This is a genomic window from Haloterrigena turkmenica DSM 5511, from assembly GCF_000025325.1.
Taxonomy (GTDB): Archaea; Halobacteriota; Halobacteria; order Halobacteriales; family Natrialbaceae; genus Haloterrigena; species Haloterrigena turkmenica.
The window spans coordinates 2,419,114-2,474,514 of record NC_013743.1; the positions used below are offsets into that span (position 1 = coordinate 2,419,114).

General features: G+C 67.2%; 58 protein-coding genes (2 of these 58 cut by a window edge). 32 read left to right on the forward strand and 26 right to left on the reverse strand.

All coding sequences use genetic code 11. From position 1 onward, the window contains the following. Both HTUR_RS11595 and HTUR_RS11600 read right to left on the reverse strand, forming a co-directional pair. Positions 1-5, reverse strand: partial view of a 4Fe-4S dicluster domain-containing protein gene (locus tag HTUR_RS11595; RefSeq protein ID WP_012943512.1) — the 5' end (the start) only. Its footprint begins 670 nt before the window's first position; the window shows 5 of its 675 coding nt (coding positions 1-5); the start codon lies at positions 3-5; its stop codon lies beyond the left edge, outside the window. Then, the gene (locus HTUR_RS11600; protein ID WP_012943513.1) at positions 2-3,337 is read right to left on the reverse strand and encodes a molybdopterin-dependent oxidoreductase; all 3,336 of its coding nucleotides are present in this window, start codon (positions 3,335-3,337) and stop codon (positions 2-4) included. Before HTUR_RS11600 ends, HTUR_RS11595 begins: the two co-directional genes overlap by 4 nt. 264 nt (positions 3,338-3,601) lie before the next feature. On the opposite strand from HTUR_RS11600, the gene HTUR_RS11605 reads away from it, so the two are divergent. From HTUR_RS11605 to HTUR_RS11615, 3 genes are all read left to right on the forward strand, one after another. Beyond that, complete coding sequence (locus HTUR_RS11605) at positions 3,602-5,740, forward strand: hydrogenase iron-sulfur subunit (protein ID WP_012943514.1); 2,139 nt, start codon at positions 3,602-3,604, stop codon at positions 5,738-5,740. Positions 5,741-5,772: 32 nt separating this feature from the next. After that, complete coding sequence (locus tag HTUR_RS11610) at positions 5,773-6,405, forward strand: TorD/DmsD family molecular chaperone (RefSeq protein ID WP_012943515.1); 633 nt, start codon at positions 5,773-5,775, stop codon at positions 6,403-6,405. A gap of 137 nt (positions 6,406-6,542) precedes the next feature. After that, complete coding sequence (locus HTUR_RS11615) at positions 6,543-6,737, forward strand: hypothetical protein (protein ID WP_226377442.1); 195 nt, start codon at positions 6,543-6,545, stop codon at positions 6,735-6,737. Positions 6,738-6,765: 28 nt separating this feature from the next. On the opposite strand, the gene HTUR_RS27380 is transcribed toward HTUR_RS11615, so the two are convergent. The 3 genes from HTUR_RS27380 to HTUR_RS11625 all read right to left on the reverse strand — a co-directional run bounded on the left by HTUR_RS27380 (position 6,766) and on the right by HTUR_RS11625 (position 7,641). Beyond that, on the reverse strand, positions 6,766-6,927 hold the full coding sequence (locus HTUR_RS27380) for a hypothetical protein (RefSeq protein WP_012943517.1): 162 nt from the start codon (positions 6,925-6,927) through the stop codon (positions 6,766-6,768). 100 nt (positions 6,928-7,027) lie between these two features. Continuing rightward, positions 7,028-7,384: a hypothetical protein gene (locus HTUR_RS11620; RefSeq protein ID WP_012943518.1), complete on the reverse strand. Its 357-nt coding sequence runs from the start codon at positions 7,382-7,384 to the stop codon at positions 7,028-7,030. Beyond that, positions 7,381-7,641: a hypothetical protein gene (locus tag HTUR_RS11625; RefSeq protein WP_012943519.1), complete on the reverse strand. Its 261-nt coding sequence runs from the start codon at positions 7,639-7,641 to the stop codon at positions 7,381-7,383. Before HTUR_RS11625 ends, HTUR_RS11620 begins: the two co-directional genes overlap by 4 nt. A 301-nt stretch (positions 7,642-7,942) precedes the next feature. On the opposite strand from HTUR_RS11625, the gene HTUR_RS11630 reads away from it, so the two are divergent. Further along, positions 7,943-10,246, forward strand: a complete 2,304-nt coding sequence (locus HTUR_RS11630; RefSeq protein ID WP_012943520.1) for a PAS domain-containing sensor histidine kinase — start codon at positions 7,943-7,945, stop codon at positions 10,244-10,246. A 121-nt stretch (positions 10,247-10,367) separates the two neighbouring features. Here HTUR_RS11630 and HTUR_RS11635 read toward each other — a convergent pair whose 3' ends face one another. Together HTUR_RS11635 and HTUR_RS11640 are read right to left on the reverse strand one after the other, a co-directional pair. Next, positions 10,368-11,177, reverse strand: a complete 810-nt coding sequence (locus HTUR_RS11635; RefSeq protein ID WP_012943521.1) for a DUF7124 domain-containing protein — start codon at positions 11,175-11,177, stop codon at positions 10,368-10,370. Further along, positions 11,170-13,014, reverse strand: a complete 1,845-nt coding sequence (locus HTUR_RS11640) for an aldehyde ferredoxin oxidoreductase family protein (RefSeq protein ID WP_012943522.1) — start codon at positions 13,012-13,014, stop codon at positions 11,170-11,172. The genes HTUR_RS11635 and HTUR_RS11640 overlap by 8 nt, the downstream gene beginning before the upstream one ends. 220 nt (positions 13,015-13,234) lie before the next feature. Here HTUR_RS11640 and HTUR_RS11645 point away from each other — a divergent pair, with 220 nt between their 5' ends. From HTUR_RS11645 to HTUR_RS11660, 4 genes are all read left to right on the forward strand, one after another. Then, positions 13,235-13,633, forward strand: coding sequence for a hypothetical protein (locus tag HTUR_RS11645; protein WP_012943523.1), 399 nt, complete (start codon positions 13,235-13,237; stop codon positions 13,631-13,633). Between the two features lie 78 nt (positions 13,634-13,711). After that, positions 13,712-14,773 (forward strand): zinc-dependent alcohol dehydrogenase family protein, encoded by a 1,062-nt coding sequence (locus HTUR_RS11650; RefSeq protein ID WP_012943524.1) that lies wholly within the window; start codon positions 13,712-13,714, stop codon positions 14,771-14,773. Positions 14,774-15,210: 437 nt separating this feature from the next. Beyond that, a complete protein-coding gene (locus HTUR_RS11655) occupies positions 15,211-16,230 on the forward strand; it encodes a Gfo/Idh/MocA family protein (RefSeq protein ID WP_012943525.1) in 1,020 nt (339 codons plus the stop codon). 309 nt (positions 16,231-16,539) lie between these two features. After that, positions 16,540-16,755, forward strand: coding sequence for a hypothetical protein (locus HTUR_RS11660; RefSeq protein WP_012943526.1), 216 nt, complete (start codon positions 16,540-16,542; stop codon positions 16,753-16,755). A 92-nt stretch (positions 16,756-16,847) separates the two neighbouring features. Here HTUR_RS11660 and gvpM read toward each other — a convergent pair whose 3' ends face one another. Genes gvpM through HTUR_RS11700 form a run of 9 tightly spaced genes read right to left on the reverse strand, consistent with a single transcriptional unit; the run spans position 16,848 to position 21,840 of the window. After that, positions 16,848-17,276: a gas vesicle protein GvpM gene (gvpM, locus tag HTUR_RS11665; protein WP_012943527.1), complete on the reverse strand. Its 429-nt coding sequence runs from the start codon at positions 17,274-17,276 to the stop codon at positions 16,848-16,850. Next, entirely contained in the window at positions 17,273-18,223 is a 951-nt protein-coding gene (gene gvpL, locus HTUR_RS11670) for a gas vesicle protein GvpL (RefSeq protein WP_012943528.1), read from the reverse strand. Before gvpL ends, gvpM begins: the two co-directional genes overlap by 4 nt. Then, positions 18,220-18,564: a gas vesicle protein K gene (locus HTUR_RS11675; RefSeq protein WP_012943529.1), complete on the reverse strand. Its 345-nt coding sequence runs from the start codon at positions 18,562-18,564 to the stop codon at positions 18,220-18,222. Before HTUR_RS11675 ends, gvpL begins: the two co-directional genes overlap by 4 nt. Beyond that, positions 18,561-19,166, reverse strand: coding sequence for a gas vesicle protein GvpJ (gvpJ, locus tag HTUR_RS11680; RefSeq protein WP_012943530.1), 606 nt, complete (start codon positions 19,164-19,166; stop codon positions 18,561-18,563). The genes HTUR_RS11675 and gvpJ overlap by 4 nt, the downstream gene beginning before the upstream one ends. Further along, positions 19,147-19,317 (reverse strand): hypothetical protein, encoded by a 171-nt coding sequence (locus HTUR_RS27385; protein WP_187291452.1) that lies wholly within the window; start codon positions 19,315-19,317, stop codon positions 19,147-19,149. The genes gvpJ and HTUR_RS27385 overlap by 20 nt, the downstream gene beginning before the upstream one ends. Beyond that, positions 19,310-20,311: a hypothetical protein gene (locus tag HTUR_RS11685; protein WP_012943531.1), complete on the reverse strand. Its 1,002-nt coding sequence runs from the start codon at positions 20,309-20,311 to the stop codon at positions 19,310-19,312. The genes HTUR_RS27385 and HTUR_RS11685 overlap by 8 nt, the downstream gene beginning before the upstream one ends. After that, positions 20,304-20,960 (reverse strand): Hsp20/alpha crystallin family protein, encoded by a 657-nt coding sequence (locus HTUR_RS11690; protein ID WP_012943532.1) that lies wholly within the window; start codon positions 20,958-20,960, stop codon positions 20,304-20,306. Before HTUR_RS11690 ends, HTUR_RS11685 begins: the two co-directional genes overlap by 8 nt. Then, positions 20,960-21,214: a gas vesicle protein GvpF gene (gene gvpF / locus HTUR_RS11695; protein WP_012943533.1), complete on the reverse strand. Its 255-nt coding sequence runs from the start codon at positions 21,212-21,214 to the stop codon at positions 20,960-20,962. Before gvpF ends, HTUR_RS11690 begins: the two co-directional genes overlap by 1 nt. A gap of 2 nt (positions 21,215-21,216) precedes the next feature. Next, positions 21,217-21,840: a GvpL/GvpF family gas vesicle protein gene (locus HTUR_RS11700; RefSeq protein ID WP_012943534.1), complete on the reverse strand. Its 624-nt coding sequence runs from the start codon at positions 21,838-21,840 to the stop codon at positions 21,217-21,219. A 335-nt stretch (positions 21,841-22,175) separates the two neighbouring features. Here HTUR_RS11700 and gvpA point away from each other — a divergent pair, with 335 nt between their 5' ends. The 5 genes from gvpA to HTUR_RS11725 all read left to right on the forward strand — a co-directional run bounded on the left by gvpA (position 22,176) and on the right by HTUR_RS11725 (position 25,646). Next, positions 22,176-22,466 (forward strand): gas vesicle protein GvpA, encoded by a 291-nt coding sequence (gvpA, locus tag HTUR_RS11705; protein WP_012943535.1) that lies wholly within the window; start codon positions 22,176-22,178, stop codon positions 22,464-22,466. 6 nt (positions 22,467-22,472) lie between these two features. Beyond that, on the forward strand, positions 22,473-23,516 hold the full coding sequence (gene gvpN / locus HTUR_RS11710; protein WP_012943536.1) for a gas vesicle protein GvpN: 1,044 nt from the start codon (positions 22,473-22,475) through the stop codon (positions 23,514-23,516). A 91-nt stretch (positions 23,517-23,607) separates the two neighbouring features. Then, on the forward strand, positions 23,608-24,177 hold the full coding sequence (gene gvpO / locus HTUR_RS28555) for a gas vesicle protein GvpO, halophile-type (protein WP_012943537.1): 570 nt from the start codon (positions 23,608-23,610) through the stop codon (positions 24,175-24,177). 125 nt (positions 24,178-24,302) lie between these two features. After that, positions 24,303-24,641 (forward strand): CHY zinc finger protein, encoded by a 339-nt coding sequence (locus HTUR_RS11720; protein WP_012943538.1) that lies wholly within the window; start codon positions 24,303-24,305, stop codon positions 24,639-24,641. A gap of 219 nt (positions 24,642-24,860) precedes the next feature. Then, entirely contained in the window at positions 24,861-25,646 is a 786-nt protein-coding gene (locus HTUR_RS11725) for a YihY/virulence factor BrkB family protein (RefSeq protein ID WP_012943539.1), read from the forward strand. 48 nt (positions 25,647-25,694) lie between these two features. Here HTUR_RS11725 and HTUR_RS11730 read toward each other — a convergent pair whose 3' ends face one another. After that, the gene (locus HTUR_RS11730) at positions 25,695-27,152 is read right to left on the reverse strand and encodes a helix-turn-helix domain-containing protein (RefSeq protein WP_012943540.1); all 1,458 of its coding nucleotides are present in this window, start codon (positions 27,150-27,152) and stop codon (positions 25,695-25,697) included. A 141-nt stretch (positions 27,153-27,293) separates the two neighbouring features. Between HTUR_RS11730 and mutS the strand changes: the two genes are divergently transcribed. After that, the gene (gene mutS, locus HTUR_RS11735) at positions 27,294-30,005 is read left to right on the forward strand and encodes a DNA mismatch repair protein MutS (RefSeq protein ID WP_049941713.1); all 2,712 of its coding nucleotides are present in this window, start codon (positions 27,294-27,296) and stop codon (positions 30,003-30,005) included. Positions 30,006-30,025: 20 nt separating this feature from the next. On the opposite strand, the gene HTUR_RS11740 is transcribed toward mutS, so the two are convergent. Further along, entirely contained in the window at positions 30,026-30,550 is a 525-nt protein-coding gene (locus tag HTUR_RS11740; RefSeq protein ID WP_012943542.1) for a GNAT family N-acetyltransferase, read from the reverse strand. 126 nt (positions 30,551-30,676) lie between these two features. Beyond that, positions 30,677-31,144 carry a hypothetical protein gene (locus HTUR_RS11745; protein WP_012943543.1) on the reverse strand — a complete coding sequence of 156 codons (468 nt, stop codon included), beginning with the start codon at positions 31,142-31,144 and terminating at the stop codon, positions 30,677-30,679. A gap of 246 nt (positions 31,145-31,390) precedes the next feature. On the opposite strand from HTUR_RS11745, the gene HTUR_RS11750 reads away from it, so the two are divergent. After that, positions 31,391-31,852, forward strand: coding sequence for a YbhB/YbcL family Raf kinase inhibitor-like protein (locus HTUR_RS11750; RefSeq protein ID WP_012943544.1), 462 nt, complete (start codon positions 31,391-31,393; stop codon positions 31,850-31,852). A 45-nt stretch (positions 31,853-31,897) separates the two neighbouring features. Here HTUR_RS11750 and HTUR_RS11755 read toward each other — a convergent pair whose 3' ends face one another. Further along, complete coding sequence (locus tag HTUR_RS11755) at positions 31,898-32,590, reverse strand: MBL fold metallo-hydrolase (RefSeq protein ID WP_012943545.1); 693 nt, start codon at positions 32,588-32,590, stop codon at positions 31,898-31,900. Between the two features lie 140 nt (positions 32,591-32,730). On the opposite strand from HTUR_RS11755, the gene HTUR_RS11760 reads away from it, so the two are divergent. After that, on the forward strand, positions 32,731-33,726 hold the full coding sequence (locus HTUR_RS11760) for a hypothetical protein (protein ID WP_012943546.1): 996 nt from the start codon (positions 32,731-32,733) through the stop codon (positions 33,724-33,726). 51 nt (positions 33,727-33,777) lie between these two features. Here HTUR_RS11760 and HTUR_RS11765 read toward each other — a convergent pair whose 3' ends face one another. After that, a complete protein-coding gene (locus HTUR_RS11765) occupies positions 33,778-34,983 on the reverse strand; it encodes a cystathionine gamma-synthase (RefSeq protein ID WP_012943547.1) in 1,206 nt (401 codons plus the stop codon). 87 nt (positions 34,984-35,070) lie between these two features. Beyond that, positions 35,071-35,760, reverse strand: coding sequence for a helix-turn-helix domain-containing protein (locus HTUR_RS11770; RefSeq protein WP_012943548.1), 690 nt, complete (start codon positions 35,758-35,760; stop codon positions 35,071-35,073). 222 nt (positions 35,761-35,982) lie between these two features. Here HTUR_RS11770 and HTUR_RS11775 point away from each other — a divergent pair, with 222 nt between their 5' ends. The 10 genes from HTUR_RS11775 to HTUR_RS11820 all read left to right on the forward strand — a co-directional run bounded on the left by HTUR_RS11775 (position 35,983) and on the right by HTUR_RS11820 (position 43,912). Continuing rightward, positions 35,983-36,291: a 50S ribosomal protein L21e gene (locus HTUR_RS11775; protein ID WP_012943549.1), complete on the forward strand. Its 309-nt coding sequence runs from the start codon at positions 35,983-35,985 to the stop codon at positions 36,289-36,291. A 6-nt stretch (positions 36,292-36,297) separates the two neighbouring features. Then, positions 36,298-36,654: an RNA polymerase Rpb4 family protein gene (locus tag HTUR_RS11780; protein WP_012943550.1), complete on the forward strand. Its 357-nt coding sequence runs from the start codon at positions 36,298-36,300 to the stop codon at positions 36,652-36,654. A 46-nt stretch (positions 36,655-36,700) separates the two neighbouring features. Next, positions 36,701-37,297: a DUF655 domain-containing protein gene (locus tag HTUR_RS11785; protein WP_049941714.1), complete on the forward strand. Its 597-nt coding sequence runs from the start codon at positions 36,701-36,703 to the stop codon at positions 37,295-37,297. A 166-nt stretch (positions 37,298-37,463) separates the two neighbouring features. Then, positions 37,464-37,904 (forward strand): hypothetical protein, encoded by a 441-nt coding sequence (locus HTUR_RS11790; protein ID WP_012943552.1) that lies wholly within the window; start codon positions 37,464-37,466, stop codon positions 37,902-37,904. A 130-nt stretch (positions 37,905-38,034) separates the two neighbouring features. Beyond that, a complete protein-coding gene (locus tag HTUR_RS11795; RefSeq protein ID WP_012943553.1) occupies positions 38,035-38,889 on the forward strand; it encodes a 16S ribosomal RNA methyltransferase A in 855 nt (284 codons plus the stop codon). A gap of 96 nt (positions 38,890-38,985) precedes the next feature. After that, positions 38,986-40,212: a mechanosensitive ion channel family protein gene (locus HTUR_RS11800; RefSeq protein WP_012943554.1), complete on the forward strand. Its 1,227-nt coding sequence runs from the start codon at positions 38,986-38,988 to the stop codon at positions 40,210-40,212. Then, positions 40,213-40,794, forward strand: a complete 582-nt coding sequence (locus tag HTUR_RS11805) for a HemK2/MTQ2 family protein methyltransferase (protein ID WP_012943555.1) — start codon at positions 40,213-40,215, stop codon at positions 40,792-40,794. A 188-nt stretch (positions 40,795-40,982) separates the two neighbouring features. Then, the gene (locus HTUR_RS11810) at positions 40,983-41,984 is read left to right on the forward strand and encodes a 5-methyltetrahydropteroyltriglutamate--homocysteine methyltransferase (protein ID WP_049941715.1); all 1,002 of its coding nucleotides are present in this window, start codon (positions 40,983-40,985) and stop codon (positions 41,982-41,984) included. Further along, positions 41,981-43,057: a methionine synthase gene (locus tag HTUR_RS11815; protein WP_012943557.1), complete on the forward strand. Its 1,077-nt coding sequence runs from the start codon at positions 41,981-41,983 to the stop codon at positions 43,055-43,057. Before HTUR_RS11810 ends, HTUR_RS11815 begins: the two co-directional genes overlap by 4 nt. A 237-nt stretch (positions 43,058-43,294) precedes the next feature. After that, a complete protein-coding gene (locus HTUR_RS11820) occupies positions 43,295-43,912 on the forward strand; it encodes a nitroreductase family protein (RefSeq protein ID WP_012943558.1) in 618 nt (205 codons plus the stop codon). Positions 43,913-44,024: 112 nt separating this feature from the next. Here HTUR_RS11820 and HTUR_RS11825 read toward each other — a convergent pair whose 3' ends face one another. After that, a complete protein-coding gene (locus HTUR_RS11825) occupies positions 44,025-44,621 on the reverse strand; it encodes a hypothetical protein (RefSeq protein WP_049941890.1) in 597 nt (198 codons plus the stop codon). Between the two features lie 192 nt (positions 44,622-44,813). Between HTUR_RS11825 and HTUR_RS11830 the strand changes: the two genes are divergently transcribed. Both HTUR_RS11830 and HTUR_RS11835 read left to right on the forward strand, forming a co-directional pair. Next, entirely contained in the window at positions 44,814-47,396 is a 2,583-nt protein-coding gene (locus HTUR_RS11830) for a glycoside hydrolase family 3 protein (RefSeq protein ID WP_012943560.1), read from the forward strand. 118 nt (positions 47,397-47,514) lie between these two features. Next, complete coding sequence (locus tag HTUR_RS11835) at positions 47,515-48,651, forward strand: Gfo/Idh/MocA family protein (RefSeq protein WP_012943561.1); 1,137 nt, start codon at positions 47,515-47,517, stop codon at positions 48,649-48,651. Positions 48,652-48,675: 24 nt separating this feature from the next. Here the strand turns inward: HTUR_RS11835 and HTUR_RS11840 are convergent, their stop codons facing one another. Next, complete coding sequence (locus HTUR_RS11840; RefSeq protein ID WP_012943562.1) at positions 48,676-49,113, reverse strand: hypothetical protein; 438 nt, start codon at positions 49,111-49,113, stop codon at positions 48,676-48,678. Between the two features lie 49 nt (positions 49,114-49,162). On the opposite strand from HTUR_RS11840, the gene HTUR_RS11845 reads away from it, so the two are divergent. From HTUR_RS11845 to HTUR_RS11860, 4 genes are all read left to right on the forward strand, one after another. Beyond that, a complete protein-coding gene (locus tag HTUR_RS11845; RefSeq protein ID WP_049941716.1) occupies positions 49,163-49,357 on the forward strand; it encodes a hypothetical protein in 195 nt (64 codons plus the stop codon). A gap of 88 nt (positions 49,358-49,445) precedes the next feature. After that, on the forward strand, positions 49,446-50,450 hold the full coding sequence (locus HTUR_RS11850; RefSeq protein ID WP_012943563.1) for a zinc-binding dehydrogenase: 1,005 nt from the start codon (positions 49,446-49,448) through the stop codon (positions 50,448-50,450). 111 nt (positions 50,451-50,561) lie between these two features. Continuing rightward, positions 50,562-51,299 carry a creatininase family protein gene (locus tag HTUR_RS11855; RefSeq protein ID WP_012943564.1) on the forward strand — a complete coding sequence of 246 codons (738 nt, stop codon included), beginning with the start codon at positions 50,562-50,564 and terminating at the stop codon, positions 51,297-51,299. After that, positions 51,296-51,976: a class I SAM-dependent methyltransferase gene (locus tag HTUR_RS11860; protein ID WP_012943565.1), complete on the forward strand. Its 681-nt coding sequence runs from the start codon at positions 51,296-51,298 to the stop codon at positions 51,974-51,976. Before HTUR_RS11855 ends, HTUR_RS11860 begins: the two co-directional genes overlap by 4 nt. A 39-nt stretch (positions 51,977-52,015) precedes the next feature. On the opposite strand, the gene HTUR_RS11865 is transcribed toward HTUR_RS11860, so the two are convergent. Then, positions 52,016-53,572 (reverse strand): ABC transporter substrate-binding protein, encoded by a 1,557-nt coding sequence (locus tag HTUR_RS11865; RefSeq protein WP_012943566.1) that lies wholly within the window; start codon positions 53,570-53,572, stop codon positions 52,016-52,018. Positions 53,573-53,616: 44 nt separating this feature from the next. After that, positions 53,617-55,401 carry the 3' portion of a dipeptide ABC transporter ATP-binding protein gene (locus tag HTUR_RS11870; RefSeq protein WP_012943567.1) on the reverse strand. Its footprint extends 450 nt past the window's final position, so the window shows 1,785 of its 2,235 coding nt (coding positions 451-2,235); its start codon lies beyond the right edge, outside the window; its stop codon occupies positions 53,617-53,619.

Consider the following 55,401-nt stretch of genomic DNA (forward strand, 5'->3'; position numbering starts at 1 on the left):
GTCATAGTTGCTCACCGCCGTTCTCCATGTCCCACTCGCGGACGTCGTACTGCTTCTGCCTCCCGAGGCCGTTGCTGTCCTGCGGGTAGTCGATGAACTCCATGTCGAGGTCGTCGACCACGCTCTGGGTCGCCTTCTGGACGTGGACGACGCCCGACTTCGTCTCCTGCATCTGCGTCTCGGCGTCGAACCCGCTGGGCGTGATGATGTTCGCGCTCTCGCCGATCGCCAGCGGCTCGGTGCCGTCGGGCCAGTTCGGCGTCCTGTCCTCGCCGTGGAAGACCCCGCCCCAGTGGTAGGGCAGGAAGACCTCCTCGTCGTTGACGCGGTTGGTCACGTTGGCCTTCACGAGGATCGACCCCTTGTCGGCCGACGTGACGACGACGTGATCGTCGCCGCCGACGACGTCGAGTTCCTCGGCCAGACTGGGGCTGATCTCCGCGTACATGTGCGGCTGCCGGTCGGCGGTGTACTTGTTGTTCCGCGTCTCGGCGCCGCCGCCCTGATGTTCGACCTGTCTCCCTGACGTCATGATCACGGTCCGGCCGCTCTCGAAGTCGCTGCCGAGCTCCGTGTGGACCGCTGCGGTCGCCTGCTCCTGTACGCTCGCGTTGTTCTGATCGAGTCGCCAGAAGTTGGTCTGCTCGCCGTTGGCCGGCCACTCCTCGACCAGATCGGGTCGCGGACTCTCGACGGGCTCGCGGTGGACCGGCACCGTGTCGATGAAGTTCCAGACGACCGCCCGGGCCTTTCCGCGCCCCGTCGGCGGGTCAGGCTGGGCGGCGTCGTACTCCTCGAACTCCGCGGGATCGACGTCCACCTGATCGCCGTACTGTTCGTTGACCGCCTGAGCCGCCTCGTACACCGACACGTCCTCGTCGAGGGCGGCCTGAACCGGCAGCGTCTGGCTCGAGGCCTCGGTGGGATCGTCGGGCAGAATCGTCGCGTAGCCGGGATACGACGGAACGCCCTGTATCTCCTGGCCGTCCCACCACGGCGCCTCGAACGACTCGGCGATCAGGTCCAGTCCGTCCTCCCCCTGCTGGTCGACGGTCTCCTGCAGGGGGTACTCCTTGTCGACGTCCATCTCCGTCCACTCCTGGGGCGTCGGAGCCTGCTGGCCCCAATTTACCCGGAAGTCGTGGCCGCCGTCGCGGGGATCGGCCTCCTTCGTCCAGATGATCGGCGACCCGGGGTGGTCGCCGCCCCAGTAGGGCCAGGGGAGCGACCAGTAGTCGCCGTCGACGGGCGTGCCGGTGTTCTCCGCCCGCAGGTCCTCGGTGCTGAACGCCCAGTCGTACTCGTGGTGTTGCTGGAGTTTCTCCGGTGGCTGCTGGTAGCCGATCGAGCGCACTCCGAGGTTGATCTCCCGGAGCGCCTCCTCGTAGGAGCTCCGGCCGTTGTGTTGCTCCGGGCCGGACCCCCAGTCGAAGTGCTCGCCGAAGCCCATGTAGTCGGCCAGTTCCTGCATGATCTGGAGGTCGGGCTTGGAGTTGTGCGCCGGCGTCGCGACGGCCTCGCTCCACTGGACCGACCGATGCGAGTTCGTGACCGACCGGACGTGCTCGTACTGACTCGAGGCCGGCAACAGGAGGACGTCCGCGTCGTCGGGCAGCGTACTGGAGATCGCCGGGAAGACGTCGACGACGACCAGCAGGTCCAGTGCCTCCATGGCCCGTTTCATCTTGTCCATCTCGCTGATGGAGTTCGCCGAGTGCCCCCAGAAGAAGGCCATCTTCAGCGGGTTCGGCTGATAGAGGTTCGAGTCGAGCAGTCGGTCCTCCTGGCCCAGCGCGGCCTCGTACCAGCGGGCGACGGTCAGCCCGCGCTGGAACATCATCGACTGGGGATCCGGCTCCTCGAGCGGGGCGTCCTCCTGGAGCCCCTCGTCCTCGCTGCCTTCGCTGTCACCATCGCCACCGCCTTGCTCCCCGCCGTTCGGCGATTCGCCCTCGTCCTCCGAGTCGGATTCTCCCTCTTCGACTGAGGCGGGGACCTCGAGGCCAGCCCACATCTCGTTGGGCATCCGTTCGAAGTTCCGGTAGAGGTCCTCGAAAGAGATGCTGCCGCTGGTCCAGGGACTCTGATCCCAGACCGACGACCAGTGCTCCCACGAGCCGGGCGCGTCGACGCCGTAGTAGCCCGGCAGGATGCTCGCGTCGACGCCGAGGTCGGTCGCGCCTTGGACGTTGGCGTGGCCGCGCATGACCTGCAGGCCGCCGCCTGATCGGGCCGCGCTCCCGGTCGCGAGGCTAAAGAGGGCGTATGAGCGAATGTTCTGGGTGCCGTTGTTGTGCTGGGTGCCGCCCATCGCCCACTCGACCTGAATGTGGGGCGAGTTCTCGACGATCAGGTCGCCGATCTCCTCGAGATCCTCCTGGTCGATCCAGGTGATGTCTGCGACGGTCTCGAGGTCGTACTGATCGAGTTCGGCCTCGACGTCGGGCCACCCCATCACGCGGTCCCCGAGGAACGTGTCGTCGAGCCCATCCTGCTCCCGGACGTAGTTGAGCAGGCCGAAGACGAGCGCGACGTCCGTCCCCGGCCGGAGTCGGTGGAAGTAGTCGGCGTGGGCCGACGTCTTCGTGTACCGGGGATCGATCGAGACGATCGTGCCGCCCCGCGCCTGTCCCTCGAGGATGTGCTGCATCGCGATCGGATGGGACTCGGCGGGGTTCTGCCCGAGGATGATCAACAGGTCGAAGTTGCGGTAGTCGTTGATCGTGTTCGTCATCGCGCCGAACCCCCAGGTGTTGGCGAGCCCGGTGACGGTCGGCGAGTGGCAGATCCGCGCCTGGTGGTCGACGTTGTTCGTCCCCATGAACGCCGCGAGCTTCCGGCTGGCGTAGGCCGCCTCGTTCGAGTGGTGGGCGCTGCCCAGAAGCATCACGCTCTCGCGGCTGTACTCCTCGACGGTCTCCTCCCAGGTGTCGACGATCTCCTGGTAGGCCTCGTCCCACGTCACCCGCCGCCACTCGCCGTCTTCCTTTCGCATCGGGTGTTTCAGCCGCTTGGGCGAGTGCTCGGTCTCGAGGATGCCCGCACCCTTCGAGCAGAGCGAGCCGTTGTTGATCGGATTCTCGAACCACGGCTCCTGAGCGACGAAGGAGTTGCCGTCCTTGACGGCCTTGAACCCGCAGCCGACGGCACAGTAGTTGCAAATCACCTTCGCCGTCTCTTCCCCCTCTGGAACGCCGTCGTCCTCCTGTTCTTCCTGGGTGCCGAGGACGTGGCCCGTCACGCCCCCGCCGAGAAAGATCCCGCCGGCGAGCGCGCTGGCCTTCATGAACGAGCGCCGGTCGAGGTCGATCGTGACCGGCTCGTCCGCCGCGCTCATGGCATCACGCCCGTTGCTGCGACGATCGCAAGTGCACCTTCCCGTCGGTTCGGTGTCGTGCTACGTACACCCATGGTACCGCCTTCCCCGGTACCCACTATCAATATTTGCCTGAGTCAGAACGTCGGAATTTATCGTTCGTCTAGGTTATTCGTTTATTACTCGAACAGGTGCGGGATATGATTCGTTTATTCTGACGTGACGTGAGAAGCGCGTGCTTACTCGGCGCAACGTTCATATCGTGTCATGGGATAGCAAGACAGGATGAAGGTCGGGAGTTTCGTCTGTTCCTGTGCCGACACGTGTGACATCGACCTCGAGGCGGCCCGGGAGGGGGTCGAGGGCGTCGACGTCGCGGCGAGTTCGCGGCTGCTCTGCGAGGACGGCCTGCCCGCGATGGAACAGGTGATCGACGAGTACGACCTCGACCAGCTGATCGTCACCTGCCCCGAGCGGCGAGTCCAGCGGAAACTCGAGCGCGTCGCCGGAGCGCAGGGGGTCCACCCCGACGCCGTCTCGTTCGTCGACCAGCGCGAGGGTGCGGGCTGGGTCCACGACGAGGCCGGCGCGACGGCGAAGACCGCCCGCATGGTCAACGCCCGGCAGGCCGGCCTCGAGGCCGAGTCCCCGTCGCGAACGCTCACGGCGGCGGCCGGCGACAGCGTCGCGGTCGTCGCCGATCCCGACACCGCCGCGGCGCTCGCCGACGACGCCGACGTGACGCTGATCGCCGACGGCGAGGAGTACGTCGATAGCGCGGCTGCGCTCGACGACGTGACCATCGAACGCGGGCGCGTCGTCGACGTTGACGGCCGCTTCGGCGAGTTCGAGGTCCGTCTCGAGTCCCAGGTCACCGAGGAGTGTATCTCCTGTATGAAGTGCGTCCGCGAGGGCCCGGACGGGCAGGTGACGCGCTATCCGGTTGATATCGACCCCGACGCACCCGACGGCGCGTGGACGGACGTCTGTCCCACCGACGCGATCGAGATGAGCGGCGTCCAGCGGACGCTCGAGTTCGACCAGATCGTCTACCCTGCGGCGAACCGAGAGACTCGGGGCGGCCGCGTCGGCTTCTACACTGCGCCGATCGACGCGGCGACGATCTCCGCGGTGCGAAAGCACCTCGGCGGCATCGAAAAGCCCGCTCACCTCGATCTCGAGATGGACGTCTGCGCGGCCGGTGACTCGAGCCAGCCGGGCTGCAACGAGTGCGTCGAGGCCTGCCCGCACGACGCGGTCGAGCGCTCGCGGATCGACGAGGTCGCGTTCCACGAGGAGGCCTGCCAGAACTGCGGGGCCTGCACCAGCGCCTGTCCGACGGGCGCGACGCGGCTGCGCGAGCCCTCGAACGAGCGCATCGCCCGCGAGGTCGAGGCCCTGCTGCGACCGACCGACGAGGAAGGAGGCTGGCTCCTGAACCGCTCGGGTTCGGACGTCGAATCGCCCATCGTCGCGTTCGTCTGTTCCGAAGAGGCCGACGACGCGCTGGCGGAGTACGGCCGTCTGGCCGCCGCGGGCAAGGCCGCAGTCGAGTACCCGCCGATCCTCCCCGTGCGCGTGAACTGTACCGATACCGTCGGCGAGGCCCACGCGATGCACGCGCTGGCCTGCGGCGCCGACGGCGTCGCCGTCGTCGGCTGCGGCGGCGACTGCCTGCACTCCGGCCCTGATCCGAAGGCCGACCTCGTCGAGCGCCTCAACCGGGCCAGCAGCGACCTCGAGCTCGGCGACCGGTTCGCGTTCTTCGCGCCGGATCCAGACGAGCCGGGCGCCTTCGTGGAGGCGATTTCGACCTTCGCCGTCGAACTCGAGCCCTCGCCAATTTCGGCCGGCGAGTACGAGGCCACCGGCGGAATCGATGACGGGAGGGAGAGCCCGCCGTTCGACAGCCACGGCTGGACGTTAGAGAGCGTCCGGGCGATCCTCGAGCACGTCGACCCCGACCGCGAGGTGATTCGAGGGCTGAAGGACTTCGGCCGGATGGAGGTCGGCGACGGCTGTACGCTCACGCCCACGTGTTCGAACCTCTGTCCGACCGACGCGATTCGCCGCGACGAGGAGACGGCGACGCTGGAGTTCAACCACGAGCAGTGCGTCAACTGCGGCACCTGCGAGGAGGGCTGCGTCGAGGACGTAATCGCGATGCGCGACGGCCTCGACCTGACGCTGCTGCCGGAGAACCGCCCGGACGCGGACGATCCCGCCTGGGTCGCGGTCCACGACGGCGAGATGCGCGAGTGCAATCGCTGCGGGAAGCCCTTCGCGAGCGAGGGCACCGCACGGAAGATCCAGTCGGAGGTCGGCGACGCCGTCGCCGGACTCGTGCCGGGTGCACAGGGGAGCGTCTTCGAGTACTGCGGCGACTGTCGCGCGCAACTGCTCTACGACCGCGGCAACGGCTAATCGCGACTGACGATCACGATCGACCCACAGTCATGAGTGTAAACCAACAAGCGCTATACGAAGCACGGCTCGAGCTGGTGAACTTCCTGATCGACGCGTTCGCGGACGTGCCCAGCGAGGCGTTCGTCGAGGCAATTCTCTCGGAAGACGTCCTGTTACCCGACGAGGGCGCCGGTGAGAAACTCGACGAGGGGTTCGCGACCCTCGAGTCGTTCATCGAGGCGAACCGCGATCGGGAGGTCGAGGACGTTCGAGACGACCTCGAGCGCGAGTTCACCCGGCTGTTCGTCGGCCCGCGACCGCCGATCCTCCCCCACGAGACCTACTACCGCGAGGACACGGACTTCCGCGGCGCGGGACTGGCGAAAGTCGAGGCCAGCTACGGCGCCGCGGGCTGGTCGCCGCCCGAGGAGTACCCCGAGGAGAACGACTACGTCGCCGTCGAACTCGCTTTCCTCCGCTATCTGATCCGCCAGCAGCGGGCCGGCTACGAGGAGACCGTCGGCTACCAGCGCGTCTTCCACGAGGAACACCTCTCCGAGTGGATCCCCGCCTTCGCCGCCGACGTTCGCGAGACCACCGACGAGCGGTTCTACGAGGCCGTCGCTTCGATCCTCGAGGGAACCGTCGCGTTCGAGGAGGAGATCGCGATGAGCACGGCCTGAGTACGGAACCGCGTTGCGGAATCGGTCGCTCGCAACCGACTCACGCCGAGACTGGTCACGAGCGCTGAGTGTTCGGCTCGACATACACCAACTATGTGGGTGTTAGCATTAAGCACGGAACTCGCGTGGCTATCGTCGTGACTCGCATACTAAACCCGCAAACGAACACCGCACACAAACCGCGCGACGATGGGAGCGCCCGCGCGACGGCGTGCGGCTCGCTCGTGAGCGCGACCCACGACCGCACCCGCGTCGTCTCCGACGAGACGGTCCAGACGTCGGCCGTGATCAAACGGTGCGGCAGCTGTTTCGACGACGTCACTGGCTACTGACGAGACCGCAGAATCGAACCGCACGCGATCAGTCGTCTTCGTCCCGGAATCCTTCGAGGACCTCGTCGCTGAACGAAACGTCCCCGTCGACCTCGCCGTCGTTGATGCGGTGTGGCGCCTCGTGATCCCACACCTCCCTGCCGCACGAGCACTCGAGGGCCGGCTTCGGTTTCCAGTCGGTGTGCGTCATAGACACACGTTCACTAGCCACGGGATTATAGCTTTCCCGCGATTCGCGTACAGGTCGGCACCTCGACGGTTGACTCCACACGTTCGGGCGGCGTCGTCGATCACCACGGGCGCGGATCGTCCGGATCCGCGGACTCCGTCTCCTCGCCCTCGAGGAACGCTCGCGCGAACAGGTCGACGTGCATCGCGAGGACGTCCGCGGGCTCGAGCCCGTACGCGCCGGCCTGCTTCTCGAGGAAAGCCGCGAGGTCGTCGCTCGGATAGTGGTGAATCGCGCCATCCTCGACGGCGAACTCGACCTCGGTCGCGTCGGCGACGAGGTGTTCGATCTCGAGCAGTGCCTGTTCGGCCTTGGTCTCGAGGGCGTCGTCCTCGTCCATGAGGCGGTTATCGCCCCAGTCGGCCGCGGCCTCGCGGAACCGGTCGCTGACGGGGACGGTGAGTCGGTCGTCGGTCATCTCTCGGGCGGCCACTCCTCCGGTGCGGGGTCGGGTTCGCCGAGCGCGCCGAACGAGGCGATCAACAGGGCGAGGAACGCGACGATGACGAGCAACCCCATCAGGCCCCCGAGGCCGTTTTGGCCGACCCAGTTGTCACCGATGATCGGTCCCATCTGATCGACGATCCGGGCCCCGATCACGACGGTCCAGCCGATGGCGAACAACAGCCCCGCCGTGACGAGCGGGTTGTGTTCGATCGCAGTACGGATACCCATGCGAATGGGAACGACACGCACGGTGAAAACACCCTACCCTACTGGTACTCGTGAGTGACCGTCATCGCGGTCGAAATTCTCCGACGGCGAGGCATCGACCGGTCTCGAACCAGGCATCTGCGTTCAATCACTCGTTTCCCCCTTCGTTCGGAATCCGCCGGAGACGCGGTTCTCGTTCGGCGGGGTGTCCGAGAATTACGACTTATTTACTACCGGAGCGATCCGAAGTATTCCATCGGACGGTTCCGATCGTCTGTGAGCGTACGAGATACTTATTCGAGTAGCGGACGACTACCCTCGCATGGGCGACCGAGCGGACGACGTGAGAAACGGAGGTGACGCGAACGAAGCGACGGCTCTCCGGCGGTATCAGACGCTCGTAAACGAAATCGATGACGGGGTGTATCAGCTCGATGCCGCCGAACGGTTCGTCACGATCAACGATCGGTTCGTGGAGTTGACGGGCTACGCGCGCGACGCCCTTCTCGGGGAGCACGTTTCCCTCGTGTTCGACGAGACCGATCGGCAGCGAGTCAAACGGGAGCTCTCCGAACTCCGTACGACGGGGGGTCGGCGGAACGAAACGATCGAAACCGCGGTACACACCGCCGACGGTGAGACGATCCGCTGCGAACTCAGGGTGCACCCGCTCAGCGACGAGGTCCACGGGTCCGTCGGCGTCCTCCAAGAGCGCAGCGAGCCGACGAGCGACGGGAACAGAACCGGGCGTGTAGAGGCGGAAGGGCGACGCCGAAACGAGGTGACGTTCCGTCAGCTCGTCGAGCACCTCGATCAGGTCGTCTGGATGTCGACCGCCGACATGCGGGAGACGATCTACGTGAACTCGGCCTTCGAGGAGGTCTACGGCCGCGATCGGGAACGCCTGTACGAGGACCCGGAGGTCCTACTCGACGCCGTCCATCCGGACGACCGGGAGTTGCTGCGGTCGGAGCTCGAGACCGAGGTCGAGGAACCCCACGTGATAGAGTACCGGATCGTGCAACCCGACGGCGACGTTCGGTGGATCCACGACCGCGTTGTTCCCGTCTACGACGACGACGGGAACGTCTTCCGTATCGTCGGCGAAGCGATGGACATCACCGAGCGGAAGGAGCACGAACGCGAACTCGAGGACACGAAGTCCCAGCTCGAAGCGGCGACCGAGGCCGGCGCGGTCGGCACGTGGGAGTGGCACGTTCGGACCGACGAGATGATCGTGGGACCGTCGTTCGCGAGGACGTTCGGCGTGAACCCGGAGGCGGCCCGTGACGGCGTCTCACTCGACCGGTTCGTCGAGGCCGTCCACGAGGACGACCGCGACCGGGTCGCGGCCGAGATCGAGGAGGTCGTCGAAACCTGTGGCGAGTACGAGTCGGAGTACCGCGTCCGCGACGCCGACGGCGAGCTCCGGTGGGTGGTCGCCCGCGGCCACATCGAGTGCGCCGAGAACGGCGAGGCGATGACGTTCCCCGGCGCGCTCACTGACATCACCGAGCGCAAACGCGCCGAGTTGCGACTCGAGCAGACCACCGAGCAGCTGGCGACGCTGTTCGAAATCCTTCCCGTCGGTGTCGTGGTCGCCGACAGCGACGGGGGATTCGTCGAAGCTAACGAGACGGCAAAAGAGATCTGGGGCGGAGACGTGTTCGATGTCGAGTCGGTCGCGGAATACGAACGGTACACGGGGTGGTGGGCCGAGTCGGACGAGCCCGTCGAGCCCGAGGAGTGGACGATGTCTCGAGTGCTGGAGGGCGAGGAGGTCACCGACCCCGACATCTACGAAATCGAGACCGTCGACGGTGCGCGACGGATCATTCAGGCGGAGGGAATGCCGGTTTGGGACGCCGACGGAGACGTGACCCGCGGCGTCGTCACCATTTCCGACATCACTGAACGGCGGGCGTATCAGCGGAAACTCGAGGAGTCCAACGAGCGCTTGGAGCAGTTCGCCTACGCCGCCTCCCACGATCTCCAGGAGCCGCTGCGGATGGTCACCAGCTACCTCCAGTTGCTCGAAAGTCGGTACGCCGACGCCTTCGACGAGGACGGCCGGGAGTTTTTGGAGTTCGCGGTCGACGGCGCCGACCGGATGCGCGCGATGATCGACGGGCTGCTCGAGTACTCCCGCGTCGAGACGCGGGGCGACCCGTTCGAGCCGACCGATCTGAACGACGTTCTCGAGGACGTTCGGAGCGACCTGCAGCTACAGATCGAAGAGAGCGGCGCCGAGATCACGACAGAGGACCTCCCCCGAGTAAACGGCGACGTTGACCAGTTACGGCAGCTCTTTCAGAACCTGTTGTCGAACGCGATCATCTACAGCGGCGAGGGATCGCCACGCGTCCGCGTCGACGCCCGTCGGCGGGGCCGGCAGTGGGTGATCTCAGTCGAAGACAATGGGATCGGGATCGACCCCGAGGATCAGGAGCGAATTTTCACCGTCTTCGATCGACTGCACAGCCGCGAGGAGTACGAGGGGACGGGCATCGGACTCGCGCTCTGTGAGCGCATCGTCGAGCGCCACGGCGGGGAGATCTGGGTCGACTCCGAAGCCGGCGACGGGGCGACGTTCTCGATGACGCTTCCGGCCGCACGCGATCGATAACGGCCCTGATCGCACCGATCCCACTCTCACACAGTCCGTACGAGCGACGAATGCAGGGCTGGTTACTGCACCCGGGAGCCGTGTCGGATGTCGAGATAACGGTCGATACGTGACGAACGACTCACGACGCGTCGTCCGCGAGCGCCCAGTCCGCTTTCTCGGCCGCCGTCTCGAGGGGCACGAACTCCCAGTCGGCCGTCTCGGCGATGGGTTCGTCCTCGCCTGCGAGTCCGACGACGACCATGCGATCGGCGAAGAACATCGAGTTGCGGTCGATCTCGGCGAGGCGCTCGCCGGGACCGGTTCCGGTGCCGTTGAAGAAGTCGACGTCGATTCCGCGGTCGCGCTGGAACTTCTGGATCACGTGGGCGGGCACGCTGCCGACGATGCCGACCCAGTCGCTCCAACCGGCGGCGTCCGCCACGACCGCCGCCGGGTGCTCGAGTCGGCGGAGCGCGCCGTAGGTGATGGCGGTCGTCATCTCGTCGGCATCACCGCCGTGGGGGCCCGATGCCGGTTCGGTCGTATCCGCTGCGCTCGACGCGTCCGACGGCGCCGCACCCATCGGGTGCATCGACTCGGTTCTGCGGTCGCTCGCTCCCGCCGTCGAATCCGTCGGCGCGCTCGAGGCGCCGCCGCTCGATCCGGTGCCCTCGGTCGGAATCCCGACGGGCGTGCTCTCGCCCGTCTCGGGGACGTGTGGGGCCGGTGTGCGGTCCGGTTCGTCCGTCTCCGCGCCGTCATCCTCGGTTTCGGTCGCCGGCTCTGCGTCCGCCGTCCCCTCCGTCGTCCCCGCCGCTGGCGAATCGGGTTCGTCCGCCGGCTCCGCCGCTCCGTCGTCGCGCCACAGCCAGTCGCCGCGGTTCCCCGACTCCGTCTCGTCCTCCTCAGCGCCGGTCTCGAGGTCGTCGAGGTCGATCCGGTCAGTCATCGTCGCTCACCTCCGCTGGAGGGTCCGTTTCGCTGCCGGACGCCGGATCGTCTCCCTCAGGAATCGGCGTCGCGTCGTCGACGACGTCCGCGAGGCCGAGCCGTTCGATCGTCTCCCGAGTCGGTCGGCCCTCCGAGTCCCAGCCGCGATACCGGTAGTAGCGCTCGAGCAGCGCGTCGAACCGGTCGGGATCGAGGCCGTCGCCGCTCGCGTCGCCGTCGCTCCCGTCGTCCGCGTCGGCTCGGGGCTCGAGCAGGGCGTCGGGCAAGGCGTCGTCCTCGCGGGAGAAGCCCTCGCGGACGTTGAACAGCCGGATCAGGGTCCAGATCCGCTCGCCGGCGGTCGCGAGGTCGGCGCGGCCGACGTCGTAGCCGACCGCGGCGAGCCACTCGGCGCCGAGGTCCTCGGAGAGGGCGTCCTCGAGGAAGTCGTCCGCGATCAGGCTCCAGAGGACGGCCCGGCGGTTTTGCTCGCCCGCGACGGCGGCGACGCGGGCGCGGTCGTCGGGCCAGGCGCGGCCGACGGCCTCGGACTCGACGGGGCGGGCGCGGCGGTGGCAGGCGCCGCGGTCGCTGGTCGCGTAGGCCAGCGCCATCGTCTCGGCGCCGCGGGGGTCGTACGACGAGTAGTCCATCCCCTTGACCGTCGGGATGAGGTCCTCGCCACCGAACGCGGCGGCCGCGGCGTCGATCCCGTCGGCCAGCGCGTCGCCCAGCGGCGTCTCGCGGGTCGCGATCTCGCGGATCACGTCCTGCGCGGCGTCCTCGTCGCCAAAGGAGAGGTCGCGCTCGAGCAGCCCCTCCTGGCTCGCTCGGACGGCCCACGCGACAGCATTGCCGGCGCTAATGACGTCCACGGCGAGCTTGTCGCAGACCGCGCCCAGCGTCGCGACGGCGTCGAAGTCGTCGATTCCGAGACCGGCTCCGAGGACGATCGGCGCGGCGCCTCGCGGGACCGACTCCCCCTCGTTGGTATCGACACGGAAGCCGCCGGCGACGGCATCGTCCTCGCGCTCGCGCCCGTGTGACCGCTCGCGGACCGCCTCGATGCCGAGGTCGTCGGCACCGTCGAACCGCCGCTCCTGCCAGCCCCGCGTCGGGAGCACGCCGACCGCGTCCGCGACGTCGATCGTCTCGAGGGTCTCGCTGGCCGACTGCCACCGGCCCTCGTCGCTCTCGGCGAAGCGGCGTTCGTAGCGCTCGCGGAGGGCCTCGAGTCCGGTCGGCGGGTTGCCGCGCGCGACGACGGCCTTCAGGTTCTTCGAGCCCATCACCGCGCCGGCGCCGCCCCGGCCGGCGTGATGGTCCCCGCCGTCGGCGGCGATGGTCGCGTACTGGACTTCGTGCTCCCCCGCCGGGCCGATACAGGCGACTCCGGCGTCGGGAAACGCCGCGCAGGTCTCCGCGGCATCCGCACCCCGAAGCTCCGCCGCCGATTCGATCGTCGCGTCCCCGCCGTCGACCGAGAGGACGACGGGCTCGTCGGCCCGACCCGTGACGAGAACGGCGAGGTGGTCCTCGAGCGACCCCGCTAACCGCGCCGCGAACTCGCCGCCGCTGTACGAGTCGAGGAAGGTCCCCGTCAGCGGCGACTTCGTGATCGCCGCGTACCGCGGCTCGCCGGGGGTCAGCCCCGATACCGGACCGACGACGAACGCCAGCACGTTCGCGGGCGACAGCGGCTCGGTCCCCGCCTCGAGTTCCTCGTAGAGGTACCGCGCGCCGAGGCCCTTCCCGCCGACGTACCGCTCGAGCCACGCGTCCGGAATCGGCTCGCTGGTGACGGTCCGCGCGGAGAGATCGACCCGAAGGACGCGCGCCTGCTGCTCACGTGCCATCGTCACAACGTACGCGCGGACGGACTTCAATCCGCCCCCAAAATGTGGGATATACTGGAGCAATGCCGTTTTAGACTCGCTCGCTCGTCTCGAACGGTCGGCTGCGAAGAGCGGTATCGATCGATTACGGTTCGGGACGTCTCACGGACTTATCAAATCGCGCGTGACTGACGCCGTCGCCTGCGAAACCCCCTTGCGGGATGCTATCGAACGACGGCGTATGCGCATGGAACTCCGCGTCTGCAAACACTGCTACGAGGGGACCCACGGCAACGAGGGAAAGACCGCGATCACGCGCGACATGGTCGCCTGCGCCGAGCGCGTCCGGGAGTACAAGGACCTGATCGGACTCGACTCGCTGTACATCGCGAAGGTCGAGGAGGGCGACGTCGGCGGCGCGGAGGCGCTGCCGGCGATCGTCGCTCACATCGAGGAGGATCAGGTGACGCTGGCGGACACGCAACTGGTGATGGAAGACGGGGACGGGAACCTGCTGGTCTACCCCGAACCGGAAGACATCCTCGAGGTGCTGACGCGGAACATCGATCAGATCAGCGACCAGACCCGCCAGGACGTCACCGTCGAACTCTCCGCAGAGAGCGCGGAACTACTCACCTGAGCCGTAATAAACCGATCACACGTTTCCGATCCAGTTATTTCTCATAAACTTTTGTGTTGTCCGGCGGAACTAGGGAATATGCGAGCAGCCGTCATCGAAGAACACGGAGAGCCGCTGGCGATCGAGGACGTCGCGTATCCGGAGCCGAAGCCGGATCAGGTGATCGTCGAGACGGAGGCCTGCGGGGTCTGTCGCAGCGACTGGCACGCCTGGCAGGGCGACTGGAGCTGGATCGGCGCGGGGGTCCCGGAGGGACAGATCCTCGGCCACGAGCCTGCCGGCGTCGTCTCCGAGGTCGGCGAAGACATCGAGACCCTCGCGGTCGGCGACCGGGTCGCCGTCCCGTTCCATCTCGGCGACGGGAGCTGTCCGCACTGCCGCGAGGGGCGGGCGAACAACTGTGAGACGGTGCTTCCGCTCGGACTGTCGGAGTACTCCCAGGGAGCCTTCGCGGAGGCGTTCCCGGTCCGAGAAGCCGACTTCAACTGCGTCAAACTGCCCGAAACCGTCGAGTACGACGAGATGGCGGGTCTCGGCTGCCGCTTCATGACCGCCTACCACGCGCTGGCCGACCGCGCCGACCTCCGCCCCGGCGACTGGGTCGCCGTCCACGGCTGCGGCGGCGTCGGCCTCTCCGCGATCCACATCGCGAACGCGCTGGGCGCCCATCCGATCGCGATCGACCTCGTCGACCACAAACTCGAGCGCGCCGAGGCGCTCGGCGCTCGCGAGACGATCGACGTGACCGCGGTCGACAGCGCGGCCCGGGAGGTCAAGGCCATCACCGACGGCGGCGCCGACGTCTCCATCGACGCGTTAGGCGTCGCCGAGACCTGCACGAACTCGGTCAACAGCCTCGGCACGCGGGGCAGCCACGTCCAGGTCGGACTCACGACCGGCGAGGAGGCGGGGCAGATCGAACTGCCCGTCGACGTCATGACGATGCAGGAGATCGACTTCCACGGCTCCTTCGGCATGCCGCTGGTCCGCTACGAGGAACTGTTCAAGCTGATCGCGCAGGGGACCCTCGAGCCGAGCAAGATTATCGGGGAACGGCTCTCGCTCGACGAGCTGCCGGAGACGCTGGCCTCGATGGACGACTACGAGACGGTCGGCATTCCGGTCGTCACCGAGTTCTGAGCGGTCCGGCCGACGCGGCGACTCCGTCGGGACGGGAGCCGTCGCTGGTCGACGTATCGGTTTCGGAAACCCGGGCGGGGGCGGGAACCCGCCCTGGCGTGAGAGACATGAGCTAACTCGAAGCGGGGGCGAGTCCACTTCCGAGCGATCCGGGCACGAACGCACGCAATCGACTGGTCAGCGCGTCGGCTCGGTCGAGCGCGTACCCGGCGGGGTTGTCTTCCCCGCAGCCGAAGCAATGCCAGTGTCACCCATTGTTATGCAGGCGCTTGGCCGCCAGTAGTCTCCCCAAACAGTTGACAGGCGACGGCTAACCCGGCTGTTTCGAACCCCAACGCCGCCGAAATCGCCGCTCAGAAGTCGAAGTCGTTCGTAACCCGTTTCACGGAGCCCACGACGGGCGAAGATAATTGGGTCCGCTTCCCGTCTAGCAGTCCATGCACGAGAACGAACTCGAGGCGCCGCTTCGGCTCGGAATCGTCGGGCTCGGCTACATCGGAACGACCGTCGGTGGGCAGTTTCACCGGCACGGCGACGCGACCGTGCAGGCGCTCTGTGACCTCGATACGGAACGGCTCACGGAAGTCGGCACCGCGTTCGACGTCCCCGACGCCGAGCGGTACGCCGACTACGCGACGATGCTCGAGGACGCCCCGTTGGACGCCGTCCTCGTCGGCACGCCCCACACGCTCCACTACGAACAGGTCGTCGCGGCCCTCGAGGCCGGCTGTCACGTCTACTGTGACAAGCCCCTCACCACCGACCTCGAGCGCGCACGCGACCTCGCGGATCGAGCCGAGCAGTCTTCGGAGACGCTGATGGTCGGCTATCAGCGTCACCTCCAGACGGCGTTTCGGACCGCCAGGGAGCGGTTCGACGACGCGTCACCGAACTGGCTGACCGCGTCGATCACCCAGGACTGGATCGACGACTCACAGGGGACCTGGCGGCTCGATCCCGACCTCTCGGGCGGCGGCTTCCTCTACGACACCGGGAGCCACGTCCTCGACGGCGTCCTCTGGGCGACCGGCCTCGAACCCGGGTCCGTCGCGGCGAGCATGGACTTCCACGACGACGCGGAGCGAGTCGACAGCCGGGCGCACCTCGACGTCCGGTTCGCCGGCGGCGCCACGGGGACCTTCTCCTTCAACGGCGACGCCCCCTCGGTCCGCGAACACGTCCACGTCTGGGACGACGACGGCGCCGTCTACCTCGAGGGACGCCAGTGGGGCTCGCGCACCGTCACCGAAATCGATGCCGACGCGGGCGAGTACGACCCCTACATCGACGCCCGTGCCGAGCGGACCCGCGCCGAGGCCTTCCTCGAGAGCGTCCGGACCGGTGCCGAACCGCCGGCGACGGCCCGGGACGCCCTCCGGGTGACTGCGCTGACGGAAGCGGCCTACGAGGCGGCCCGAACCGGGGATCGAATCGACGTGCCCACCGCCGCGGAGTGAGTCGCGACTCGAGGGACCCTCCCGGCCGACGATTGCCGTGGCTGGAAGTGACTGCATACCGTCGTGGAACGGTTGATGGAACGCTGTTTTTCGGTCGCTAATATCGTTATACCGTGTCGCTTCACCCCGACGCTGTCAGTCGGTTATGCGGTTCTTACGGGCGCGGGTCGTCCGGTTCTCGGATCGCCGTTCGAACTGCTCCGGCCGCCACCAGGAGGGCTGTCAAATCGTCGGTAAGAAACGCATAGATCGGTTCCACTTTCGGTTACAAGCCGGATAACTACAACCGGTCATGGCCTTCGATCGGATATGATCACCTGCAGTAACTGCGAGACCGCCCAATTCCTGCAGATAACGCAGAGCCGCGTCTACTTCGAGGACGGGGAGATGATCAACGAGATCTCCGAGACCTACGAGTGTACGCTCTGCGGGGCGACCGGCCAGTACATCTACGACGAAGACCGCGATACGGAGGACGTCACCGGCGACGTCGAGCTCACCACGGAACGACCGAAGCACGCCTGAGCGACGACGACTGGCCATCGATCCCGTTCGGTTCGGCCCACTGGTACGGTTGCAGTTCCCGAAACCGACGCTCGAGTCGTCTCACTCGTCGTCTACTCGGGAGCGTCTCCGTCCGATCGCTCGTCGTTCTCCGTTCGGGACTGCTCGCCGTCGTCCCCTCGAGACCGTTCCTCGGCGCGGTCTCGAGACGATTCGTCGCCGCGATCGCGGTCGCGAGAACGCTCGCCCTCCGGCGTCGATCCGACCGTGAGCCGCTCGAGTTCGTTCGGCGCCCGCTTCCGGTTCCGTTTCTTCTTGTGCTGACGGCGAGTGATCGACGTCTGCCGTCGTTCGACGTCCCACTCCTCGAAGAGGCCGTACTCGTTCATCGTCTCCATTCCGGCGATGGCCGCGGTGAGCTTGACGCCGATCAGCGGAATCCCAGCGACCGAGACGATCACGTCCGCACGGAGGACGGCGCCCTCCATGAGCAGCACGTCGAGCACGTCGACGAGCGTCTCTTCGTCCTTTCGCGGTCTCATGGGTGTGGCTGGGTATCGGTCGATTCGTCGCCGCCCAGTTCCGGCGCGAACGTGTACGGCGGCCACGGCCCAGTGAACCTGACCTCGAAACCGTCGTTTTCCGCCACGTCGTCGAGGATCGAGCCGATCGCCTCCTCCTCGTCCTCGTGGGCGAGCAGCGTCAGTCGACAGAGCGTTTCTCCGTCGCGTTCGTCGGCCCCGTCGGCGATGTCGTCGGACAGCGACGCCGTCGGCGACCGCTCGAGGCTGTGGACTTCCCGCGCGGCGTCCGCGAGTCGGTCCTGTAAATCGGCCGTGATCGACTCGCGGCGGGCCGCTCGCAGTTCGGTCAGGCGCTGCTCGAGTTTCTTCTCGAGCAGGAACGACGTTCCCGACCCGGAGTCGTCGATCTGGTCGGCGAGTTCCTGTAGGCGGTCGTCCCGTTCGATCAGCGCCTCGTCGTCGATGGGGTCGATCTCGACGACCTCGACGCGGTACTCCCAGTGGCCCGCCAGCCCCGAGAGCGCGCGGTCGAGCGTGTCGGACTCCTCGCGGAGCCACTCGCGGACGCCCTCGTCGCCGCCCCGCAGGATCGTGTCGAACTGGAACGGGATCGGCGTCCCGAACTCCTGGGCGGCCTCGTCGACGACCGTCTGGTGGCGGACGAGCCAGCGCCGAACCTGCGCGAGATCGGCCGAGTCGTAGATCCCGTCGGTCTCGTGGACGACCGCGCCGATGCCGTCGGCAACCGCAATCGAGACGGGTTCGCCGTCGACGCCGGTCGCTTCGAACGTCGCGCCCTCGTCGGCTCGGACGATACAGTAGAGGTATCGCCCGTCGTCGATCTCGGGAACCGCCTCGTCGACGGCCTCCTCGAGATCCTCGAACTCCTCGACGCCCTCGAGATCGTCGATGCTCTCGGCGTCGGCGATGTCCTCGAGCCGTTCGTCGGACCGTTCGGAGCTCACTCCTCGTCACCTCCGAGCACGGAGTAGCCGGGTTTATTCGTGGCTCGCGGTTCGCCGTGGAGCTGTTCGATCGCGTCGTTGACCAGCCCGTTCAGGTCGCCGCGCAGGTCGTCGACGCCGTCCTCGATCCCCTCATCTTCCTTGAGCTGCTCGATCTCCGCCTCGATCGTCGCGAGCTGTTCGCCGAGCCGTTCGATCTCCTCGTCGGCGAGGTTCCCGGACTCCATGCGACGCACGGCTTCGCGCTCCAAGGCGTCCATCAGGATCTCCACGACGGTGACGACGAGCGTGACCAGTCCCTGGCGCGCGTCCTCGCCGTCGCCGACGTCGATCTGCGTCACGAGTCTCCCTCCGTGTTCGTCGCTTCCGCTTCGGCCTCCTCTCCGTCGCCGTTCTCGGTCGTTTCGGCGTCCTCGTCGCCGTCGGAGTCAGTCTCGTTCTCACCGTCACCGTCGGAATCGGAGTCGTCACTGAGCAGATCGTACCCGCCGCTGGTCGGCCGGTTCGGATTCGGCCGCGCGCCGAGGTGGGAGGCGCCGCGATCGGGCATCTCGTAGCTCTTCGCGCCGTCGTCGCTCGAGTCGTCGTTCGCCTCGTCCGACGCGTCACTCTCGTCTTCGGACCGCTCGTCGGCGGTGGCGTTAACGCCCCGCGTGGGATCGATCACCGGATTCGGTCGGTCCATCTCGGCGATTTCCGGGTCGTCAACCGCCGCCGCGACGCGGCGCATGTCGGTGCCTTCGGGGAACTCGAGGCCGTACTTGGCCGCGGTCTCGAAAGAGGCAATAGCGGCCCGGACCTGCACGCCGAGCAGTTGCGTGTCGCCGATCGAGACGGCGATGTCGGCGTTGATGACGATCCCCTTGTCGAGCAGCATCTCGACGACCTCCGCGAGATCGGCCTTCTGCCGGCTGGGCTGGAAGTCATCCACCACGGCGATCACCTCCGTCGTCGGACGGCGTCGTATCGGTCGCGGTCGGATCCGCCGCGGTCGGACCGGTCGGATCCGTCGGTGGCGAAACGGTCGCCAGCCCGACGGCCGTCAGTACCTCGAGTCGCCGTCGAATCGCCGTTGGTAACATGGTATCACTCATTGGTTGCCCGCTGCTGCTGTGTCTCCGAGTCGTCGTTCTCACGCCGTTGCTGGTCCGTCCGCCCGCCGTTCTCCTGCCGGCCGTTCTCCCGCCGGCGCTGTTTCTCCCGCTCGATCTCGAATCGGCGGCCGTAGATGCGCTTCCGGGTCGGCGCCGTCGAGAGTTTGACGTCCTGTGGCACCGTCGAGTAGCGGGCGCCGCTGCCGAGGTCGCGGCGCTCGGTCGGAATCGTCGCCGCCGCGGTCGGATTCCGCGAATTCGTGCTGGCGTCCTTCCGGCGCATCTTCTCCCGGTTCATCTCGTAGAGCTGCTCGAACTTCTCGTGGGTTTCGAGCAGCGCCGACCGGAACGCGTCGATTCCCTTCAACGCCTGCTCTTGAATGGCGATCTGATAGGCCTCCGGATCCTCCGCGACGTTGATGTCGCCGAGCGCCTGTTTCGCGTCGCCCGCGTCCATCTGGATCAGGTCGTCGTCGTCGCCGCCGATCAGGCCGCCCTCGCCGTCGCCGCCACCGGCGATGTCCGAGATCGCGTCTTCGACCATGCCGGCGTCCTCGCCGTCATCGAGTTCGTCGACGGCGTCCTGAAGTTCGCGTTTCTCCTGCCAGACGTCGGTGAGGTCCGTGGCGTCCCAGGCGTTCAACAGGTTGATCGCCCGGAAGAGCTGCGTGAAGTTCACGAGGTCGGTCGCGCCCTGGTCCTCGTCGGCGAGCACTTCGGGGATGTCCCCGACCTCGATCGCCGCGAGGAGGTCGTCTCCGTCGACGGCCTCGGGGAGCTCGCTGAGATCGATCGCCTCGAGCAGTTCCTCGGTCTCGCGCACGACGCGGACGAGCGTCTCGACGTCGCCGAGGATCGACTCGAGCGTGCTGTCGTCGAGGTTCTCGACGTTCTCGCCGCCGCCGAGATACTCATCGAGGTTCTCGAGTGAGTCCTCCGCTTCGTCGAGGAGGGCGTCGAAGGTCTCGCCGGTGTCGGCCGCGTCGTCACTCATCGTCGTCCTCCGTCTCGGACTCCGCGTCCGTCGTTGGCTCGGTCGTCTCAGTCTCAGTCTCGGTCTCCGTCGGCGCTTTCTCGTCCGGTTCTGGACTCGAGTTCGGTTCGATCCAAACGGAGAGCACGCCGTTTTTGATCGTCGCCTCGGCCGTTCGCTCGCGCCACGGGACGTCGATCCGATCGAGTTCGCGTCCCGCGACGCCGACGACAAGGGTCGCGCCGTCGAAGCCGACGGTGACGTCGTCCGGATCGGCGCCAGCCACGTCGGCGGTGACGAGCAGTTCGTCCTCGCCCTCCCGCGTCGTCAGGAGGTGGTCGCTCGAGGGCGCGGTCGACCCGCTCGAGGAGTCGGGCCGGTACCGGCGCGTTCGCGGTCGATTCCGGTCGACGTCTCGGTCGCGGTCGAACTCATCGCGATCGTTCGCGTCGGCGAACGGGCTCCGGTCGTCCCCCAGCCGATCGGTGAGCGCGTCGCCGGTCCGGATCGAGACGTCGTAGTCGATGGTCGTTCGATCGCCGCGGCGCTGACCGGACCGGGAGGCTTCGTCCAGCCACTCGAGGGCCGACAGCAGGCTGGTGAGCCAGTGGCCCTGATCGTCGCTCGATTCGTCGCGTCGGTCCTCGGGTGTGTGGTCGTCTGGTGACATCAGCGTTTCACCTCTACGCGGCCGCTCGCGAGTCGCTCGTGGACGTCGCGGGCGATCTCGATCTCCTCCTCGAGTTCGTCCTTGCGGCGCCGGTACTCCTCCTCGGAGCGTTCGCCGAGTTCGTACAGCAACTGGTTCTCCTTGAGTTCGGCCTCGAGTGCCTCGATGTCGTACATCTCACTCAGCGCCATCGTGTGCAGCGTGTCCACGATGCCGACGAACGGTCGGATCAGGAGGTCGTCGAGGATGAACATGGTTACTGTTGGGCGCCGATCTTGACGTCGACGAAGCTGTACGGTGCGAACGGCCCCGTGTACCGAAACATGAGATCGTCGTACTCGTCCTCGAGGTCGGCGATCGCCTCGTCAAACGCCTCGCGCTCGTCGCGGTCGACGAGGTAGGAGCGATTGAGCACGAGTCGATCGCTGAACAGGTCGTTGGGAACCGATTGCGCGGCGATCGACTCGAGTTCGTCCGCGACGGCTTCTTCGAGCGCATCGGTGTCGACCTCGGCGTCCTCCTCGCGGACGATCTTGAGGCCGAGTTCTTCGCGGCCCTCGATGTCGTTGATCGCGCGCCGGAACGCCGGTCTGGCGCCGCGGAGGACGTTCTTGAGCGCCCGGTCGTTCTCGAAGGCCATCCCGAACTGCATCGGCACGATCGTTCGGCCGCCGTCGCGGTTCATGATCTCCCGGAGGACGTCGTCGTGTCGCTGGGCGTCCTCGTCGGTCTCCTCGGGATCGGTCGTGTCGATATCGGAGACGACGGCGTTGAGCCGTCGATGCGAAACCGTGTAGACGCGGTCGGCGCCGCCGACGGCGTCGGTCTCGAACTCGACGGGATCGTCGTTCATCACGCCGTAGACGTATCGGTGGGTCATCGGGCGATCACCCCGACGTCGAACGGCGGCGCTGCTCGTGCCCGCAAGCGCGGGCGCGATTCGTCCACGGCCTCGAAGGGGATCGATCGGGAAATCATGGGAACGGGGTCGACTACCCGGGGAAGCGCCTCCGGACTCCGTTACGTCCGCGCTCACCCGCGGGTATTCGAGGAACTCGTCATGTGAATTTCACCGCCGCGATGGGTCATCGTAGTGCTTGCAATGGCAGCCCGCGACGGCGACCCGAACGGGTTCGGAGCGGTCGCGGTTCGGCGTCGCCGGCTTGCAGACGCAGTCCCAGTCGTGTTACGAGCAGGGGGAGTACCCGGATCCGTATGGCAGCATCATCAGGTCGGAGACCCGACTCCTCGAGTCTCGCAGAGGTACTGGATCGCATCCTCGACAAGGGCGTCGTCATCGACGTCTGGGCACGGGTCTCGGTCGTCGGGATCGAGCTCCTGACGATCGAGGCCCGCGTCGTCGTCGCGAGCGTCGACACCTTCCTCCACTACGCGGAGGAGATCGCAAAAATTGAGCAAGCGACGGCAGAGGGCGACCTCGAGGAGTTAGAGGAGCTCGAGGTCGAACCGCGTCCGGAATCGTCACCCGAATCCGCTACCCAATAACGCTCCATGGCCGACGATTCCTCGCGCAAGCGCAAGGTCAGAGGTCGAAAGATCACGACCGACCGCTCCAAGAAGGAGGGACGGCGTGCGAAGAAAGAGCTGGCCCGCAAGTCGTCGAAAGCGGGGAAGCGAAACGGCGACAGTTCCCTCTCCGCCCCCGAAGACGTCGCTCCCGAGCCGTTCGTCGAGACCGACGCCGTCGCCTCGCTGCGCGACAGGATCAACGGCTGGCTCGAGGCGGAGAAGCCGGTCCACCTGATCGGTCCGACGGGCTGCGGGAAAACGGCGCTTGCGCTGTCGGCCGCCGCCGAACGCGGCCGACCGGTCGTGTGGATCAACGGTGACGAGTCCGTCGACACGGCCGCGCTCGTCGGCGCGAACGCCGGCGGGGAACGATACAAGGAGAGCGATCGTTTCGTTAGCGGCGTGAGCAAACAGACGGAGATCGTCCGCGAGCGGTGGGTCGACAACCCGCTCTCGGTGGCCGTCCAGGAGGGCGCGACGCTCGTCTACAACGAGTTCTCGCGCAGCGATCCCTCGGCGCACAACGTCTTGCTCTCGGTGTTCGAGGAGGGCGTCCTCGAGCGACCGGGCAAGCGCGGCGAGGACCGGACGATCGACGTCCACCCCGAGTTCCGGGCGATCTTCACGTCGAACGACGTCGAGTACGCGGGCGTCCATCGACAGCAGGACGCGCTGCTCGACCGCTTCGTCGGCGTCCACATCGACTACTACGACGCGGAGACCGAACGGGAAATCGTCAAGTCCCACGTCGACCTCTCCGAGGAAGACGTCGAGGCCATCGTCTCGAAGACCCGGGCGCTGCGCGACGAACTCGACCTCGTCGTCGGCACGCGGGCTGCGATCACGGCCGCGAAGGGGCTGGCGGTCTTCGACGGCCAGCGAAACGGTGACGGCGACGGCGAGGCCGGCGAGTTCGACGACGAGTTGTTGACCGACGTCTTCATGGACGTGCTCGCCCCGAAGATCGCCGGCGAGGGTCCCGATGACGTCTCGCAGCTCCGGACGCAGATCGCCGAGTCCGTCTGACTCGGCACCCGTCTCCGCGGGAGAACGACGATACGCAGAGCACGGAGATCCAGACACGGACGAATACACACGAACGGTTCAGCACACGCCAATGGCCGAAGCCGATACCCAGCAATCAGCGGAAGCGGAGCAAGCGCAGGATCAGTGTCGGGCGCTGACCGAGGACGGCGAGCGCTGTTCGCGGCCGGCCCAGGAGGACGGCTTCTGCTATCAGCACGACGAGAGTGATCCAACAGTGAGCGACAGTCAAGCAGTCGAAGACGAACAGGACGAAGCGGCACAGGACGACGAACGGGAGTCGCAGGCCCAGAGCCGAGAGTTGGGCACGGCCGACATGACCGGCGAGGAGAAGACCGATCCCGACGAGGTAGACGCCGACGTCGACACCGACCACGACGAGATCGCGGGCGTCCTCGCGGTTCGCCGGACCGTCCAGTCGACCGCCGGCGAGCTCATCGGCCGGGAGTTCGACGCCGTCAGCGAGATCTCGCCGACCGACGACGGCTGGCGCGCGGTCGTCGAAGTCGTCGAGCGCCGGGCCGTCCCCGACACGCAGGACATCGTCGGTCGCTACGAGATCGAACTCGACGAGAGCGCGACCGTCCACGGCTACCGTCGTCTCGACCGCTACCGGCGCGGCGACACGACATCGTTCGAGTAACGGATCACCGCGTCGAAGCCGTCTGACGCTGGCCCGGTTCGCCGGGCACCGAGAGCCGCTGCTGTCGCGAATCCGTTGGTCGAAACCTCGAAGTCCCGTGCGCCCGTCGGTTCGACCGACGATCCGTGTCTGACCCTCTCGTTCGCGGCGTCGACGTCGATTCAGAGACCCGGTGCGCTCACTACCAGACCGAGCGCGACGTCGTCGCCTTCAAATTCGCCTGCTGCGAGTGCTACTATCCTTGTTATCGCTGTCACGCCGAGACGGCGGATCACGACGCCGTTCCGTGGCCGCGCGATCGGTTCGACGAACCGTCGGTGCTGTGTGGCGTCTGCGAGACCGAACTCGCGGTTCCTGAGTACCTCGAGGCCGACTACCGGTGTCCGTCCTGTGGCGCGGCGTTCAATCCGGGCTGTAGTACGCACGCCGATCGCTATTTCGAGACGACCGGCGCCGCCGAGTGACTGCCGGTACGGACGGTCTACAGGACTGTCGCCGCTGCTACGATCGCCGATACCGGTAGCTCGACCCGCTCTCGCGGGCTCGAGTATTTCACGGGACCCCCATCGCGATCGTCTCGGTGGTCTGGGGAGCGAGGTGACGAACTGTTCGGGAACGACGGCGTCGAGCGGCCTGGAATTGTCGGGGGACAGCGGTTTGGGCCGGACGACCGTAGTGGGCATATGGGGCGCCTGGCCGAGGCGATCGAGTCCGCGGCGACGGTCGTCCGGGTCGTCTACGAGCAAGACGTCAAGTATCCCGCGGCCGCGCTCGCGTACTACGCGTTCGTCGCGTTCATCCCCTTGCTCATGCTCCTGTTCGCGCTCGTCGGCGAGCGGCTTGTCACCCGGATTCACGGCACGACACCGGAGTTTCTCACGCCCGGCGCCCAGCGGCTGGTCTACGAGGCGACGACGACCGCGACGGGACGAACCTGGGCGGTGCTGTTCGCGATCGGCGTCCTCGCCTGGAGTAGTGCGAACGTCGCCGTCGGTTTCCTAGCGGTCGTCGAGCGTATCGAGCGGGTACCCGAGCGTCCGCTCGGAAGTCAGGTTCGCGACGCCGTCGTCGTCCTCGGATCCATCGGACTAGCGATCGTCGCGATCGTCGGGACGAGCGCGCTGTTCCCGCTGCCGCCCGACGGACCGGTCGCCGGACTCTCGGGATTCGTCGTCCTCGTTCTCGCGCTCACCGTCGCCTTCCTGCCGATGTACTACGTCCCGTCGCGGTCGGCGACTACGCCGTCGGCCGCGCTCCCGGGAGCACTCGTGACCGCGTTCGGCTGGACGCTCGTTCACACCGGGGTCCACTATTACGCCGCCAACGCCGGCCGATACGCGATATACGGTGTGCTCAGCGGTGTTATTATCATCCTCACGAGTCTCTATCTCGCAGCCGTCCTGCTCATGGTCGGGATCGTCGTCAACGCGACCCTCGAGGCGACGGGGGCGTCACGACTCGGTACGTGAGAGGGCAGTCGATTTTAGGCGTCCTTCTACTGCCGATCGTCCCCTCCGTCAGTCGTCGGCGGGCGCCGATGCCGACGTTTCGGCCGATACGTCCTCGAGCGCCGCGTTCTCGCTTCGCAGGGTCGTTTCGACCGCGGGTACGAGTTCGTTGACGACCGACCGACCGTCCTTCTCGCGGACGACCAGCCCGTCCTCCTCGAGCGCCGAGAGGTGGTGAGAGACCGTGCTCGGATCGCGCTCGAGTTCGTCTGCGAGGCGGCCGTTCGGCGCCGAACCGAGCGCCGCGAGCGTCTCGAGCACCTCGCGCTTGGCCGGCTCCGCGAGGGCGGCGTGGAGTGCGACGTCGGCGACGGCGCTCTCGTCGGCCGTCAGCCGGTCGTCCTCGAGGAAGTACCGCCGCTTGCCGTTGACCTTGGCCGTGGCCACCAGCCCTTCTTCCTCGAGGACGCGGACGTGGTGGCGGACCGTCGAGAGCGCGACGCCGCTCTGGTCGCTGACCGCCGAGAGGTAACAGCCGGGGTCGTCGGCGATGGTCTCGTAGATCGTCCGCCGGCGGTCGTTCTCGAGGGGATCCGAATCGTCGTAGCGGCTGTATCGGAAGATCGAGACGAGGTTCCAGGGGACGAGCGATCCGATTCGACGGAGATACTGAAGGACGGAGGACTGGCCGAGCCACTTCGCCGCGAAGCCGGTCGCGCCGCCGGCCGCGGTGCCACCTGCGGCGCTGCCAGCACCGCCGGCCGAACCGGCAGCGGCACCCGCGCTGGCACCGGCGCCGGCCGCCCCGCCGGCGCCGCTGGCACTCCCCGCTGCGGCCCCCGCGGCGGTGACCGTCCCGAGCAGGCCGACGAGGACGGCGTCGGCCGTCGTCGAGGTGCCGCCCGGAACCGCGGAGGCGCCGCCGGTACCGTCGTTGTCGCTCCCGCTCGCAGCGTTGGAATCGTCGTCATCCGCGCTCTCACTCGATTCGGTCGACACGGACGCAGCCGCCTCGAGGTCGACGGGTCCCGTTCCGATCGAGCCGTCGAGTTCGGCGTCGCCGTCGATCGCACCGCTCGAGTCGTCGAGCAGCCGGTCGACCGTCTCGGTCGTGTCGTTCGTGATCTCGTCGCCCCCGTCGGCCGTCTCGTTGGCGACGGTATCGACCGCGTCCCTCGTCTCGTCGGTCGTGTTCGTCGCCGTCTCAGTCCCGTTCTCGAGGGCATCTTCGGTTTCGTCGACGGTGTCGTCGCTCCCGTCGGTTGCGTTCCGGATCTCGTCCGTCCCGTCGTCCTCGTCGCCGGTCCCGTTCGTCGCGTTCTCGCGACCGTCGTCGGTCTCGAGGTCGCCGCTGGCGTTTTCGAACTCGTCGTCCGTCACGTCGACGGACTCGGCGGGCGAATCGTCGGCCTCCAGCGACGCGGAGCCGCCGGTCGCGGCGACGATGCCGACCGTTCCGACGCCGCAGACGAGGAGCGTGACGAGACAGACGAGGGCGCGACTCGCGGTCGGCGAACGGGTGGTCATGCTATTCGTGTGGGGTTGTGCGGTCGAGCGTAATACGCCTTTTCCGTTTCCTGACAGTCGCGCTACCGGAACTGTCTCGAAATCGGATCGTTCGGCGCCGATCCAGCAAGCTATTTCCGCGTCCGACGGCGGTATTCGGGTATGGATCCGGCGCTTGGCCCTCCGGAACAGATGGCCGAGAAACGCGACGAGCTGACGCCGATGATGGCGCAGTACCACGACCTCTGTGCCCGCTACGACGACGCCATCGTGCTCTTTCAGGTGGGGGACTTCTACGAGACCTTCTGCGGCGCCGCCGAACGCACCGCTCGCCTGCTCGAGATCGCCCTGACGAGCCGCGAGGACTCCACCGGTGAGTACCCGATGGCCGGCATTCCGATCGACAACGCCGAATCGTATATCGAGGAGCTGCTCGAGGCCGGCTACCGCGTCGCCGTCGCGGATCAGGTCGAAGAGCCCGGCGAGACCTCCGGCGTGGTCGAGCGCGCGGTCACGCGCGTGATCACGCCCGGGACGCTCACCGAGGACGAACTGCTCGCGAGCGACGACAACAACTTCGTCGCGGCCATCGCTCGCGAGGGCGAGCGGCTCGGGCTCGCCCTGCTCGACGTCTCGACGGGCGACTTCTACGCGACGAGCGCGACCGCCCCGGAGTCGATCGCCGACGAGATCAGCCGATTCGACCCCTCGGAGGCCGTCGTCGGCCCCGACGCGCCCGCCAACCCAGTCCCCGACGACTGCATGGTGACGCCGTTCGACGCCCGCGCCTTCGACCGCGAACGGGCCGCCGACAAGCTCGCGGCGTACTTTCGCAACCCCGACGCCCTGCTCGCGGGGGACGCCGAGATACGGGCCTGCGGCGCCTTGCTCGCGTACGCCGAGTACGTCCGCGGCGGCGAGCACGAGGGCGAACGCGGCGAGAGCGACGAGGAGCGCGTCGAAGCGGTCTTCGAGGGCGACGCCGAGCAGCGCCTCGAGTACATCACCCAGCTCACCCGCTACGACCCCCGTGAGTACCTGCTGTTAGACGCCGTCGCGCTGCGCAGCCTCGAGCTGTTCGAACCCCGAACCGTCCACGGTCGGGACGACGCGACGCTCGTCGGGGTACTCGACGAGACCGCGAGCGCGCTGGGCGGCCGCAAGCTCAGGGACTGGATCCGTCGGCCGCTGCTCGAGCCCGCGCGGATCGAGGCCCGCCACGACGCGGTCGCCGAGCTGAAATCGGCCGTGCAGACCCGTGAGCGGCTCCACGACCGCCTGCGAGAGGTGTACGACTTAGAGCGGCTGATCGGCCGCATCTCCCGCGAGCGAGCCAACGCCCGAGATCTGCGCTCACTGCGCGATACGCTCGCGGTCGTCCCCGAAATCAGGGAGCAGTTGGCCGACGCCGACTGCGAACGCCTGCGAGAACTCCGCGAGAACCTCGACCCGCTGACGGACGTCCGCGAGTTGATCGAGGACGCCGTCGTCGCGGAGCCGCCGATCGAGATCACCGAGGGCGGGATCATCGCCGAGGGGTACGACGAGAATCTGGACGACCTCCGCGGGACCGCTCGAGACGGCAAGCAGTGGATCGACGACTTAGAGGAACGGGAGCGCGAGCGGACGGGCATCGGCTCGCTGAAGGTCGGCCACAACTCCGTCCACGGCTACTACATCGAGGTGACGAACCCGAACCTCGATTCTGTCCCCGAGAACTACCAGCGCCGACAGACGCTGAAGAACTCCGAGCGGTTCGTCACGCCGAAACTCAAAGAGCGGGAGGACGAGATCGTCGGCGCCCAGCAGCGGGCCGACGAGCGCGAGTACGAACTGTTCTGTGCGGTCCGCAGCGAAATCGCCGCCGAGGTTGAACGCGTGCAGGGACTGGCCGACGCGATCGCGACGCTGGACGCGCTCGTCTCGCTCGCGACCGTCGCGGCCCAGTACGACTACTGTCGCCCCGAGATGCTCGAGCGCGACGACCACGAGGGCCTCGAGATCGACATCGAGGGCGGCCGGCACCCTGTCGTCGAGCGCACCCAGGAGTCGTTCGTTCCGAACGACGCGAACCTGACGCACGACCGACGGCTGGCGGTGATCACGGGTCCAAACATGTCGGGGAAGTCGACCTACATGCGTCAGGTCGCCCAGATCGTTCTGCTCGCGCAGGTCGGGAGCTTCGTCCCCGCGCGCTCGGCCAGACTGACGCCCGTCGACCGAATCTTCACCCGCGTCGGCGCCAGCGACGACATCGCGGGCGGCCGCTCGACGTTCATGGTCGAGATGGACGAACTCGCGACCATTCTGCGCGAGGCCGACGAGCGCTCGCTCGTCCTGCTCGACGAGGTAGGTCGGGGCACCTCGACCGCCGACGGCATGGCCATCGCGCAGGCGATCACCGAGCACGTCCACGACCGGGTCGGCGCGACGACGCTGTTCGCGACCCACCACCACCCGCTGACCGAACTCGCCGACGACCTCGAGGCCGCGTTCACGCTCCACTTCGAGGTCGACGAGGACGACGGCGAGGTCGTCTTCCACCACGAGATCGCACCCGGCGCGGCGACGGGCTCCTACGGCGTCGAGGTGGCGACGGCCGCGGGCGTCCCCGAGACCGTGGTCGAGCGCTCGCGGGAACTGGTCGCGGAGGCCGCCGGCGACGACGGTGAACCGATCGAAGAAGGGGAAGACGCGGGCGACGCGGACGCACCGGTCGAACCGACTGAAGACGAGGTTGCTGCAGCCACTGCGGATGGTGGGGATATCCCGACCGACGTCGCCGCCGAGCTCCGGGCACTGGACCTCGCGCACCTCACGCCCGTCGAGGCGCTGACGGAACTGGATCGGTTGAAGCGGCTGCTCGAGGAGTGACGGCGGGTTTCGAACCGCCGTTAATCGCCGTCGAGTAGCGATTTCCGATAGAATACCAGTTCGAACGGCTCGCCGAAACCCTCGATCCGCTCGCGCGCCGCTTCCTCGTACCCCAGCGTCTCGTAGAGCCCGCGGGCAGCGGTCTGTGTCGGCCTCGTATCGAGGACAATATGCGTAGCCCCTCGTTCGCGAGCGCGTCGCTCGAGTTCCGTCGCGATCCGCCGACCGTAGCCGCGGCGCTGATAGTCCGGATCGACGCGCATCCGCATCAGTTCGACCGTCGACTCCGGGAGATCGGAGAGTACCTGCGCAATGAAATCCGTCCCGTCGACCGGCCGGAACGCGCCCATGGCGACGATTCGTCCCTCGCGCTCGCCGACGAGGAACTCGCCGCCGTTCTCGAGATACGTCTCGGTGACGGTCTCGAGGTCCCCGTCCGGAACGTCCGCGACGTAGGCGCCGACGTCCCGCATGGCCGTTTCGTGTAGCTCCCGGATCCGATCAGTGTCCGCCGGTTCGAATCGGCGAACCCGGAGAGCGGACATCTATCGCTCCCGCCGCGACGGACGGGACGTACGATCGACGATTCGGCTCATGCAGTATCGTCAGAACCCCAATGTGAAAAAGTTGAATGCACGAAAAGTTCCGCGTATGCCACTGGCGACGGGGGACTACGTCTCTCGCTGGCCGACCTCGAGGAACGCGAGGGCCGCGCCCAGCAGCGCGGTGTTCTTCAGGAAGTGGGTCAGCTCCTGTTGTTGCTGTTGAGGATCGTCCTCGTTCCAGAAGTCGTGCATGATCGGGGTCGTCCCGATCAGGAAGCTGGCGATCGCCGCGGCGCCGGCCGCCGGGGCCCGCCAGAGGGCGACGCTGAGACCGCCAAGCAGGAGGCTCCCGCTGACCGAGGGCACCGTCACGCCGGGCAGCGGCGCGTCCTTGGCGTCGGCGTAGTCGATCCGCCCCTCGAGTTGCCGGAGATTGTCGACGGCCGTGAACGCGAGGATGCCGCCGAACAGGGCCCGCCCGAGGCGGAACAGCGGCCGCGCGGTTACGTCCGAGTCCGACGCCGATTCGGCGTCGCCGCCCCACTGGCCGACTGCGCTGTCGCTCTGCTGTTCGGATTGGGAGAGGATGCTCATCGTCGGTCCGAACTCGCGTCCCGAACCGGTTAGGAAGCGTCGTGGCAACTGCAGGGACGGCGTCCGTTCCGGCGGTGAGAGCCGCCCGTTCGGAATCCTCGAGAGCGACGACCCTCGAGGGACTGCGCACTGAAAGTTACTTCCGGCGGATCGTGGAACGGTCGCGTACGGCGATCGTCGGCCTCGTTCGCTCGCCTGCCGTCGGCAAGTCCCGTTCGAGGCCGGCGGTGCGGAGGTGTAACACGAATGGCAACGCTCACGCTCACGAGTCCCGAATTCGACGACGGCGAACGGATTCCCGACCGGTACGGCTACGAAGCCGCGAACGTTAACCCACCTCTCGAGATCGACGGCGTGCCGGACGACGCCGAGACGCTGGCGCTGATCGTCGACGACCCCGACGCAGTCGAACCCGCCGGAAAGGTGTGGGACCACTGGCTCGTCTGGAACGTTCCGGCCGAAGAGACGACGATCCCCGTGGACTGGAACCCCGACGACGCCGGCGCCGAGGAAGGAACCAATGACTACGGAGAACCGGGCTACGGCGGCCCGAACCCGCCGGACAGAGAGCACACGTATCGGTTTACCGTCTTCGCGGTGGCCGACGCGATCGATCCGGGAACGGACCCCGACGCCGACGATCTCAGGGACGCGATGGAGGGACGGACCGTCGCGAAGGCGACGCTCGAGGGAACGTATCCGGCCTGACCCGAACCGACGACGTCGTCCCGAACCCGCGGGTGGCGGCGGTCGTCAGTCCTCGAGTCCGCGCTCGGAGAGTTCACGGATCCGTTCGCTCCCGCTGTCGACGTAGCCGCCGTGGTAACAGACCACGTGCTCGATTTCGCGGGTCGCCAGCTCGCCGACTGAGTCGAGGGCGCGATCCATGTCGGGCGTGAACTCGGGCTTCGGGCCCGACAGGGTGCCGTCTACGTCGTCCGCGACGAGAGCGTCCCCGGCGATCAAGAAGCCGTCCTCCGGAAAGTACAGGGAAACGTGTCCGGGCGCGTGGCCCGGCGTCTCGAGGACGTCCATCGGGCCGGCGAGGGTCGGGATCCGGACGCCGCCGGCGAGTTCCAGATCGACGTCGACGGGGGGATAGCGGTCGCCGTCGCCCTTGATGGGGTCGCGCTCGCCGGTGACGTACGGCGCCTCCTCGCGGTGGGTCGCGACGACCGCGTCGACGGCTTCGAGCAACTCGTCGAGTCCGCCCGCGTGATCGGCGTCGTGGTGGGTTAACACGACGAGCCAGATGTCCTCGAGAGCGTAGCCGAGCGATCGAAGGTGCGTGCGAATGCCCTCGAGCGACCCCTCCGGACCGGCGTCGATCAGGACTGGTCCGCGCTCGGTCTCGACCAGCGTCGGAGTGAGCGTGAGCGTTCGATTACCGTACTCTACCGTGATCGGGAGCGTGTGGACGCCCGCCTCGCGTTCGTCTGCCGGCATACTCGAGTCGTTCGCTCCCAGCACGAAAGGACTGTCCGTCCGGTTCCCTCGCGTCGCCCGCCGTGGGGCGACAACTATCCATTGCAATCTAAACAATTAGCAAAAAATACTTTTAGTTTCAATTATGTATGAGGTAAACGATGGCTGCCGAGTCGCAGTTCCCTAGCCTCGAGGACGAGATCGATCCGTTTGCGAACGCACCGACGCGGACGCTCTCGGAGACGGTTCGGCCGCTGGCCAACGCCTACGACGAGCGGATCGGCGACCGGGATCGATCGACGTGGCGGTGGTTCGACGCGGTCGAACCCGAGTTTCGCCTGTCCTGTGTCGACGACGAGCGCGGCCGGCACGTTCGCGACGCGAAGGTGCTCGCCACGATGTTCATCACCGTCATCGACGACGTCGCCGAGCGACACGGCGACCGAGCGACCCTCGAGGAACTGCTACTCGTCCCGTTCGACTCGCGACCGGCCGATCCGACCCGCGACGGCGTCGACGGCGAGTACGTTCGGTTCCAGCAGGAGCTCTGGGACGCGCTGTTGTCGCAGTTCCGGGAGAGTTCGCGGGCCGAGGAGTTCGAACCGCTGTTCCGGTTCGACGTGCGCCAGGCGCTCCAGTCAGTCGACTACTCGGCGCTGCTGGCCCGGTATCCCGGCCTCGCCGGCGAGCGCGAGCTCCAAACCTACGACGTCTACAACATGATGCTCTTCCCGTTCGCCGATATCGACCTCGCGACCTCCTCCGGATTCGAGATGCGCGACCTCTCGGCCGTTCGGGATGTCGTCGCCCATGGGCAGCGGATGGCGCGGATCGGGAACTGGATCGCCACCTGGGAGCGCGAGCTCGCCGAGGGCGACTACAGTTCGGGCGTCGTGGTCCGCGCCCTCGAGTCCGGCGTTGTGTCGGTCGACGAACTCCGGGCGCTCCGACGGGAGCCGTCCGAGGAGGCGGTCAGCGTGATCGCCGAACGGATCCGCGGCGCCGGCATCGAAGCCGCGTTCGTCGAGCAGTGGCGCCGCGAGTACGAGCGGGGCGCCGACTACTGCGGCGAGATCGAGTCGATCGACGTCCGGGCGTACCTCGATGGGTTCGTCCCGATCTTCCGCTCGCAGCTCGCGCGCCGGTCCGGAGCCTGACGTCTTTCGCGGGTACGGTGCCCGGAAGCGCGACCCATCGGTGCTGGGCGGCTACTCGAGGGCCATCTCGATCGCGCTCTCGAGGTCGCCGATCAGATCGTCGACGTGTTCGATGCCGACGCTCACGCGAACGAGGCCGTCCGTGAGCCCCGCTTCGACGCGCTCCTCGCGGGGAATGGCGGCGTGGGTCATCGGCGCTGGCTGTTCGATCAGGCTCTCGACGCCGCCGAGGCTTTCCGCGAGGGTGAAGACGTCGGTGTTCGAGACGACCTCGCTTGCCTCCTCCATGCTCGCGTCGAGTTCGAAGCTCAGCATCCCGCCGAAGTCGTCCATCTGCTCGGCGGCGATCTCGTGGCCCGGATGGGACTCGAGGCCGGGGTAGTAGACGCGGTCGACGTCGGGGTGGTCGTCGAGCCACTCGGCGATGGCGCGGGCGTTCTCGCAGTGGCGGTCCATGCGGACGGGCAGGGTCTTGGTGCCCCGGAGGACGAGGAAGCACTCGAAGGGACCCGGCGTCGCACCGACGGAGTTCTGGTAGAAGCCCAGTCGCTCGTCGAGGTCGGCGTCGTTGGTCAGCAGCGCGCCGCCGACGACGTCCGAGTGGCCGCCCAGATACTTCGTCAGGGAGTGCGAGACGATATCTGCACCCAGATCGAGCGGCCGCTGGAGGTACGGCGTCGCGAAGGTGTTGTCGATCGCACAGAGCGCGTCGTTGTCGTGAGCGATCTCGGCCGCGCCCGCGATGTCGACGATCGACATGAGCGGATTGGTCGGCGTCTCGAGCCAGAGCAGTTCCGTCTCCTCGCGGAACGCGGCCTCGATCTCACCGAGGTCGGTCATATCGACGAACGAGAACTCGAGGTCGTACTCCTCGTAGACCTGCGTGAAGATGCGGTGGGTGCCGCCGTAGACGTCGTTGCCGGTGACGACGTGATCACCGGCCTCGAGGAGGTTGAGCACGGTGTTGATCGAGGCCATCCCGCTGGCGAACGCGCGGCCGTGGGCGGCGTTCTCGAGGCTCGCGAGGTTTTCCTCGAGATCCGTGCGGGTCGGATTCCCGGTCCGGGAGTACTCGTACCCGCGGTGGTCGCCCGGCGCGTCCTGTTTGTACGTGGAGTTCGCGTGAATCGGCGTCATCAGCGCGCCCGTTTCGGGATCGGGCTCCTGTCCGGCGTGGATCGAGCGGGTCTCGATTCGACGTGGCTCCTGCTCGCCGCGGCCGTCGGCGCCGTCTCCATCGCTGTCGGAGTCGTCCATACCGGCCCAACGGACTCGAGCGGGGAGACTCTTGCTCCTGCGGGGCGGCGCAATTCCCGGCGGGACCCTGAGTGGCCGGGACCCGCCTTACTGGAGCTGTCGGCGCTTCGGCGACTCCGTGACCGAGGCCGAGACGACGTGATCGACGAGCTTCGCCTCGATCTTCCGGAGGTGTTCGCCGACCGTCCCGCCCGCGATACCGACCTCGCGACCGATCTCCTCGTAGGTCGTCTCTCGAGGCGAGCCGTAGTAGCCGAGTTCGATCGCCGTCTCGAACAGTCGGCGCTGTTTCGGCGTGAGCGACGCGAGGAAGACGTTCTCCTCGGGTTCGAACGGTTGTTTCGTCTCGAGGGTGAGATCGACGGTGTCGGGCACGACCGACCGTGCCCGCTGGAACGACTCCTCGGTCGCGAACAGCGACACCTTGAGGTCGCCACCGCGGACGTACGTCAGCGGCGGGTCGAGGAACACCTGAAAGTCCCGCGTCACCCGCAGGAGTTCGCTGACGGTGTCGTTGGGAACGAACCGCGAACAGACGAAAATTCGGTCGCCGAACTCCTCGATCCAGTAGCCGAGCGAGCCGAGCTCCTCGTCGACGAGCGCCTCGACGCGTTCGAACTCTCCCGCGAGTTCGTAGACCATCACCCCGAGCCCGTCGGGGCGGAGACGGATCCGGTGGATCGCCACGCGATCGACCCCTTCGCGGCGATCGATCCGCTTTTCGAACGGATGAAACCAGCCACCCTGCGGCGAGAGCCGAAGTTCGTACTGACGCATCAATGCGTGTGGATACCACAGGGTCCCTTCAATAAACACCCGCTACGCTCCCAGTGAGCGAGAACCGGCCGACCGACCGCGCGCCCTCCAGTGATCAGCTCGCTGCACCGGCCGGTTTTGCCGTCACTACCGCCAGACGGCGGGCCGATCGGCTCGTCACCGCCGCGGCCGTACGAATACGTGCGTTTTATAACGCCGACCGGACAACACCGTCGTACGACTATGCCGAACTCTAATGGCCCTCGTCAGGGATCCCGTAGAAAACTCTCGAACGAACCTCGAAACCGCGGCACCTCGTCGCCACAGCGCGCGATTCAGGAGTACGAGGAGGGCGAGAAGGTCCACCTCAAGATCGACCCGAGCGTCCCCAACGGCCGCTTCCACCCGCGCTTCGACGGACAGACCGGCGAAGTCGTCGGCAAACAGGGCGACGCCTTCAAGGTCCAGATCAGCGACCGCGGCAAGGAGAAGACGCTGATCGTCACCGCCGCGCACATGCGCGCCCAGAACCAAGAGAAGTCCCGGATCTGAGCGAGCATGACGATCTTCAAGGAGATCGTCGACGAGGAGTTCCTCACGGTCTCGGAAACGAAGGAGCTGCTCGCCGACATCGAAGCCGAACGGGCGCTAGACGAGGATCGGGAGCTGCCGTACGAGCTCGCACGCGCAGTCGAGCACGTCAACCGATTCACCGTCTTAGAGCCCGAGGAGGCACAGGACCTCGTCGACCAGCTCCAGGAGGTAGAGAAGGTCGACGAACCGACGGCGTACAAGATCGCCAACCTCCTGCCGCGTAACCGCGACGAGCTCCGCTCGGTGTACGCACAGCAACGGTACTCGCTGTCGGGCGACGAACTCGACGAGATCCTCAACGTCGTCGCCCAGTACGCCTGACCGCGGGCCGACTCTTTAAGTACGCCGTCGCCGTATGGTTATCACAATGACCGAATCCGATAGCGGCGAGGCGGACGTCCGTCGCGCAGTCGTATTGGACTATCTCGCGCACGGGCTCTCGGACGACAGCCGTCCGCAGTACGAGAAATCGCCGGCCGGCTACGCCCTCGAGACCGATAACTTCGAGCTCTATCAGGTCGCGTTCGACGAGGACGAGCGACTCACGATCGGCAGCGATGTCGTCATCGAGCCCGCCGGCGAACGCGACGTCGTCACCGAAGCCCGGCGGGTCGAGTACGAGGACCTCTCCTCGGGCGCCCAGTCGGAACTCGAGTACGTCGTCGCGGACCTCGTCGAGGACGAGGAGGAGCGGTTCGTCGACTTCTACAACGACGCCCAGCCGATCACGCTGCGGCTCCACCAGCTGAACCTCCTGCCGGGGATCGGGAAGAAGCTCCGCAACAGCATCCTCGACGAACGCAAGCGAAAGCCCTTCGAGAGCTTCGAGGAGCTCTCCGAACGCGTCTCCGGGCTCCACGACCCCGACGAGATCCTCGTCGAGCGCATTCTGGAGGAACTGCGCGACGACGACCTGAAGTACCAGACGTTCGTCGGCCGGCGCGAACAGGAACAGAACCAGTGAGGGCCACTCCGGCGCGACCGACGAGGAGTTCCTGACGACGACCGGGATCCGTCGCAGCCGACAGTCACTTCTCCGTAGCTTTTGGCGCTCGAGCGACCGATGCAATCGATCAGACGGAGAGTCTCGATAAGAGAGTTTATATTACTAACGTGTTGACGTCGATTCAATGGCAGTATCCCGACGAACGTGTCTTGCACTCGGCGGAGGCGGCGGTCTCGCGGCGCTTTCGGGCTGTCTCGACTTCGGTTCGGAGACGCCCCAGCTGTCGCTGACGCTGCTGAACTTCGACTCGGAGCGACACGAGATCAACGTCGAGGTGTTTCGCGCGGACGCCGAGGAGTACACCGACGCGGTCGTCTTGCGAGAGCAGTACGAACTCTCGCCGCCGCCCGAGGACGCCGTCGCGGCGGAACGGACGGACGACGGCGCGCTCGAGAGCGACACGTACGTCGTCGACGTCACCGTTTCGACGGCGCCGGCGGTGAGCGATACGTACCACTTCTATCCAGCGCTGGCGGACGACGACCGTACCGATAGGCTCTTCATCGAACTCCGTACCGATCCGGACAGCGGCGACCGCTATATCGACTTTCAGCAAAACCACTGACTCGCCGCCGTCGTCGAACGGCGCCCCTCGAGATACCCGCGATGGGGTCGGTTCGAGCCGGAACCGCTCGAGGGTCGTACCGAAACCGCGAGACGGTGCGTTTACACCCGTCCCCGCGCAACCACAGTCAATGAGAGACCCAGACGGACTGACCGCGCGGGCGGGCGTCCGCGGCGATCCGGACCGGGACCAGCACTTTCTGGTCGACGACCGGGTGCTGGACCGACTGCCGACCTACCTGCAAGAGATCGACGCCGACACCGACCACGTCCTCGAGATCGGCGGTGGGACGGGCGCGCTGACGGACCGACTGCTGGCGATGGGTGACGAGGGCAAGGTGACCGTCGTCGAGCGCGACCGGGAACTCGCCGAGTTCCTGCGAGAGGAGTTCGCCGACGAGATCGCGGCCGGCAACCTGACGGTGATCGAGGGCGACGCCCTCGAGGTCGACCTGCCCGAGTTCACGGCCTCGCTCTCGAACCTGCCCTACGGCGTCTCGAGCGAGATTACCTTCCGCCTCCTCCCCGAAGGGCGACCCCTCGTCCTCATGTTCCAGCGGGAGTTCGCTGAGCGAATGGTCGCCGAGCCCGGTACCTCGGAGTACGGCCGGCTCTCGGTGTCGACCCAGCACTACGCGGCGCCCGAGATCGTCGAGACGATCCCCAAGGAGGCGTTCTCGCCCCCGCCGGCCGTCGAGAGCGCGGTCGTCAGACTCGAGCCCCGCGATCCCGACTACGAGGTCGGCGACGAGGAATTCTTCCTGCGGTTCGTGAAGGCGCTGTTCACCCAGCGGCGGAAGACGATTCGGAACGCAATCCGCAACACGGCACACATCACCGGCCTCGAGGCTCCCGAGGCGGTCGTCGAGGCAGCCGACGAGGAGCTCCTCCGGAAGCGGGCCGACGCGATGGCGCCCGCGGAGTTCGCGGCGCTGGCCGAACTCGCGGCCGAAGTCGGCGAGCCGAACGAGGCTCGAGCGCAGTGAGCGCCGCGGAGGCCCGACTCGACCCGGTTCCGATCGGGTTCGACCGACGGATACTCAAGCCTGCGCGAACCAGTCGCTCGAGAGACGCGTGATCCCATGTCCGTGCCACTGACCGCTCTCGAGTCCGTGCCACTGACCGCTCTCGGTCGGCTGTCGGACGCGTTCGGGACCGAGTTCCAGATCGCGGCGACGGTCGCGGTGATCGCCGCGCTGCTGGCCGTGTTGCTGTCCTATCGGCGGCTCCAAGACTGGCTCAGCGAGCGGACCAAGCCGCTGTACGGCGACATCGCGTCGACGGCCCTCCTCATCGCGACCTGCGTGATCACCCTCAGCGTCGTCCTCGAGGTGTGGAACCTCACGGGCGACGCCTATACGCTCTACTCGGAAGGGTTGGGGCTCGACGAGACGGTCTTCGTCCGAGCGGCGGTCACGTTCATTCTCGTAATCGGGACGCTGATCGTCACGCGATTCGTCAAGCGAGTTATCACGGAGGTGCTGAGTTCGGCGTCGGCGGTCACGGACCACCAGCGCGAGGTCACCCACCGGATCTCGCAGGTGATCATCTGGTCGGTGTCGCTGGTCGTCATCCTCGGCGTCTGGGTCGACGACCTCGGCGGCCTGCTGGTCGGGGCCGGGTTCCTCGGTATCGTCGTCGGTATGGCCGCCCGCCAGACGCTTGGCACCGTCCTCGCGGGCTTCGTCCTGATGTTCGACCGGCCCTTCGAGATCGGCGACTGGATCGAGGTCGAGGACCACGAGGGGATCGTCACCGACATCTCGATCGTCAACACCCGCATCCAGTCGTTCGACGGCGAGTACATCATGATCCCCAACGACGTCATCTCCTCGAGCGCGGTCACGAACCGCTCGAGACGCGGTCGGCTGCGCATCGAGATCGACGTCGGCGTCGACTACGCGAGCGACGTCGAGCGGGCCGCGGAGATCGCCAGGACGACGGTCGAGAACCTCGACCGATCGCTGACGGCGCCGTCGCCCCAGGTCGTCAGCAAGTCCTTTGGCGATTCGGCGGTCGTCCTCGGCGTGCGGTTCTGGATCGACAACCCCTCCGCCAGACGCCGCTGGCAGGCCCGCACGGACGCGGTCAACGCGATCAAGACGGCCTTCGAGGACGAGGCGATCAAGATCCCGTACCCGCAGCGCGAACTGTCCGGCCGGGCCGAAACGAACGGGTTCCGGATCAACGACGGCGAGCCTCGAGCGAGCGACGCCGGACAGGCGGGCAGCGGTGATGAAACGGACGGACGCGACGGCGAGAGCACGAAGCGGGAGACGAACCGGATGACGCACACGGAGGACGATTGAATGGGACTCGAGGACCGACGCGACGTGGAAACGGACGTCTACCAGCCCGCAGAGGACTCGCACCTCCTCGCGGACGCGGCCTGCGACGACCTCGCCGACGCCGACGAGGGCTCACTTGTCCTCGAGGTCGGCACCGGCTCGGGCTACGTCGCGGGCCGAATCGACGACGAAACGCCCGCGCGCGTGATCGCCGCGGATCTGAACCCCCACGCGGTTCGCCAGGCCCGCGAGGCAGACCTCGAGGCGGTCCGGGCCGACCTCGTGGCGCCGTTCGCGGACGGCGCCCTCGACGCGGTCGCCTTCAATCCGCCGTACCTGCCGACCGATCCCGACAACGAGTGGGACGACTGGATGGAACGGGCCCTCTCGGGCGGCGAGGACGGTCGCGCGGTCATCGATCCCTTCCTCGCGGACGTCGGCCGCGTCCTCAAACCGAGCGGCAGCGTCTATCTGCTGGTTAGCAGCCTCACGGGGGTCGACGAGGTGGTCGAGGAAGCCGGCGAGCACGGCTTCAGCGCCGCCGCCGTGGCCGACGAGTCGTTCCCCTTCGAGACGCTGACGGTGCTCGAGTTGTTCCGCTGAGGGCTCGAGTCGGTCGCGTCTCGGAAGCGATCAATTCTCGGCTGCGATGTCCGGAGAATCTCTGTGCGGACTATTCGCACGATTTGCGGGAAGAATCGAGGATCGCGGTTGAAACCTGCAAGAATTACTCCAGTGTATTAGCAAGGATGGAAAATATTAAGCGTCGGTATAGCCTAGCCGTTTCCACGATGACTGAGTACGTTTCGACCACGCCGGGGCTCTATCCGCTCCCGGACTGGGCGAAAGACGACCTCTCTGACCTGAAGGGACACCAGAAACACGACCTCATCAGCGGCGACGAGGGCGAGGAGATCACCGCGGCCTACGACGAGGCCCGCGAGGAAGTGATCGGCGTCCAGGAGGAGGCCGGCCTCGACCGCATCGTCGAGGGCCAACTGCGCTGGGACGACATGCTCGCCCACCCGCTGGCCGTCCACGACGCCGTCGAGACCCGCGGGATCGTCCGCTACTACGACAACAACAACTTCTACCGAGAGCCGGTCGTTCAGGACGACCTCGGCTTTTCCGGCGACGTCGCGAACGAACTCGAGGCGACTGCGGAACTGACCGACGGTGACCTGCAGGCCGTCCTCCCCGGTCCGTACTCGCTTTCCGATCTCGCCACCGACGAGTACCATGGTGACGAGGCCGAGTTCCTCGGCGCTATCGCCGACTTCCTCGAGGGCGAGGTCGACGCCTTCCCCGAGATCGAGACGCTGTTCCTGCTCGAGCCGTCGCTGGTCGAGTCGGCCCCCGAGGACGGGCAGGACGAACGCGCGAGCGAGGCGATCGATCAGGTCGCGAGCGCGACCGACGCCGACGTCGTCGTCCAGCCCTACTGGGGCGCACTCGAGGAGAAGGTCTACGCGCACCTGCTCGACGCCGACATCGACGCGGTCGGCTTCGACTTCGTGGCGAACCAGGACGACAACCTTTACAACATTCAGGAGTACGGCGCCACGGACGACGTCGCGCTCGGTCTCGCCGACGGCCAGAACACGCTCGTCGAGGACCCCGAAGCGATCCGCGACCGGACCGAGTGGGTCGAGGGCCAACTCGGCGTCACCGAGTTCGAGACGGTGTACCTGACGACGAACACGGAGACGTTCTACCTGCCCTACAGCAAGTACCAGGAGAAACTCGCCGTCCTTGCCGAGGCCGCGGATCTCGCGGAGGTGACCGCCGCATGAGCGCAAACGAGAACAAGGATCAGTTCCGACCCGAGAACCACGCGAACGACAACTTCCTGCTGACGACCGTCGTCGGCTCCTACCCGAAGCCCAAGTGGCTCAACCGCGCGAAGGAGCTCTACCAGGACGAGAATCACGGCTTCGACGAGGACGACTACCAGGAGGCCAAGGACGACGCCGCCCGCCTCATCACGAACGAACACGAACGCGCGGGACTGGACGTCGTCGTCGACGGCGAGATGCGGCGCAACGAGATGGTCGAGTTCTTCGCCCACCGCATCGAGGGCTACGAGTTCAACGGTCCCGTCAAGGTCTGGGGCCACAACTACTTCGACAAGCCGAGCGTCGTCAGCGAGGTCGAGTACGACGAGAGCTGGCTCGTCGACGAGTACAAATTCACCGCCAGCGCCACCGATCGCCCGGTCAAGGTCCCGATCACGGGTCCGTACACGCTCGCGAGCTGGGCGTTCAACGAGGCCTACGAGGACGACGCGGAACTCGCCTACGCTCTCGCGGACCTCGTCAACGAGGAGATCGAGAAGCTCGTCGACGCCGGCGCCCGCTACATCCAGATCGACGAGCCCGCGCTCGCGACCACGCCGGACGACCACGCGATCGTCGGCGAGGCCTTAGAGCACATCGTCGCCGACATCGACGACGACGTCCGCATCGGACTGCACGTCTGTTACGGCGACTACTCCCGCATCTACCCCGAGATCCTCGAGTTCCCCGTCGACGAGTTCGACCTCGAGCTCGCCAACGGCGACTACGAACAGCTGGACGTCTTCAAGGATCCCGAGTTCACCGCCGACCTCGCGCTCGGCGTCACCGACGTCCACGTCGCCGAGGTCGAATCGGTCGAACAGATCGAGGAGAACATCAAGAAGGGCCTCGAGGTCGTCCCGCCGGAGCAACTCGTCGTCTCGCCGGACTGCGGCGTGAAGCTGCTGCCCCGCGAGGTCGCCTACGGCAAGATGGAGAACATGGTGAAGGCCGCCCGCAACGTCGAGGCGGACTTAGACGAAGGCAATATCGACATCGAGCGCGGCGCGCCGACGCCGGCCGACGACTGACGCTGATTCCGGGTGAGTCGCCGGCGGTTCGTTTCCTGCCGACGATTGTACCCGCGATTTTCTTCGCTGCGCTCCGTTTTTTAGAGTCGGACACGACTGCGCCTCGTGGGAGTCGTTCGCACGCAAATTTCTCACAACATGACTGTTGAAACAATAGACACGAACACGACATGAGTGTTACCTGGTGACCCTCATGTCCGATAATATATACATGGTGTGGCGTAGAATAAACTGCTGATGCAAGATACGCTCGAGAGCCGGCACGAACTGCGCGACGACGTCGCCGAACACCGCGACCCCGAATACGATATCGACCCGCTGTTCGTCAACCGCTGGTCGCCGCGCGCGATGACCGGCGACCCGCTCGACGAAGAGGAATACCTTCCCTTGTTCGAAGCTGCCCGCTGGGCGCCCTCCGCGTTCAACAACCAGCACTGGCGGTTCCTCGTCGCTGACCGCGAGGACGAGGAATGGGACGCCTTCCTCGATCTCCTCTCCGAGAACAACCGGACGTGGGCGAGTGACGCCGCCGTGCTCGCGGTCATCGTCTCGAAGACGACGTTCGACCACAACGGCGAACCGGCGCCGGTCCACTCCTTCGACACCGGCGCGGCCTGGGAGAACCTCGCGCTCGAGGGCGCGCGCCGGGGATTGGCCGTCCACGGAATGGCCGGCTTCGACTACGAGCGCGCGGCCGAAGAACTGAACGTCCCCGAGGAGTACGCGGTCGAGGCGATGGTCGCGATCGGCGAGCACGCCCCGCCCGAGACGCTCTCCGAGGAACTGCAGGACCGCGAACAACCCAGCGACCGGAAGCCGCTCTCGGAGATCGTCCACCGCGGCGGCTTCCAGTAGCCGTTCGATTCCCGCCGCGCCCCGTTTTCGTCGACGAGCGCGGATTTCATCGGGTACGTCGGATTCCAGCGATAGCCCGAGGTCGTCGGGAAAGACCGGCTGACGACCACTCTCAGGGGAGATCGATGCTGGCCAGCGAGCCGGCGTTCCCGACGACGATCGAGCCGTCGCGGCGGACGACGATCCCGTAGCCGAGCAGGGACAGTTCGAGAACCACGTCGTCGCCACCGCCGCCGTCGCTCCGGGCCGACTCGCTGACGGCGAACGTCAGCGACTCGAGGCCCGAGACGTCTTCGGAGATGGCCGAAAGCGTCTCTGAGGGAACGTTCCGGATCTCACCCTCGACGGTGAACGAGAGCACGTCGGGCCGGGAATCGACGGAGTCGGAACCGTCGTTCGCGGACGACCGAAGCGCGTCGATCCCGTCCGCGAGGTCCTCCCGATCCGGCGTCGCGACGCCGACGTCGACGGTCTCGAGTCGAAGCGTCGCCGGCCCGGACAGGTCGATCGCGACGGACCCCGTCTCGTCGCCCGACACGGTCACGCGGACCGGGTTCAGCGTCGTGCCCTCGAACTCGGCGAGCAGCGCCTCGGTCACGCTCAGATGGCCCTCCGCCGTGAATTCGATTCCATCGGGCGATCGCGTTTCCACGATGACGTCCGACAGCCGAATGCTCTCCGCGTCGTCGAATCGGACTGTGTTTCTCATCGGTCCCTCAGCGAGCGTACGGACCGAGCGGGGGAAACTGTACCGTCGAAAACCGGCGTGTGAACCGTAGTCCATCGCATTAATTCACCGCATACGAGAGCCTACCGAATCGCTACACGCAGTCGTGTGCGGCATAGCCACCTGCTATCCCACGATAGCTAGAAAATATTTATACGTTATAGAATAACATGAATGGACGGGATGTCAACTGATAACAATCACGATGGTGTCGACGAATCGCGTCGAACGTTTATGAAGGCGACCGGTGCGGCGACGGCCGCGGCCGGGCTCGGAGCGACCAGTACGGCGGCCGGCGACGAGAAGCGATCGAAGCGACTCGAGGACCTGATCGACGGGATGACCATAGAGCAGAAGGTCGGCCAGATGGCCCAGGTGGCGATCGACAACCTCGGCGAGGGGTTCGGTCCCGACACCGCGTTCAACGACCACGACGACGCGGGCACGCTCGGTAAACTGTTCTCCGAGCTCCACGTCGGATCGATCCTCAACGGCGGCGCCACGGGGCCGACGTTCGACGGCGAGGAGTTCGTCGAGGGGCTCAACGGCCTCCAGGAATACAATCTCGAGGTCAACGAGCCGGCGATCCCGTTCGTCTGGGGCTGTGACGCGCTCCACGGAAACTGCCTGCTCGACGGCTGTACGAGCTTCCCGCAGCGGCTCAACATGGGTGCGACGCGCGACGTCGACCTCGTCGAGGCGGCGGCCACCCACACCGGCGACTCCGTCGCGGCGATCGGCGGCCACTGGAACTTCGGGCCGACGCTGGACGTCCTCCGAGACATGCGCTGGGGTCGCTACTTCGAGGGCCACAGCGAGGACGCGATGCTGCTCGGCGAGATGGGGAGGGCCCGGGCCCGGGGCTTCCAGCGAAACGAGCGGGTCGCGGCGACGGTCAAACACTTCGCCGGCTACGGCACTCCGAACACCGGTTCGGACCGGACCCACGCTCGGACCTCGATGCGGGACCTGCGGACCCGCCAGTTCGAGCCCTACCGGCGCGGGCTCGAGGAGGCGAAGACGGTGATGGTCAACAGCGGCGCGGTCAACGGGAAGCCGGCCCACGCCTCCTCGTGGCTGCTGACGACGGTCCTGCGCGACCGGTTCGGCTTCGACGGCGTGGTGCTGACCGACTGGGACGACTTCGAGCGGATGCTCTCGAACCACGAGTACCTCCCCGACACCGACGACGGCTGGCGAGAGGCGGTCCGACAGGGCATCGAAGCCGGCGTCGACATGCACATGTGCGGCGGCGAGACGGCGCCGACCGAGTTCATCGACACCGTGATCGATCTCGTCGAGAGCGGGGATCTCTCCGAGGCGCGCATCGACGAGTCGGTCCGCCGAATCCTCGAGCTCAAGGCCGATCTCGGGCTGTTCGCGGACCCGCTCGCGCCCGAAGACGAGATCGGCGACATCGTCGGCGGCGCCGCCGATATCTCCGAACAGCTCGCCAAGGAGTCGCTGGTCCTGTTGCAAAACGAGGACGACGCACTCCCGCTCGCCCTCGAGGACGTCGACGACCTGCTGCTGACCGGGCCCGGCGTCCACGAGGGGACGCCGAACCGGTTCCTGATGCAACACGGCGGCTGGACGCTCGGCTGGCAGGGCATCGAGGACGGGAACCTGACCGAGGACGGCCCGCGGCCGCGCCAGAACACGATCGAGGGCGAACTGACGGCCCGGCTCGGCGACGGGCTCACGCACGTACCGACGGAGTACGAGCCCGCGGTCTACGAGAGCCTCTACGAGAACTTCGACAACGGCTTCTTCGACGTCACCGACGAGCAGGCGGCGGCGATCAGCGAGGCCGCACCGGGCTCCGACGCCGTCGTCGTCGTCCTCGGCGAGGGGACGCACAACGAGGGCTTCGGCGACCGGGACAAGATGCGGTTCCTCGAGGCCCAGCGGGAGCTCGTCGAACTCGTCGATAGCGAGACGGGCGATGACGTTCCGATCATCGGCGTCATCCTCGCCGGGAGCCCGCGCGGCACGGCGGAGACGTTCCAGCACTTAGATGCCGTACTCTTCGCCGGCCAGCCGGGCAGCGATACCGGCGTCGCGGTCGTCGATACGCTCTTCGGCGACTACAACCCCTCGGGGAAGCTCCCGTTCACCTGGGAGTCCCATGTCGGACACGTTCCCCAGATCTACGACGAGTACCCGCCGCGTCACCCGGACGGGGCGGGCGATCAGATGGTCCAGTTCGAGTTCGGCCACGGCCTCTCCTACACCGACTGGGAGTACGTCGACCTGTCGCTGGCGACCGATTCGGTTAAAAACCCCGCCTCGAGGCCGACCGTGACGGCCCACGTCACCGTCGAGAACGCCGGCGAAACGGCCGGCGAGCACGTCGTCGAGATCTACAACACCGAGTCCTACGGCTCCGTGCTCCAGCCTCATCGCCGCCTGATGGGATTCGAACGGATCGCCCTCGAGCCGGGCGAGCGCGAGACCGTCGCCGTCGACCTCGACCTCTCGACGCTCGAGGTCGTCCCCGGCGACGTCCCCGGCTGGGGGCCGCGGGTCGTCGAGGCCGGCGAGTACGAACTCGCGGTCGGCGCCGACTGGGGCGTGAACGCGAGCGACGACGCGGACGACGGTGCGACGGCGACGCTGACCGTCGGGAAGACGGCCTCCATCACCGATCCCGAGCCGACGCCCGGCCGCTACGACATCGACGGCGACGGGGACGAGGACTTCGAGGATGTGATGGCGCTCCACCGGCGGCTCAAACATCGAAAATGGCGACGGTGACGCGACGGGACACACCGCAACGGTGACCGTCGCGGCTGCGGCCGTCAGGGGCAGGTGGGGCGCGACTCCGGCGCCCGCTTCGACAACAACTAACTGTCGGCTCGGTGAACGGGCGTCCATGTCCCTCGAGATCGGCGTTCTCGGCTATCGGTTCATGGGTAAAGCACACGCGAACGCGATGGCGCGGCTGCCGATGTTCTTCCCGGACGCGCCCGACGTCGAGCGCAGCGTGCTCGTCGGCCGAGACGAGGACGCGCTCGAGGACGCGGCCGATCGACTCGGGTTCGACTCGGTATCGACGGACTGGGCCGCGGTGGTCGACGAAGTCGACGCCTTCTACAACCTCGGACCGAACCACGTCCACGCCGACCCCTCGATCGCAGCGCTCGAGGCCGGCACGCCGGTCTTTTGCGAGAAACCCCTCGCGCCGACACTCGAGGACGCGGAGAAGATGGCGAACGCGGCCCGCGAGGCCGGCGACGACGTGCCCGCCGGCTGCGCCTTCAACTACCGGTTCGTCCCCGCGATCCGGTACGCGAAGCGGTTGCTCGAGGACGGCGAACTCGGCGAGATCCGCCACGTCCGCGGGCGCTACCTGCAGGACTGGCTGGTCGACCCCGAGGCGCCGTGGTCGTGGCGCAACGACGAGGAACTGGCCGGTTCGGGTGCGCTCGGCGATCTGGGCGCGCACACGGTCGACCTGCTTCGATTCCTGGTCGGCGACGACGACCTCGCCGGAGAGATGGAGCGCGTGAGCGGACACTTGCGGACGTTCGTCGACGAGCGGCCCGTCGAAGGGGAAGATGGAGAGACGCGGCCCGTCACCGTCGACGACGCCTACTCCGCGCAACTCGAGTTTGAAAACGGCGCGATGGGCACCCTCGAGGCCTCCCGCTTCGCGACCGGCCATAAAAACGACCACACGATCGAGATCCACGGCTCGGAGGGGAGCCTGCGGTTCTCGCTGGAGCGCCTGAACGAACTCGAGGTGTTGCGCCGAGACGAGAACCGCGGCTACGAGACGATCCTGGTGACCGACGCGGACGATCCCTACGTCGACCACTGGTGGCCGCCGGGCCACGTGCTGGGCTGGGAGCACACGTTCGTCCACGAGAACTACGAATTCCTGAGCGCCGTCGAGAGCGGCGGCGAGTTCGAACCGAGTTTCGACGCCGGTCTCGAGGCCCAACGCGTCCTCGCCGCGATCGAGGACAGCGACGAGCGCGGCGAGTGGGTCGGACTCGAGGGCGAGTAACGGATCGCCGAAGCGGCGCCGTCGCTACAGCCGGCCGCTTCCGACGTATGCGAGGACGAGGCATCCGACGATAACCGACAGATCCAGTACGATCTCCGGCAGCGACGCGATCCGGCCACCGGCGAAACCGAACGTGACGAGCGCCACCGCGACGATGGTCGGAAGCGGATGTGCGGTCAGCTGGCCGACGAAGGCCCGGAGCATCCAGTAACTCATCTTCAGCTGCGAGACGACGGCGACGCTGAGCGATCGGTTTCCGTCCGGATTCTCCGCTGGCTCGGCCGTCGCCAGCTCGTCGCGACTCACCGTGACGAGTTCGCCGGTGTGTCGTCGTCGACCGTCGGCGTCCGAAACGCGGAGCGCGGTCACGGTCTCGTCGCTCGTCCCCACGACGCGGTAGATTCCCGTCGAGTGGTCGGTATCGGTCAGCCAGACGTGATCGAAGACGGACGGAGACGGCATCGCGTGACTGTGTCTCAACGTACCGACATAAGTTCGGGGGCCGATCGCGGTGCGAATCGCCACCGCTCAGGACATCGGTCCCCGATCGGCCCGTGAATGTGACGACCTCGAGCATCTGGTCGTCCACCTCGAGATCGACTACGAGCACACGCTGACGCTGACCGACGAGACGGTGACGCCGAGACCGTCGCGGTCGTCCTCGAGGGACCGACGCCGGTCCCGTAGCCGTTCCGGGAGGCGGTGACGACGGCCCTCGAGCCGACCGAGGAGCGATCGAACGGATCGCCGAAAGCGTCGGATATTCCCGGCCCGCGACCCAACGACCGACCGCTATGTCTTCGGAGATGAGCGCCTACGTAATCGAAGAGTTCGGCGACCCGGACGTCTTCGAGCGGACGACCGTCGACGTCCCCGAGCCCGGTCCGGACGAGATCCGCGTCGAGGTCGTCGCGAGCAGCGTCAACCCCGTCGACTACAAGATCCGGCAAGGGGCGATTCCGGACTTCGCGCCCGACTTTCCGGCCCGGCTCCACTGCGACGTCGCGGGCGTCGTCGACGCCGTCGGGGACGAGGTCGACGCCTTCGACGAGGGCGACGAGGTCTACGGCATGCCCGGCGGCGCCGGCCGACAGGGCGCGCTGGCCGACTACGTCGTCGGCCACGCGGGAACGTTCGCCCGCGCGCCCGAGTCGCTGCCGCTGGCCGACGCCGCGGCCCTCCCGGTCGTCGCGCTGACAGCCTGGGAGATGCTCGCCGACAAGACGACCGTCGACGACGGCGACGACGTGATCGTCTACGGCGCCAGCGGCGGCGTCGGTCACATCGGGGTCCAGATCGCCGACCACTTCGACACCGCGGTCACGGCGACCGGCTCGAGCGAGGAAAAGCGCGAGCTCGCCGAACGGCTCGGCGCGGACGCGACGGTCGACTACACCGCGACGGATGTCGAGGAGTACGTCGCGGAACACGCCGGCGGAACCGGCTTCGACGTCGTCTTCGACCCGATCGGCGACGACCACCTCGAGACGGCCTTCGAGGCGGTCCGACCCTACGGTTCCGTCGTGACGACCGAGTCGAGCGCGGCCCAGGACGTCGATCTCGCGCCCATGCACGAGAATTCGCTGGAACTCGGCGTCGTGCTGGTCATTCTCCCGGTGTTGCTCGGCGACCGGCAAGAACGCATCGGCGAGGAACTCGCGGAAATCGCCGACCTCGTCGACGACGGCGCCGTCGAACCCCATATCGACGACCGCTATTCGTTCGACGAGGTCGCCGAGGCCCACCGACGCGCCGAGACGGGCGATTTCCTCGGGAAACTCCTGCTGGTCAACGAGTAACGAGCGACGCCCGGTCTCTCCGGTCCCCGCTTCCGATATCGCTTGAGTCCTCCCGCCGGCTCCGTCCGGAGATCGCTATTTCTTATGCGCGACCGCGAGTAGCGACCGAGCATGCGACTCGAGACGAGTTCCTGGACCGACGTGGACGAGGCGTCACCGACGACCGCGCTGCTCCCCGTCGGCAGCACGGAACAACACGGCCCGCACGCCCCCGTCGGAACCGATACGATCGTCGCTCGAGCGATCGCCGACGCGGCCGACCGAGCGAGCGACGCCGAGTCGATCGTCGGGCCGACGATCCCGGTCGGAATCGCACCCTACCACGGCAACTTTCCGGGGACGTGCTTCGTCTCCGCGGAGACGTTCCGGCGCTACGTCCGCGACGTCGTCGAGTCGATCGCCGACTCGAGCGTCGAGACGGTCGTCTTCGTCAACGGCCACGGCGGCAACGGCGAGACGCTCTCCCATCTGGCCCGCGAGGTGACCGCGGAGGACGCGATCGAGTGCGAGGCGTACCTGTGGGAGTGGATGCGTGCCGTCGACGAGCACGTCGGTCACGCGGGCGAACTCGAGACGGCCGTACTGCTCCACCTGTGTCCCGACGACGTCGGCGACCCGGTCGCCGGCGACGCGGCGACGTGGGCGGACACGGTCGACGGCGGGGTCGTCCACCAGTTCACCGACGAGTTCAGCGAGAACGGTGCGGTCGGCGACGCGACGGACGCCAGTCCGGAACAGGGAGAACGAGTATTCGAGACGGCCGTCGACGCGCTCGTCTCGTTCCTCGAGCGGGTTCGATCCGAGGACGGAGACGAGGGTAGAGAAACGGGGGGCAGCGCCCAGTCGTGACGCGCTCGTCGAACGGCGACGAGGACGTGAAAGATGTCGTCCGAGAGTACTGGAACGGCCGCGCCGACTCGTACGACGACGACGGGATCTCCGGCGTCCGCGACGACGAGCAGCGCGAGGCGTGGCTGGCGGTGCTCCGACAGTGGACGGGCGACCCGCCCCGTCGCGTGCTCGATCTCGGCTGCGGGACGGGGACGATCTCGCTGCTGCTGGCCGAGTTGGGCCACGACGTCTCGGGCATCGATCTCACGCCCGAGATGCTCGAGCGAGCGCGATCGAAGGCTCGGGAGGCGAGGCTGTCGATCGGCTTCGGTCTCGGGGACGCCGAGGCGCTCCCGGTTCCCGACGACGCCTGCGACGTGGTGACGGCGCGACACCTCATCTGGACGCTTCCGAACCCCTCGAGGGCGATTCGGGAGTGGCGACGGGTCGTCCGACCGGGCGGTCGGATCATCCTCCTCGAGGGCCGCTGGGACTTCCCGGAGCCGTGGGACGAGTACCGGGAGATCTACGACGACCTGCCGCTGTACCGCGGTCGGCCGCCCGGTGAGCTGGTCGATTTTCTCGCGGATCACGGACTCGAACGGATCGAGCGCGAACCCTTGATGGACGCGACGCTCTGGGGCGAGGACCCGGAGCAGGAGCTGTACGTCGTGGGCGTCGACGTTCCCGAGTAACCGTCGCCGACGTCACTGGCGGTGTGCGTCGGGATCGAGCTACTCCTCTCCCACCGTAATCGACTCGAGTCCGTACCGCGATTCCGTCGGGTGCGGCTCGTATCCGTCGACGCCGGCCGCGGTGGCGACGACGTTCGTGAAGTTCGTCAGGACCGCGATCGGCGCGTCCTCGAGGACGATCGACTGGACCTCGTGATAGCGCTCGCGTCGCGCCTCCCGGTCGGTGAGTTCCCGGCCCTCCTCGAGCAGGTCGTCCACCCGGTCGTTCTCGTAGCCGTGGTGGAGCGCTGCGTCCGTCGAGTGAAACAGCTGGGCGAGCCGATCCGGGTCCGGGTACGAGAACGTCCCCCACGACGTGAGGTAGCCGTCGAACGAGCCCTGACTGACGCGGTCGACCATCGAACTGTACTCCACCGTCGTCACGTCGACGTCGATCCCGACCGCGGCCAGGTGGTCCTGCATCGCCTCCGCGATCAGCGGGAGGCTCCTGGCGTCATAGGTGAGGAACTCGACCGCCAGTTCCTCGCCGTCGCGGGTGCGGACATCGCTTGAGCCGGTCGTCCACCCGGCGTCCGACAGCAGGGAGCGAGCGCGCTCGGGGTCGGCCGCGTGCGCGTCGGCGTCGAGGTCCGGATTCGCCCAGTCGGTGATCGCCGACGAAAACGGGCCGACCGCGGGCTCGTCGAGCCCCTCGAGAATCGACTCGGCGATCGCCTCCCGGTCGATCGCGCGGTGGACCGCCCGTCGAACGCGCCGGTCGTCGAACGGCGCCGACGTCGTGTCGAACGTGAGGAACCTGATTCGGGGCACCTCGTAGACGTGGATGTCGATATCGCCGTCGGATTCGAGCGGATCGACCGTCTCCTGAGGGAGGATGCGGGCCATCTCGAGTTCGCCGCTCTCGAGTTTCATCCGGCGCGTCTGGTCGTCCTCGACGACCTCGTAGCGGACGGACTCGAGAGACGGCTCCCGACCGTGGTACTCGTCGTGTCGAACGGATCGGATCTCGGCGCCGGAGCGAAACGACTCGAGGGCGAACGGGCCGGTACCGACCGGGTCTTCGATCGACCCGTCGTCGCCGATCGCGTCCGGGCTGAGAATGACGGCCTCGTCGCGCGAGAGGTGGGCCGGCAGCGGGGCGAACGGCGTTTCGGTCTCGACAACGACGGCGGTCTCGTCTTCGGCCTCGATCGCGTCGATCGGAACGTCGGTGAACGCCGTCGCGTCGGCGGTTCGGCGAAGCGACGCGACGGTCGCCGACGCGTCGAGCGACGTCCCGTCGTGGAACGTCACGCCCTCGCGGAGGTCGAACCGCCACCGGCGCTCGTCGACCCGTTCCCAGTCGGTCGCGAGGCCAGGCGCCGGCGTCGCATCATGGTCGACGCTGACGAGCGCCTCGGTGATCCCCAGTCGGCGGAGCAGGGTGCCCCCGTCGAGGGGATCTCGAGTCGGTTTCCACGGGGCCCCGATCCGAAAGTCGGCCGCGTCGGGGTCGTTCGAGAGGCAGCCGGCGACGGTCAGGGACAGGGTCGCAGCTCCGAGCGTCGTCTTCAGCGCGGTTCGTCGGGTCGTGGAGTATCGCGAGTCGCGTGTCATGTGGCTGCTGGAATTGGTGGACGGAAGTCGGTCGTTCGGTCGGGCTATTCGTCGTCGGCCCCGAGAGCGGGCGCATCGACGTCGGACGGCGGATCTTCGCCCGCTTCGATCCACTCCGGCGCGTACAGACACCGGGAGCGCGGCCCGGATGCTCCGTCGCCGACGGACTCGAGGGGCGGCTCGCGGCGACGGCACTCCTCGGTGGCGACGGGACAGCGGGGATGGAACGCACAGCCGGCGGGCGGATCGGTCGGGCTCGGCGGGTCGCCCGCGAGCGCGTCGCGATCCTCGACCGCCGTCGGCACCGGGTCGCCCCGGTCGCCCGGAAGCGACGCCAGCAACGTCGCCGTGTACGGGTGCGTCGGGTTCGAGAGCGTCCGCTCGGTCTGACCGACCTCGACGAGGCGACCGAGGTACATCACTGCGACGCGGTCCGCGACGTGGCGAACGACGTCTACGTCGTGGGAGACGAACAGGCACGCGAGTCCGAGCTCGTCCCGGAGATCGGCCAGCAGGTTGAGGATCGTCGCCTGCGTCGAGACGTCGAGCGCCGCCGTCGGTTCGTCGAGGACGAGCACGGACGGCTCCAGCGCGAGCGCGCGGGCGATCGCGACCCGCTGGCGCTGGCCGCCCGACAGCTGACGCGGGAACCGATCGGCGTACTCGAGCGGGAGCCCGACGAGCGAGAGGAGTTCGTCGACGCGGTCAGCCCGCCGGGCGGCCGTCCAGCCGGCTTCGACCAGCGGTTCGGCGATCGACTCCTCGACCGTCCGCTTCGGATCGAGGCTCGTGCCCGGGTGCTGGAAAACGACGCCGATCTCGGCGCGCTGGTCGTCCGTCCGCGCGTCGACGCCGCCGACGGCGGTCCCCTGAAGCTTGACTGTACCGTCGGTCGGTTCCTCGAGGCCCGCGATCACTCGCGCGAGCGTCGACTTGCCGCAGCCGCTCTCGCCGACGAGGCCGACGGTCTCCCCCGGCCGCAACGCGAGCGAGACGCCGTCGACGGCCGGCACGCGCTCGTCGGTCCCGAGAAGTCGATCGAGCAGCGCGTCAGACCCTCGGAACGACTTCTCGACGGCCTCGAGTTCGACGATCGGTTCCCCGGTCGTCGGATCGTCACCCTGCCGAACGCGCCCGCCCGTCCGTGCGTCCGTGCCGCCGTCGACGGCCAGCGCCGTTTCGGCGCTCGTCGCCGTCTCCGTCGCCTCCGGCGTCGACTCCGCCGCCGCGTTCGCAGGCGTCCCCTCGATCGTCGCCTCGCGGGCGTCCGGAACGCCGCAGGCGACCGTGTGGTCCTCACCCACCGAAACGGTCGGCTGCGGGGTCGAATCGCAGTCGTCCCGCGCGAACGAACAGCGATCGGCGAAGGCGCAGCCGTTCTGCGGGCAGGAGCCGTCCGACGGTGAACCACCGATCGTCGGCAGTCGCGCTCCCGGCCTCGAGCGACGGGGGAGACAGCCCAGCAGCGCCTTCGTGTAGGGGTGGGCCGGGTTCGATCGCAGGTCGTCGACTGGCCCTCGTTCGACGACGGTCCCGTCGTACATGACGACGAGACGGTCGCACAGCTCCGAGACGACGTCTAGATCGTGGCTGATCAGCAGCACGCTCATTCCCCGCTTCTCGTTGATCGCCGCGAGCCGCTCGAGGATCGCCGCCTGCGTCGTCGTGTCCAGCGCCGTCGTGGGTTCGTCGGCGATCAGCACCGAGGGACGGCGAGCGAGCGCGATCGCGAGCATCGCCCGCTGGCGCATCCCGCCGCTGAACTGGTGTGGGTAGTCGTCGATTCGCTCCGCCGGCCGGGGGATACCGACCGTCTCCATCAGATCGAG

Excerpts from the sequence above, each read along its gene's own strand:
- HTUR_RS11610 (WP_012943515.1), top strand. The coding sequence starts at position 5,773 with ATGAGTGTAAACCAACAAGCGCTATACGAAGCACGGCTCGAGCTGGTG.
- HTUR_RS11795 (WP_012943553.1), top strand. The coding sequence starts at position 38,035 with ATGAGAGACCCAGACGGACTGACCGCGCGGGCGGGCGTCCGCGGCGAT.
- HTUR_RS11745 (WP_012943543.1), bottom strand. The coding sequence starts at position 31,144 with ATGAGCATCCTCTCCCAATCCGAACAGCAGAGCGACAGCGCAGTCGGC.
- HTUR_RS11685 (WP_012943531.1), bottom strand. The coding sequence starts at position 20,311 with ATGAGTGACGACGCGGCCGACACCGGCGAGACCTTCGACGCCCTCCTC.
- HTUR_RS11640 (WP_012943522.1), bottom strand. The coding sequence starts at position 13,014 with ATGGCACGTGAGCAGCAGGCGCGCGTCCTTCGGGTCGATCTCTCCGCG.
- HTUR_RS11780 (WP_012943550.1), top strand. The coding sequence starts at position 36,298 with ATGACGATCTTCAAGGAGATCGTCGACGAGGAGTTCCTCACGGTCTCG.
- gvpF (WP_012943533.1), bottom strand. The coding sequence starts at position 21,214 with ATGTTCATCCTCGACGACCTCCTGATCCGACCGTTCGTCGGCATCGTG.
- HTUR_RS27385 (WP_187291452.1), bottom strand. The coding sequence starts at position 19,317 with ATGAGTGATACCATGTTACCAACGGCGATTCGACGGCGACTCGAGGTA.
- HTUR_RS11800 (WP_012943554.1), top strand. The coding sequence starts at position 38,986 with ATGTCCGTGCCACTGACCGCTCTCGAGTCCGTGCCACTGACCGCTCTC.
- HTUR_RS11660 (WP_012943526.1), top strand. The coding sequence starts at position 16,540 with ATGATCACCTGCAGTAACTGCGAGACCGCCCAATTCCTGCAGATAACG.
- HTUR_RS11785 (WP_049941714.1), top strand. The coding sequence starts at position 36,701 with ATGACCGAATCCGATAGCGGCGAGGCGGACGTCCGTCGCGCAGTCGTA.
- HTUR_RS11730 (WP_012943540.1), bottom strand. The coding sequence starts at position 27,152 with ATGACCACCCGTTCGCCGACCGCGAGTCGCGCCCTCGTCTGTCTCGTC.
- HTUR_RS27380 (WP_012943517.1), bottom strand. The coding sequence starts at position 6,927 with ATGACGCACACCGACTGGAAACCGAAGCCGGCCCTCGAGTGCTCGTGC.
- HTUR_RS11625 (WP_012943519.1), bottom strand. The coding sequence starts at position 7,641 with ATGGGTATCCGTACTGCGATCGAACACAACCCGCTCGTCACGGCGGGG.
- HTUR_RS11790 (WP_012943552.1), top strand. The coding sequence starts at position 37,464 with ATGGCAGTATCCCGACGAACGTGTCTTGCACTCGGCGGAGGCGGCGGT.
- HTUR_RS11690 (WP_012943532.1), bottom strand. The coding sequence starts at position 20,960 with ATGTCACCAGACGACCACACACCCGAGGACCGACGCGACGAATCGAGC.
- HTUR_RS11855 (WP_012943564.1), top strand. The coding sequence starts at position 50,562 with ATGCGACTCGAGACGAGTTCCTGGACCGACGTGGACGAGGCGTCACCG.
- HTUR_RS11775 (WP_012943549.1), top strand. The coding sequence starts at position 35,983 with ATGCCGAACTCTAATGGCCCTCGTCAGGGATCCCGTAGAAAACTCTCG.
- HTUR_RS11650 (WP_012943524.1), top strand. The coding sequence starts at position 13,712 with ATGCGAGCAGCCGTCATCGAAGAACACGGAGAGCCGCTGGCGATCGAG.
- gvpO (WP_012943537.1), top strand. The coding sequence starts at position 23,608 with ATGGCCGAAGCCGATACCCAGCAATCAGCGGAAGCGGAGCAAGCGCAG.
- HTUR_RS11760 (WP_012943546.1), top strand. The coding sequence starts at position 32,731 with ATGGCTGCCGAGTCGCAGTTCCCTAGCCTCGAGGACGAGATCGATCCG.
- gvpN (WP_012943536.1), top strand. The coding sequence starts at position 22,473 with ATGGCCGACGATTCCTCGCGCAAGCGCAAGGTCAGAGGTCGAAAGATC.
- HTUR_RS11765 (WP_012943547.1), bottom strand. The coding sequence starts at position 34,983 with ATGGACGACTCCGACAGCGATGGAGACGGCGCCGACGGCCGCGGCGAG.
- HTUR_RS11815 (WP_012943557.1), top strand. The coding sequence starts at position 41,981 with ATGAGCGCAAACGAGAACAAGGATCAGTTCCGACCCGAGAACCACGCG.
- HTUR_RS11740 (WP_012943542.1), bottom strand. The coding sequence starts at position 30,550 with ATGTCCGCTCTCCGGGTTCGCCGATTCGAACCGGCGGACACTGATCGG.
- HTUR_RS11600 (WP_012943513.1), bottom strand. The coding sequence starts at position 3,337 with ATGAGCGCGGCGGACGAGCCGGTCACGATCGACCTCGACCGGCGCTCG.
- HTUR_RS11825 (WP_049941890.1), bottom strand. The coding sequence starts at position 44,621 with ATGAGAAACACAGTCCGATTCGACGACGCGGAGAGCATTCGGCTGTCG.
- HTUR_RS11605 (WP_012943514.1), top strand. The coding sequence starts at position 3,602 with ATGAAGGTCGGGAGTTTCGTCTGTTCCTGTGCCGACACGTGTGACATC.
- HTUR_RS11830 (WP_012943560.1), top strand. The coding sequence starts at position 44,814 with ATGGACGGGATGTCAACTGATAACAATCACGATGGTGTCGACGAATCG.
- HTUR_RS11850 (WP_012943563.1), top strand. The coding sequence starts at position 49,446 with ATGTCTTCGGAGATGAGCGCCTACGTAATCGAAGAGTTCGGCGACCCG.
- HTUR_RS11655 (WP_012943525.1), top strand. The coding sequence starts at position 15,211 with ATGCACGAGAACGAACTCGAGGCGCCGCTTCGGCTCGGAATCGTCGGG.
- HTUR_RS11805 (WP_012943555.1), top strand. The coding sequence starts at position 40,213 with ATGGGACTCGAGGACCGACGCGACGTGGAAACGGACGTCTACCAGCCC.
- HTUR_RS11725 (WP_012943539.1), top strand. The coding sequence starts at position 24,861 with ATGGGGCGCCTGGCCGAGGCGATCGAGTCCGCGGCGACGGTCGTCCGG.
- HTUR_RS11835 (WP_012943561.1), top strand. The coding sequence starts at position 47,515 with ATGTCCCTCGAGATCGGCGTTCTCGGCTATCGGTTCATGGGTAAAGCA.
- HTUR_RS11770 (WP_012943548.1), bottom strand. The coding sequence starts at position 35,760 with ATGCGTCAGTACGAACTTCGGCTCTCGCCGCAGGGTGGCTGGTTTCAT.
- HTUR_RS11865 (WP_012943566.1), bottom strand. The coding sequence starts at position 53,572 with ATGACACGCGACTCGCGATACTCCACGACCCGACGAACCGCGCTGAAG.
- HTUR_RS11620 (WP_012943518.1), bottom strand. The coding sequence starts at position 7,384 with ATGACCGACGACCGACTCACCGTCCCCGTCAGCGACCGGTTCCGCGAG.
- HTUR_RS11810 (WP_049941715.1), top strand. The coding sequence starts at position 40,983 with ATGACTGAGTACGTTTCGACCACGCCGGGGCTCTATCCGCTCCCGGAC.
- mutS (WP_049941713.1), top strand. The coding sequence starts at position 27,294 with ATGGATCCGGCGCTTGGCCCTCCGGAACAGATGGCCGAGAAACGCGAC.
- HTUR_RS11820 (WP_012943558.1), top strand. The coding sequence starts at position 43,295 with ATGCAAGATACGCTCGAGAGCCGGCACGAACTGCGCGACGACGTCGCC.
- gvpA (WP_012943535.1), top strand. The coding sequence starts at position 22,176 with ATGGCAGCATCATCAGGTCGGAGACCCGACTCCTCGAGTCTCGCAGAG.
- gvpM (WP_012943527.1), bottom strand. The coding sequence starts at position 17,276 with ATGAGACCGCGAAAGGACGAAGAGACGCTCGTCGACGTGCTCGACGTG.
- HTUR_RS11755 (WP_012943545.1), bottom strand. The coding sequence starts at position 32,590 with ATGCCGGCAGACGAACGCGAGGCGGGCGTCCACACGCTCCCGATCACG.
- HTUR_RS11645 (WP_012943523.1), top strand. The coding sequence starts at position 13,235 with ATGCGCATGGAACTCCGCGTCTGCAAACACTGCTACGAGGGGACCCAC.
- HTUR_RS11635 (WP_012943521.1), bottom strand. The coding sequence starts at position 11,177 with ATGACTGACCGGATCGACCTCGACGACCTCGAGACCGGCGCTGAGGAG.
- HTUR_RS11700 (WP_012943534.1), bottom strand. The coding sequence starts at position 21,840 with ATGACCCACCGATACGTCTACGGCGTGATGAACGACGATCCCGTCGAG.
- HTUR_RS11840 (WP_012943562.1), bottom strand. The coding sequence starts at position 49,113 with ATGCCGTCTCCGTCCGTCTTCGATCACGTCTGGCTGACCGATACCGAC.
- HTUR_RS11630 (WP_012943520.1), top strand. The coding sequence starts at position 7,943 with ATGGGCGACCGAGCGGACGACGTGAGAAACGGAGGTGACGCGAACGAA.
- HTUR_RS11750 (WP_012943544.1), top strand. The coding sequence starts at position 31,391 with ATGGCAACGCTCACGCTCACGAGTCCCGAATTCGACGACGGCGAACGG.